At 52.9% G+C, this 57,671-nt stretch carries 55 protein-coding genes (1 of these 55 only partly in view); 23 read left to right on the plus strand and 32 right to left on the minus strand.

Annotated elements, in window-relative coordinates; translation table 11 throughout:
- Window positions 1-844 carry the 3' portion of an AEC family transporter gene (locus G9Q38_RS00260; RefSeq protein WP_205962318.1) on the plus strand. Its footprint begins 77 nt before the window's first position, so the window shows 844 of its 921 coding nt (coding positions 78-921); its start codon lies beyond the left edge, outside the window; the stop codon is at window positions 842-844.
- Here G9Q38_RS00260 and G9Q38_RS00265 read toward each other — a convergent pair.
- The 3 genes from G9Q38_RS00265 to G9Q38_RS00275 form a co-directional block, all read right to left on the minus strand.
- Complete coding sequence (locus tag G9Q38_RS00265; RefSeq protein ID WP_166126578.1) at window positions 825-3,002, minus strand: FUSC family protein; 2,178 nt, start codon at window positions 3,000-3,002, stop codon at window positions 825-827. The genes G9Q38_RS00260 and G9Q38_RS00265 overlap by 20 nt on opposite strands.
- Window positions 3,003-3,154: 152 nt before the next feature.
- Window positions 3,155-5,326, minus strand: coding sequence for a xanthine dehydrogenase family protein molybdopterin-binding subunit (locus G9Q38_RS00270; protein ID WP_166126581.1), 2,172 nt, complete (start codon window positions 5,324-5,326; stop codon window positions 3,155-3,157).
- A gap of 9 nt (window positions 5,327-5,335) precedes the next feature.
- A complete protein-coding gene (locus G9Q38_RS00275; RefSeq protein ID WP_166126584.1) occupies window positions 5,336-5,797 on the minus strand; it encodes a (2Fe-2S)-binding protein in 462 nt (153 codons plus the stop codon).
- A gap of 216 nt (window positions 5,798-6,013) precedes the next feature.
- Here G9Q38_RS00275 and poxB point away from each other — a divergent pair, with 216 nt between their 5' ends.
- Window positions 6,014-7,732 (plus strand): ubiquinone-dependent pyruvate dehydrogenase, encoded by a 1,719-nt coding sequence (gene poxB, locus G9Q38_RS00280; protein WP_205962346.1) that lies wholly within the window; start codon window positions 6,014-6,016, stop codon window positions 7,730-7,732.
- Window positions 7,733-7,767: 35 nt separating this feature from the next.
- Here the strand turns inward: poxB and G9Q38_RS00285 are convergent, their stop codons facing one another.
- Together G9Q38_RS00285 and G9Q38_RS00290 are read right to left on the minus strand one after the other, a co-directional pair.
- Window positions 7,768-8,523, minus strand: a complete 756-nt coding sequence (locus G9Q38_RS00285; protein ID WP_166126589.1) for a sulfite exporter TauE/SafE family protein — start codon at window positions 8,521-8,523, stop codon at window positions 7,768-7,770.
- 67 nt (window positions 8,524-8,590) lie between these two features.
- Entirely contained in the window at window positions 8,591-9,076 is a 486-nt protein-coding gene (locus G9Q38_RS00290; RefSeq protein WP_166126592.1) for a nucleoside 2-deoxyribosyltransferase, read from the minus strand.
- 63 nt (window positions 9,077-9,139) lie between these two features.
- Between G9Q38_RS00290 and G9Q38_RS00295 the strand changes: the two genes are divergently transcribed.
- Together G9Q38_RS00295 and G9Q38_RS00300 are read left to right on the plus strand one after the other, a co-directional pair.
- A complete protein-coding gene (locus G9Q38_RS00295; RefSeq protein ID WP_166126594.1) occupies window positions 9,140-9,664 on the plus strand; it encodes a peroxiredoxin in 525 nt (174 codons plus the stop codon).
- On the plus strand, window positions 9,661-10,581 hold the full coding sequence (locus tag G9Q38_RS00300) for a ketopantoate reductase family protein (RefSeq protein ID WP_166126597.1): 921 nt from the start codon (window positions 9,661-9,663) through the stop codon (window positions 10,579-10,581). The genes G9Q38_RS00295 and G9Q38_RS00300 overlap by 4 nt, the downstream gene beginning before the upstream one ends.
- Before the next feature lie 12 nt (window positions 10,582-10,593).
- On the opposite strand, the gene G9Q38_RS00305 is transcribed toward G9Q38_RS00300, so the two are convergent.
- Both G9Q38_RS00305 and G9Q38_RS00310 read right to left on the minus strand, forming a co-directional pair.
- Window positions 10,594-11,178 (minus strand): flavin reductase family protein, encoded by a 585-nt coding sequence (locus G9Q38_RS00305; RefSeq protein ID WP_166126600.1) that lies wholly within the window; start codon window positions 11,176-11,178, stop codon window positions 10,594-10,596.
- A 41-nt stretch (window positions 11,179-11,219) separates the two neighbouring features.
- Entirely contained in the window at window positions 11,220-12,599 is a 1,380-nt protein-coding gene (locus tag G9Q38_RS00310) for an SLC13 family permease (RefSeq protein WP_166126603.1), read from the minus strand.
- Window positions 12,600-12,738: 139 nt separating this feature from the next.
- Between G9Q38_RS00310 and pgaA the strand changes: the two genes are divergently transcribed.
- From pgaA to pgaD, 4 genes are read left to right on the plus strand one after another with little or no spacing between them, the layout of a single operon-like run.
- Complete coding sequence (gene pgaA / locus G9Q38_RS00315) at window positions 12,739-14,985, plus strand: poly-beta-1,6 N-acetyl-D-glucosamine export porin PgaA (RefSeq protein WP_166126606.1); 2,247 nt, start codon at window positions 12,739-12,741, stop codon at window positions 14,983-14,985.
- Between the two features lie 4 nt (window positions 14,986-14,989).
- A complete protein-coding gene (pgaB, locus tag G9Q38_RS00320) occupies window positions 14,990-17,029 on the plus strand; it encodes a poly-beta-1,6-N-acetyl-D-glucosamine N-deacetylase PgaB (protein ID WP_166126608.1) in 2,040 nt (679 codons plus the stop codon).
- On the plus strand, window positions 17,026-18,372 hold the full coding sequence (gene pgaC / locus G9Q38_RS00325) for a poly-beta-1,6-N-acetyl-D-glucosamine synthase (RefSeq protein ID WP_166126611.1): 1,347 nt from the start codon (window positions 17,026-17,028) through the stop codon (window positions 18,370-18,372). The genes pgaB and pgaC overlap by 4 nt, the downstream gene beginning before the upstream one ends.
- Window positions 18,369-18,788: a poly-beta-1,6-N-acetyl-D-glucosamine biosynthesis protein PgaD gene (pgaD, locus tag G9Q38_RS00330; protein WP_166126614.1), complete on the plus strand. Its 420-nt coding sequence runs from the start codon at window positions 18,369-18,371 to the stop codon at window positions 18,786-18,788. Before pgaC ends, pgaD begins: the two co-directional genes overlap by 4 nt.
- Here the strand turns inward: pgaD and fahA are convergent.
- The 11 genes from fahA to G9Q38_RS00385 all read right to left on the minus strand — a co-directional run bounded on the left by fahA (window position 18,780) and on the right by G9Q38_RS00385 (window position 28,841).
- Window positions 18,780-20,063, minus strand: coding sequence for a fumarylacetoacetase (gene fahA / locus G9Q38_RS00335; protein WP_166126617.1), 1,284 nt, complete (start codon window positions 20,061-20,063; stop codon window positions 18,780-18,782). The two genes, pgaD and fahA, sit on opposite strands and share 9 nt — an antisense overlap.
- On the minus strand, window positions 20,060-21,412 hold the full coding sequence (gene hmgA, locus G9Q38_RS00340; protein WP_166126619.1) for a homogentisate 1,2-dioxygenase: 1,353 nt from the start codon (window positions 21,410-21,412) through the stop codon (window positions 20,060-20,062). Before hmgA ends, fahA begins: the two co-directional genes overlap by 4 nt.
- An 87-nt stretch (window positions 21,413-21,499) precedes the next feature.
- A complete protein-coding gene (locus G9Q38_RS00345; protein WP_166126622.1) occupies window positions 21,500-22,384 on the minus strand; it encodes a creatininase family protein in 885 nt (294 codons plus the stop codon).
- 21 nt (window positions 22,385-22,405) lie between these two features.
- Window positions 22,406-23,113: an ABC transporter ATP-binding protein gene (locus G9Q38_RS00350; protein ID WP_166126625.1), complete on the minus strand. Its 708-nt coding sequence runs from the start codon at window positions 23,111-23,113 to the stop codon at window positions 22,406-22,408.
- On the minus strand, window positions 23,103-23,846 hold the full coding sequence (locus G9Q38_RS00355) for an ABC transporter ATP-binding protein (protein ID WP_228276160.1): 744 nt from the start codon (window positions 23,844-23,846) through the stop codon (window positions 23,103-23,105). Before G9Q38_RS00355 ends, G9Q38_RS00350 begins: the two co-directional genes overlap by 11 nt.
- Window positions 23,839-24,843 (minus strand): branched-chain amino acid ABC transporter permease, encoded by a 1,005-nt coding sequence (locus G9Q38_RS00360; RefSeq protein WP_166126629.1) that lies wholly within the window; start codon window positions 24,841-24,843, stop codon window positions 23,839-23,841. The genes G9Q38_RS00355 and G9Q38_RS00360 overlap by 8 nt, the downstream gene beginning before the upstream one ends.
- The gene (locus G9Q38_RS00365) at window positions 24,843-25,718 is read right to left on the minus strand and encodes a branched-chain amino acid ABC transporter permease (RefSeq protein WP_114419490.1); all 876 of its coding nucleotides are present in this window, start codon (window positions 25,716-25,718) and stop codon (window positions 24,843-24,845) included. Before G9Q38_RS00365 ends, G9Q38_RS00360 begins: the two co-directional genes overlap by 1 nt.
- A 73-nt stretch (window positions 25,719-25,791) precedes the next feature.
- On the minus strand, window positions 25,792-26,976 hold the full coding sequence (locus tag G9Q38_RS00370; protein WP_166126632.1) for an ABC transporter substrate-binding protein: 1,185 nt from the start codon (window positions 26,974-26,976) through the stop codon (window positions 25,792-25,794).
- 47 nt (window positions 26,977-27,023) lie between these two features.
- On the minus strand, window positions 27,024-27,671 hold the full coding sequence (locus G9Q38_RS00375; protein ID WP_166126635.1) for a cysteine hydrolase family protein: 648 nt from the start codon (window positions 27,669-27,671) through the stop codon (window positions 27,024-27,026).
- Between the two features lie 10 nt (window positions 27,672-27,681).
- Complete coding sequence (locus G9Q38_RS00380; protein WP_166126637.1) at window positions 27,682-28,530, minus strand: DODA-type extradiol aromatic ring-opening family dioxygenase; 849 nt, start codon at window positions 28,528-28,530, stop codon at window positions 27,682-27,684.
- Between the two features lie 2 nt (window positions 28,531-28,532).
- On the minus strand, window positions 28,533-28,841 hold the full coding sequence (locus tag G9Q38_RS00385) for a hypothetical protein (protein WP_119441461.1): 309 nt from the start codon (window positions 28,839-28,841) through the stop codon (window positions 28,533-28,535).
- A 95-nt stretch (window positions 28,842-28,936) separates the two neighbouring features.
- Between G9Q38_RS00385 and G9Q38_RS00390 the strand changes: the two genes are divergently transcribed.
- A complete protein-coding gene (locus tag G9Q38_RS00390; protein WP_166126640.1) occupies window positions 28,937-29,647 on the plus strand; it encodes a GntR family transcriptional regulator in 711 nt (236 codons plus the stop codon).
- 72 nt (window positions 29,648-29,719) lie between these two features.
- Here the strand turns inward: G9Q38_RS00390 and G9Q38_RS00395 are convergent, their stop codons facing one another.
- The 7 genes from G9Q38_RS00395 to G9Q38_RS00425 form a co-directional block, all read right to left on the minus strand.
- Window positions 29,720-30,124: a RidA family protein gene (locus G9Q38_RS00395; protein ID WP_166126642.1), complete on the minus strand. Its 405-nt coding sequence runs from the start codon at window positions 30,122-30,124 to the stop codon at window positions 29,720-29,722.
- 29 nt (window positions 30,125-30,153) lie between these two features.
- A complete protein-coding gene (locus G9Q38_RS00400) occupies window positions 30,154-30,600 on the minus strand; it encodes a carboxymuconolactone decarboxylase family protein (protein WP_114419484.1) in 447 nt (148 codons plus the stop codon).
- 89 nt (window positions 30,601-30,689) lie between these two features.
- On the minus strand, window positions 30,690-31,901 hold the full coding sequence (locus G9Q38_RS00405; protein WP_166126645.1) for a LysR family transcriptional regulator: 1,212 nt from the start codon (window positions 31,899-31,901) through the stop codon (window positions 30,690-30,692).
- Between the two features lie 20 nt (window positions 31,902-31,921).
- Window positions 31,922-32,179, minus strand: a complete 258-nt coding sequence (locus G9Q38_RS00410) for a 2-hydroxymuconate tautomerase family protein (protein ID WP_440971564.1) — start codon at window positions 32,177-32,179, stop codon at window positions 31,922-31,924.
- Window positions 32,130-33,458 carry a TRAP transporter large permease gene (locus G9Q38_RS00415; protein WP_166126650.1) on the minus strand — a complete coding sequence of 443 codons (1,329 nt, stop codon included), beginning with the start codon at window positions 33,456-33,458 and terminating at the stop codon, window positions 32,130-32,132. Before G9Q38_RS00415 ends, G9Q38_RS00410 begins: the two co-directional genes overlap by 50 nt.
- Window positions 33,455-33,955: a TRAP transporter small permease gene (locus tag G9Q38_RS00420; protein WP_166126653.1), complete on the minus strand. Its 501-nt coding sequence runs from the start codon at window positions 33,953-33,955 to the stop codon at window positions 33,455-33,457. Before G9Q38_RS00420 ends, G9Q38_RS00415 begins: the two co-directional genes overlap by 4 nt.
- Window positions 33,952-34,998, minus strand: coding sequence for a TRAP transporter substrate-binding protein (locus tag G9Q38_RS00425; protein ID WP_166126656.1), 1,047 nt, complete (start codon window positions 34,996-34,998; stop codon window positions 33,952-33,954). The genes G9Q38_RS00420 and G9Q38_RS00425 overlap by 4 nt, the downstream gene beginning before the upstream one ends.
- A gap of 303 nt (window positions 34,999-35,301) precedes the next feature.
- Here G9Q38_RS00425 and G9Q38_RS00430 point away from each other — a divergent pair, with 303 nt between their 5' ends.
- Window positions 35,302-36,228, plus strand: a complete 927-nt coding sequence (locus G9Q38_RS00430; RefSeq protein ID WP_166126659.1) for an MBL fold metallo-hydrolase — start codon at window positions 35,302-35,304, stop codon at window positions 36,226-36,228.
- Here the strand turns inward: G9Q38_RS00430 and G9Q38_RS00435 are convergent.
- Both G9Q38_RS00435 and G9Q38_RS00440 read right to left on the minus strand, forming a co-directional pair.
- Window positions 36,212-36,823, minus strand: coding sequence for a cysteine hydrolase family protein (locus tag G9Q38_RS00435; protein WP_166126662.1), 612 nt, complete (start codon window positions 36,821-36,823; stop codon window positions 36,212-36,214). The genes G9Q38_RS00430 and G9Q38_RS00435 overlap by 17 nt on opposite strands.
- Window positions 36,824-36,840: 17 nt before the next feature.
- Window positions 36,841-37,368, minus strand: coding sequence for a 3-hydroxyanthranilate 3,4-dioxygenase (locus tag G9Q38_RS00440; RefSeq protein ID WP_166126664.1), 528 nt, complete (start codon window positions 37,366-37,368; stop codon window positions 36,841-36,843).
- 235 nt (window positions 37,369-37,603) lie between these two features.
- Here G9Q38_RS00440 and G9Q38_RS00445 point away from each other — a divergent pair, with 235 nt between their 5' ends.
- From G9Q38_RS00445 to G9Q38_RS00475, 7 genes are all read left to right on the plus strand, one after another.
- Window positions 37,604-38,431, plus strand: a complete 828-nt coding sequence (locus G9Q38_RS00445; protein ID WP_166126667.1) for an ion transporter — start codon at window positions 37,604-37,606, stop codon at window positions 38,429-38,431.
- Window positions 38,432-38,495: 64 nt separating this feature from the next.
- Window positions 38,496-39,779 (plus strand): aminomethyltransferase family protein, encoded by a 1,284-nt coding sequence (locus tag G9Q38_RS00450; RefSeq protein WP_205962319.1) that lies wholly within the window; start codon window positions 38,496-38,498, stop codon window positions 39,777-39,779.
- Between the two features lie 166 nt (window positions 39,780-39,945).
- Window positions 39,946-40,911, plus strand: a complete 966-nt coding sequence (locus G9Q38_RS00455; RefSeq protein WP_166126669.1) for a MerR family transcriptional regulator — start codon at window positions 39,946-39,948, stop codon at window positions 40,909-40,911.
- A gap of 164 nt (window positions 40,912-41,075) precedes the next feature.
- Window positions 41,076-41,906, plus strand: a complete 831-nt coding sequence (locus G9Q38_RS00460) for a VOC family protein (protein ID WP_166126672.1) — start codon at window positions 41,076-41,078, stop codon at window positions 41,904-41,906.
- Window positions 41,907-41,958: 52 nt separating this feature from the next.
- On the plus strand, window positions 41,959-42,813 hold the full coding sequence (locus G9Q38_RS00465) for a fumarylacetoacetate hydrolase family protein (protein WP_166126674.1): 855 nt from the start codon (window positions 41,959-41,961) through the stop codon (window positions 42,811-42,813).
- 13 nt (window positions 42,814-42,826) lie between these two features.
- Window positions 42,827-43,612: an IclR family transcriptional regulator gene (locus G9Q38_RS00470; RefSeq protein WP_166126677.1), complete on the plus strand. Its 786-nt coding sequence runs from the start codon at window positions 42,827-42,829 to the stop codon at window positions 43,610-43,612.
- Window positions 43,609-45,210, plus strand: a complete 1,602-nt coding sequence (locus G9Q38_RS00475) for a bifunctional 3-(3-hydroxy-phenyl)propionate/3-hydroxycinnamic acid hydroxylase (protein ID WP_166126680.1) — start codon at window positions 43,609-43,611, stop codon at window positions 45,208-45,210. The genes G9Q38_RS00470 and G9Q38_RS00475 overlap by 4 nt, the downstream gene beginning before the upstream one ends.
- Here G9Q38_RS00475 and G9Q38_RS00480 read toward each other — a convergent pair.
- Window positions 45,198-46,718, minus strand: coding sequence for a malonate--CoA ligase (locus tag G9Q38_RS00480; protein WP_166126683.1), 1,521 nt, complete (start codon window positions 46,716-46,718; stop codon window positions 45,198-45,200). The genes G9Q38_RS00475 and G9Q38_RS00480 overlap by 13 nt on opposite strands.
- Window positions 46,719-46,849: 131 nt before the next feature.
- Here G9Q38_RS00480 and G9Q38_RS00485 point away from each other — a divergent pair, with 131 nt between their 5' ends.
- Both G9Q38_RS00485 and G9Q38_RS00490 read left to right on the plus strand, forming a co-directional pair.
- Entirely contained in the window at window positions 46,850-47,473 is a 624-nt protein-coding gene (locus tag G9Q38_RS00485; protein WP_166126686.1) for a biliverdin-producing heme oxygenase, read from the plus strand.
- Window positions 47,474-49,504: a sensor domain-containing diguanylate cyclase gene (locus tag G9Q38_RS00490; RefSeq protein WP_166126703.1), complete on the plus strand. Its 2,031-nt coding sequence runs from the start codon at window positions 47,474-47,476 to the stop codon at window positions 49,502-49,504.
- Here the strand turns inward: G9Q38_RS00490 and G9Q38_RS00495 are convergent.
- Both G9Q38_RS00495 and G9Q38_RS00500 read right to left on the minus strand, forming a co-directional pair.
- Window positions 49,501-49,860 (minus strand): DUF5368 family protein, encoded by a 360-nt coding sequence (locus G9Q38_RS00495; RefSeq protein WP_166126705.1) that lies wholly within the window; start codon window positions 49,858-49,860, stop codon window positions 49,501-49,503. The genes G9Q38_RS00490 and G9Q38_RS00495 overlap by 4 nt on opposite strands.
- Before the next feature lie 45 nt (window positions 49,861-49,905).
- Entirely contained in the window at window positions 49,906-50,766 is an 861-nt protein-coding gene (locus G9Q38_RS00500; protein ID WP_166126707.1) for an MBL fold metallo-hydrolase, read from the minus strand.
- 113 nt (window positions 50,767-50,879) lie between these two features.
- Here G9Q38_RS00500 and G9Q38_RS00505 point away from each other — a divergent pair, with 113 nt between their 5' ends.
- Genes G9Q38_RS00505 through G9Q38_RS00520 form a run of 4 tightly spaced genes read left to right on the plus strand, consistent with a single transcriptional unit; the run spans window position 50,880 to window position 53,847 of the window.
- Window positions 50,880-51,200 (plus strand): ArsR/SmtB family transcription factor, encoded by a 321-nt coding sequence (locus tag G9Q38_RS00505; RefSeq protein WP_114419462.1) that lies wholly within the window; start codon window positions 50,880-50,882, stop codon window positions 51,198-51,200.
- Window positions 51,201-51,203: 3 nt separating this feature from the next.
- Window positions 51,204-51,635 (plus strand): YeeE/YedE family protein, encoded by a 432-nt coding sequence (locus G9Q38_RS00510; protein ID WP_166126710.1) that lies wholly within the window; start codon window positions 51,204-51,206, stop codon window positions 51,633-51,635.
- 26 nt (window positions 51,636-51,661) lie between these two features.
- The gene (locus tag G9Q38_RS00515) at window positions 51,662-52,087 is read left to right on the plus strand and encodes a YeeE/YedE family protein (RefSeq protein WP_166126712.1); all 426 of its coding nucleotides are present in this window, start codon (window positions 51,662-51,664) and stop codon (window positions 52,085-52,087) included.
- A gap of 35 nt (window positions 52,088-52,122) precedes the next feature.
- Window positions 52,123-53,847 (plus strand): SulP family inorganic anion transporter, encoded by a 1,725-nt coding sequence (locus tag G9Q38_RS00520; RefSeq protein WP_166126715.1) that lies wholly within the window; start codon window positions 52,123-52,125, stop codon window positions 53,845-53,847.
- A gap of 15 nt (window positions 53,848-53,862) precedes the next feature.
- Here the strand turns inward: G9Q38_RS00520 and G9Q38_RS00525 are convergent, their stop codons facing one another.
- Both G9Q38_RS00525 and G9Q38_RS00530 read right to left on the minus strand, forming a co-directional pair.
- The gene (locus tag G9Q38_RS00525; protein ID WP_166126717.1) at window positions 53,863-55,629 is read right to left on the minus strand and encodes a ClcB-like voltage-gated chloride channel protein; all 1,767 of its coding nucleotides are present in this window, start codon (window positions 55,627-55,629) and stop codon (window positions 53,863-53,865) included.
- A 21-nt stretch (window positions 55,630-55,650) separates the two neighbouring features.
- Entirely contained in the window at window positions 55,651-57,498 is a 1,848-nt protein-coding gene (locus tag G9Q38_RS00530) for a phosphoenolpyruvate carboxykinase (GTP) (protein ID WP_166126720.1), read from the minus strand.
- Window positions 57,499-57,671 lie beyond the last annotated feature (173 nt).

Genomic DNA, 57,671 nt, shown 5'->3' on the forward strand with positions numbered 1-57,671 from the left:
TATTTTCAAACAAGACACCACACAAGTATTTGCAGATTTCGTTGTAAAAATTGCGTTGCCTATTGCGCTTTTCCTGGCCGCTATTAATACGTCTTCCAGTGTGATCCTGAACGTCGACTTTATGTTGGCGCTGGCCGTTGGTTTAATTGTCACTTTCGTCATCGGTTTGGTGGCCGGTAAATTCCTTTTCCGGCACAACCGCAAAGACACCACGCTCCAAGCCCTTACCGTGTCTTTCCCGGATATGGCTTACTGCGGCCCACCCGTCCTACTGGCTACGGTTGGCTCATCAGGCCTAATCGCCATGGTCATTGGCAACCTTATTTATGCCGTGATCATTTTGCCGATCGCCATCATTTTGCTCAGCGGCCATAACCAGAAAGGCGGTGCTGCACAGCAAATAAAAAATGCAGTCAAACAGCCTTTGGTCATCCTGCCGATTCTGGGCGCCGTTCTGGCTTTACTGGGCGTGAAACTACCTACGGTTGTTGCCGCCTCGATTAACGAAATCGGTGAAACCGCCGGCGGCGTGGCGCTGTTTTTCCTGGGTTTACTGTTGTCGCACACCCGTTTTTCCATTAATTTCGAAATTGCTTTCAACGTCATTATCAAGAACGTTTTGCAAGCTGCGCTCATTCTGACCACAGGGATCATCATCGGCCTGGAGGGTGATCTGCTGAAGGCCGCTTTCCTCATAGGGGTGCTTCCCACAGCAACAGCCGTTCCAGCGCTGGCCACAGGCCACCAGGCATACGAAAGCCAAGCTGCTGCAACTGTGTTCATTAGCACGATCGCCTCACTTATTTCCATTATTGCCGGCATTGCTATTGTTGAGTCGCTTTAACTACCCCCGGTAGCGCGTTTGCTTGTGGTGATTGCACACGCGCCATGTCCTGGCTAATCGCCTCAGCCGCATCGGCGAGTTGTTGCAAAGCCATAGAAGGCACAACGCGGCCTGACACTGAATGCGGCTCGTTCATCGAATACCGCTCGTTATTTGTGTCAACCACTACGTCTTGCACCTCAAGCAACTTTTTCGCATCTAACAAAGCACGCTTGATTTCCTTCGTAGCAGTTGGCTTTGACTCGGCCGTTGCGACAACATGCATTACCTGCATGGCCAGAACATGATTCTGAATCATGACATGATTAAAGATCACTGCCTGTTGTTGATGACGCATCGGCTCATTCATCATGCGATAAAACGAGGCCGAAAAACGGCTTAAGGCAGCGTACACAGCGCGCTCCGCCATACTCCAGCTTTTACGCGCCTGATCTGCAGTATCGTGTTGCGCCTCTATTACGACGATTGCTGCTTTTAGCAATCGAATATTTGCCGCTGTCAATTCATTTGCAAGCCCAGGTAAAAATCGCACCTCCCAGGTCGGCAAAATATAGCTGCATAAAAGTGCCACTGCACACCCGAGCACCGTATCAACAAACCGCGCGCCGACAACAACATCGCCACCCGGACTCAGAAGATGGAACGCCGCGAGCACCAACACCGTATTGCATAAAGCCGACACAAGATAGTTAACCTGGATGAAGGCATAACCTAAAACACCAAACAAGAACAACACGGCAAGATACAACGCGGTATCCTGAATTAAATGAAACAACACCAAGGCAACGCCACATCCAATCAGCGTCCCTGCCAGGCGCCAGCCATTACGCTGATGCGTAAGGGCAAAGCCGGGTTTCATCACCACAATAACCGTCAGTACGACCCAATACCCATGTGTGCCGATCGCCTTCAGGGCGTCATCTTGAAACGTCTGAGCCATGGCATACGACACGGACATTGCCAACAGAACAGCCACTGTCACGCGCAAAGCATGACGGAAACTGGGCGCACTTAAACGCAAACTGCCCAAATAAAGCCCTAAACGCCAACGCTCTTGCGCAATAGGCGGCCTCGAATAAGCCGATGTCGGACTGACGGGCACCACGGTATTCGAAGATGAGTCGCGATTGGCAGTGTGTTGGGCAAGTTCATTCAACATTACCTGTGCGCGGCAAAAGCGCTCATATACTTGCTGCAAGACTACGGAAGCATTGCTTTTTTCCGGGCTGTATTGTTCGTTTGAGCTTTCTTTAAGCGCACGCCGAATCATTTCCATTGAGGCGGGCGCCAGGGGCTCGGCATAGGTTGCACGATTTCGGGCAATGTTTAGGGCAAGTCGCGCCATTCGATCAGCCATCTTCATCAACGTATCGTGCATGGCATTCAACACAACAGGCTCATGCAGGTCGTTTCGTATAGAGGAGAAGTCAGTTCTGGTGTCAACGAAGTTGGTTAATAATCGTTGTAAGGTATTGACTAAAATCGCTGGACAACGATCATGATCAAGCGTTTGCACCGCATCCACGACAGCCGATTGCGCCCGGATCAAGCCACGGTAGGCCACATCGAGATCTTGTCGGTTATCATAGAGCGCAGCCCGCGACCGCAAATAATCAGCCATCGAAAAAAAGGCGGCCGCCAGGGTCTCTCTTACTTCACGCGCCCGAAAGAATCGCCTTACGACAAGGCTATAGAAAAAATAAAAACCACCCCCTCCCAGTAAATAGCCTGAATAGGCAAAAACTTCGGAAAGGGTCATCGGCGCTCGCATTGTAAGCGTCATAATCAACAAACTCACAAACCCCAATAAACCGCCGCGCACCCCATACACTGCCAACATGGAAAACAAAAATGTCAGTACGGGAACGACCATCCACATTAGCAGGGAATGCGCTGACACCAGGCCGGTGATAAATGCTGAAACCACGCTAAAGCTCATCGCAAGCAGCATGGCGTTTCGCGTTTGTGGCTGCCCACCAGCTGCTTGATCGACAATCGCAACACACAAGGCGCCAATCGACATCGTCAACCCAGCCGAATATGAGTGCCCTGACGCCACAATAACGACTGCAGGCGTCAGAGCCCCAACGGCTTGACGCACCCCTGTCAATAAATAATGGCTGTAGAGAAACCGCTGAATATCACGCCAGTGAATCAAACCTGCACCATCCTTTGTTAAGGCTCTGTGTTGCTCTGACGGCGATGATAACTGATCGTATTCAATATGTTTGATATCGCACACGCAAAAAAACCTGGCCCCGGCAATATGCGCCGAAACCAGGTTTTAACAGTGCGATCAAGCTGCGCTATTTAAATTTCTTTGGGAAACGGCAGCGTGCGCACTCGCTTGCCAGTTAATTTCGCCACTGCATTAGCGACGGCCGGAGCAACCGGCGGCAGGCCTGCCTCCCCAATTCCCCCCGGAGCGTTGTCAGTTGGAATGACCTTGACATCAACCAATGGCGTTTGGTTCGCACGCAGCAAATTATATTGATGGAAATTGGTTTGCTGTGCCTGCCCACCTTTGTACACCAATTTTTCATCTAGCAAGGCCGACAACCCAAACAACGCAGACCCTTCAATTTGGCTGGCAATATTACGCGGCGAAACAGCATGCCCGCAATCAACAGCCGCCCAAATATGATGTACCACCGGCTTGCCCTCGCTCATGGAGACCTCAACCACCATGGCGACGAAAGAAGTCCAGGTGTCGGAGAATGCCAGGCCCAATGCACGGCCTTCCGGGCGCGGCTTTTTCCACTCGGCCATGGCAGCCACTTCCTCTAGTACTTTTTGAGCACGGGGTTGCTCTTTTGTCAGGGCAAGACGCAATGCCAGCGGATCCTGATTCGTTTGCCCGGCAATTTCGTCAATAAAGGCCTCGATTGCAAATTTGGTGTAGCCGGCCCCGACTCCACGCCAAAATGATACATCCAACCCACGCTGTTCCAGACCATGCTCGAACAGTTGACCGGGAATGGCGTAAATGGTGTCAGCCCCTTCCATAACGGGCGCATCTTTATTACCTGACGCTTTATACGCCTTAGGATTGAAACGGGCGTAAATCCCTTCCGAAATCACACGTTGATGCCAGCCAACGATATTTCCTTTGTCATCAAGACCGGCCACAATATGCTGAGCAGTGAGTGGACGGGGGCGAGAACGCAGAAAATCGTCTTCGCGTGTCCATAACACATGCACTGGAATACCGGGCATGGCTTTTGCCAGAAACACTGCATCGGCGGCATAATCGGCTTCAACCCGGCGCCCGTAACCACCCCCCAGGTAAGTAATATTCACCTGAATGTTCTCCGGTTTAAAGCCCCCCACAGCGGCGGCCGTACCGGTAACAATACTGGCTGATTGGGAAGGCACCCAAAAGGTAATCTTGTCGCCGTTGACCATCGCTATGCAGTTCATCGGTTCCATGGTGCATTGGGCTACGTGCTGTGAGGTGAATGTGGCGGACACGGTACGAGCAGCGCCTTTCAGCTCAGCCGCAACGTCCCCCTCTTTGTGCCAAACATCGCCGGCTTCATCGACTTTCTCAGCACGGGCAACAAACTCTTGCAATGCAACATCACTGTCGTAAGAGCGGGTTTTTGATGTTTTCGTCCAAGTAACCTGCAGCAGGTCCCGCGCTTTCTTTGCCGTGGCAAACGTATCGGCCACAACCGCAACCCCATACGGCAACGTCACAACCTTTTGCACCCCTTTTACTGCTTTGGCTTTAGTGTCATCAACCTTTTCAGGTTTCTCGCCCTGCACAGGCGTGCGCATCACGGCGGCCCAGACCATACCCGGTACTTTGGCATCGATACCAAAATCGGCTTTCCCGCTGGATTTGGCGGGCACATCAACGCGAGGCTGGTTTTTACCAATAATGCGGAACTCCGACATGGGTTTGAGCATGTTTTTGTCGACTGCCGGCACTTGCACTGAATCGCCGGCTTGAGCGGCCGCCTCACCGTAAGTCATTTGACGTTTGCTCGCTCCATGCTTCAACACACTGTTTTCAGCCACAACTTCATTAGCGGGGACAGACCACGCCTTCGCCGCAACGTTAATTAAAGCCAATTTGGCCTGTAAACCCGCCAAACGCATCACGTCGTAATAACCAACCACCGTGCGCGAGGAGCCCGTAACCAGACCACCGCCAAAGCGCGGATTGCCAAAAAGCTTGGCATTACTGGGCGATTTTTCGACGCTGACGGTCGACCAATCCAGCTCCATATCTTCTGCCAAAATGGCGGGAAGCGATGTCATGGTGCCCTGCCCCATTTCAGAAGCGGGCGAGTAGATAAGTGTTTTGTTGTCTGGTGAGATAACAACCCATGCAATCGGGCTAAACGTGTCGCCGTTTTTAGAGTCTTGGGCAGCCTGAACGACATTGAGCAAACCGTGACTGCCTAGCATGACACCCACCATCGTGGCGCCACTGCCAACCAGGAAAGACCGACGAGAAACAGATTTCAATTCCATGGTGCCCCCTTATGACAACGCTTTTTGCGCGTTAACAACGGCCGACGCGATTTGGTTATAGGTGCCACAACGACAAAGGTTACCCGACATACCGTCGAGCACTTCCTCACGTGTTAATGGGCCTTTTGCATTTTTAATAACGCCGGCGGCCGACATAATTTGCCCTGACTGACAATAACCACATTGCGCCACCTGGGCCTCTACCCAAGCCTGCTCGATGGCTTTGCCCTGTTCAGTTTCCATAAAGCCCTCTATAGTCGTAACGGCCTTACCTTTAGCGGCTGAAACCGGCATGACACAAGACCGCATAGGCTGACCATCGATATGCACGGTACAGGCACCGCATTGCGCCATGCCGCAACCAAATTTCGTGCCGGTCAGGTCGAACTGCTCGCGCAGGACCCACAACAAAGGGGTATCTTCGGCAACGTCGGCTGAAACCGACTTGCCATTCAAATTGAAGTTCACCATGAATGTTTTCTCCGTTGCTTTATGTTTATTTTTATGCGTGTTGATATTGATGCGACCCGTATCACTGTAAAACCGATGATTGTAAAAATCATAAATATACGGAATCCTGACATTACCGATTTATTCAACTTTTCGCAAGCGGGAATCATCCGGATGAACCGATAATCCCGTAAACTGTTTCGCGTGTCGCAAACTACTGATACAAGGACATAGATGATGGCCATTACCATTGCAGACTATCTTGCCCAAACACTCACCAATGCAGGAGTTAGCCGGATATGGGGCGTGACAGGCGACAGCCTGAATGGCTTTTCCGACAGCATGCGCAAACTGGGCACGTTGCAATGGATGCACACCCGACACGAAGAGGTGGCCGCGTTCGCAGCCGGTGCTGAAGCTGCGGAAACAGGGCAACTGGCGGTATGCGCCGGCAGTTGCGGGCCGGGTAACTTGCACCTGATTAACGGTTTATACGATTGCCATCGCAATCGTGTGCCCGTTCTTGCCATTGCGGCTCATATCCCCTCAACGGAAATCGGCCTGGGATATTTCCAGGAAACCCACCCTCAAGAATTGTTCAAGGAATGCAGCCATTATGTCGAGCTGGTGAATGACCCGGCGCAATTCCCCCGCATACTGGAACGGGCCATGCAAGCGGCCATACGCCGACGCGGCGTTGCCGTGATCGTGCTACCGGGTGATGTTGCGCTAAAACCTGCACCCAGCCAAGCCAAACCGATTAATGCCGCCAGGCCGGCCACCGTAGTGCCCGCTGCAGGTGATATCAACCAGCTTGCCCAACTGCTTAACGACTCCGAGGCCGTCACACTGCTGTGCGGCAGTGGATGCGAAGGCGCGCACGATGAAGTTGTGGCACTGGCCGATGCCCTTGGCGCACCCGTCGTACATGCACTGCGAGGCAAACAATTCATTGAGTACGATAACCCCAACAGTGTCGGCATGACGGGGCTCATTGGCATTAGTTCTGGTTATCACGCCATGGAACAATGCGATACGCTCGTCATGCTGGGTACCGACTTTCCTTACCGGCACTTTTATCCTTCGCGGGCACGCGTTGCGCAAATTGACATCAACCCGGAGGCTCTGGGCAAGCGTGTTCCAGTAGAACTTGGTATCAACGCCGATGTTCGCGCCTCTTTAACAGCGCTGCTGCCAAACATTAAACGAAAAGAAAATCATACATTTCTAAACAAAGCACTCAAGCATTATCAAGCGGCGCAAAAAGAGCTGAACGAGTACGCCCGACCGGCCGCCGATAACGCCGCCATTCATCCTCAGTACCTCACTCACCTGATCAGCGAACGCGCGGCCGACGATGCCGTGTTCACGGTCGATGTCGGTACCCCTACCCTATGGGCCGCACGTTATCTGAAAATGAATGGCCGCCGACGGCTGCATGGCTCTTTCAACCACGGCTCAATGGCCAATGCCCTGCCCCAGGCACTGGGTGCGCAAGCCGCCAACCCGGGGAAACAGGTTATTTCCCTTTCCGGTGACGGCGGTTTGTCGATGCTGCTGGGCGACTTACTTTCTGCACGACAACTGAACTTGCCGGTGAAAATTGTGGTTTTCAACAACAGCTCGCTCGGTTTTGTTGCAATGGAAATGAAAGCGGCCGGCTATGTTGATACAGGCACCGACTTCATCGATACGAATTACGCGGATATTGCCAAAGCAGCCGGCCTTGACGCAATGCGTGTTACCGAATCGTCGGCCTTACCCGACACAATTGACCGTTTTCTGGCATTACCCGGGCCGGCGCTTCTGGATGTAGTCATCGATAAGCGCGAACTTGCGATGCCACCCAAAATTACGCTGGAACAGGCTAAAGGTTTCAGTTTGTATATGTTGCGTGCTGTGTTAAGCGGAAAAGGCAACGAAGTGGTGGAAATTGCCAAAACCAACCTGCGCTAGGCCGGCTTGAGCCGACCGTGGAAAAGCCAACTTGGTTAAACCGATTTTACAACCAGCATTAAAGACAAAATCACCAGAAACCCAATAAGAACGCGACGAAAAGCGATTTCGCTTAAAAACCGGCGAATCGCTTTTCCGAACCGCAACCCAACAAACATGGGCAGCAATGCCAACGCAGACAACGCCACCTCGTTGAATCCAAAACGCCCATACCACAGCATGGCAATATACGTGGGCAAGGAGCCGAGTAAGTAAATAATACTAATCGACGCGATAAACTCCTCGCGTTTAAGACGAAGGGCCATTAAGTAAGTAATAATAATCGGGCCGGTAAGCGTCGACACGCCCCCCATAATACCGGCAATCGCCCCAACCACCGGCCCCATCCAGCGCTCCTGTTCCGGCCCGATTTCGCGTGGACGCACAAACATCAAACCCACTGCGCTTAGTACCGCAACGGCAACAACCACATTGAAAAACGCAACGGAAAAGCCGGCGGTGAGTTTTACGGTGGCAACCGTGAACAACAACTGCACCCCGACGACACGACCGAAACGTCGCAGGCTATAACGCCAGTTACCGCCCTCTATGGCCTGCCAGAAATTCGACGATAGAACCGGCATGACCAACAAACCCATGGCCTGGGTACCCGGAACAACAAGAGACAGCATAGGCAGTACAACCGTGGGTAAGCCCACACCCATTGTTCCTTTTACAATGCCGCCAACAACGAAAATCGCCCCAACGCCTATCCATACAAGCCATGACCAGTCCAGCTCGGTTAGCAGCACTTTCTCTCCTGTTACAAAAACGATTGTTAAAAATCAGCGCTCATAAGTATAGAGGTAGTGACCCCACCTACTTCAAAATACGTGCTATTTCCTGAATCGCTTCGTTAACCGAATGACTAAACCCGGCCCATTGACACGCCATCATTAAATTACGCGGCAAACCAAAATCCTCCACGAGCAAACCATCAGGATCAAGGCCGTTCTGATTTGTCTCAACTTGATTTTTTAACGAACCCTGATCAGGAAAATAGGCCCACACCGGCTTGCCAAGCGCAATGGCAGCCCCGACTTCAAAAGCCGTACCGGAATCAGGCTCTTTGCCGCGAAACCACTGCAAGTTGGCCACTACACCATCGGCTTCGCGAATCATTTGCATATTAGCCAACGCGATTGCCCTGGCAGTGTCAAACGATGAACCGGCATTTGAAATTTCATTATCCAACGGATATAAACCTTCTAACCCTGCCTGACGACAACGTTCCTTTAAATACCGCCCCCATTCAACGCTGTCGACACGGAACACATCAGGCCCCGCCAGATAAACTTTTTTCATAAAACGAAACTCAACAACTTAATTTAATGCGGGCTATTATCTCAGTTAGACAAGGAGCCCACCATGACTAAATTCCTCAAGCCGCTTATATTTTTTACCTGCCTGTCGCTGTTTGCCTCGCCGGCCTGGGCGCTTAAGGTGGGTGACATGGCACCCAACTTTTCATTACCCGCCTCCGACGGCAACACCTATGCATTATCCGATTTTCGGGGCAAACAAGCGGTTGTGCTGGCCTGGTTTCCCAAAGCGTACACCTACGGCTGCACCATTGAGTGCAAATCTTTAGCCGAAAACGGTGACAGGATCCGCCAGTTTGATGTCACCTATTTCATGGCCAGTGTAGACCCGCTGCTCGACAACAAAGGGTTTGCCGAAGAAACCGGTGCCGATTTCCCTTTATTAAGCGATGAAGAGAAAACCGTTGCCAAAGCGTACGGCGTCCTAAGCGCATCGGGTGTAGCCAAGCGGCATACGTTTTATATCGGCAAAGACGGGCGTATTCTGAAAATTGATAAAAATGTACGGCCTGAAACATCGGCGGAGGATATGGTTGAGTCTTTAGAGAAACTTGGAGTAGCAAAGCAATGAAAATTCTAATGGTTGGGGCCGGCGCCGTCGGTGGCCAGTTTGGCGCGTATTTACACGAAAGCGGTGCAGACATTCAGTTTTTGTTGCGCCCGGCCCGCAAAAAGATTATCGATGCGGAAGGCCTCACGCTCGAATTGCCTGCGGGTAAATTACAAATTAAGCCACGCACGCTTGGCGCCGCTGAACTAACCCCGGATTTCGATCTGATCATTGTGAGCTGCAAGGCCTATTCACTTGAGAGTGTCATCACCGATATCACCCCGGCTATCGGCGAGCAGACCGTTCTCCTGCCCTTGTTGAACGGGCTTAGACACCTTGACATTCTAGGCCACAAATTTGGTGATGAGCGCGTCTTGGGTGGTATTGCGAAAACCGTCGCGACACTCTCTTCACCTTCATGCATTCAAATCAAACATGGGCCTGGCAATATCACAGTTGGCGCGCGCACGCCCGGCCAACAGCAAATAGCACACGCGGTGTGGTCGCAGTTGCATGCCGGCGGCATTCAAGCCTATTTCAGTGAACATGTTATGGACGACATGTGGGACAAATACTGTCTTATGGCATCGTTAGGTGCTGCGAACTGCCTGCTGGGTGGAACAGTTGGCGAGTACATGCGCAGCCAGGCGGGCGGAGAAATTGCGCTGCAATTATTTAAAGAATGCGTCGACACCGCCCAGGCATCAGGACACCCGCTGCATCCAGAGTCGATTGCTCGCATACGAAATGCGTTAACCAATCGCCACTCCAGCTTCGGCGCATCAATGTATCGCGATATGCAAGCAGGCCTGCCCGTTGAAGGCGACCATTTGGTGGGTGACATGATGCGCCGAGGCGAAGCATTGGGCGTTGCATGCCCCATGCTGAAAATTGCGCATGCCGTGCTGGAAACGTATATGGGGCGCCGCGAAAGCTAGCCAGCAACCGCATCACAGTAAATTTTTGCCTTGAACAATAGTTCCAGAACTGGAAAAAACGCCACCCCCCAGGTGATGAATGGTGTGCAGTGGCTTGTTTGCGTCATTGAATTGCCATCGCCCATTCGTAAACACCGTCGAATTAGCCGCTGCGTTCACCACCTCTGCAAAACACGTATCGTAGGCATCTTCGGTGTGCTTTTCAGGAAGATGCCGGCACTCCATCCACGCACTGCAACTTTGTTCCAAAAGCGGCACACCCGTGGTTTCACCAGCGACAATTGGCATTTGCAACGCACTGATCTTATCGTGTTCACGCCCGCTTATACGCCCCACCGAATAAGTTAAGTCGACTGCCGCAACCCCAGGAATACAAATTCCAAACACGCCACTGCTTTCGATCAGTTCGCGGGTATAGGTGGTTTTATCAATGACGATCGCAATGCGGGGTGGGTCGAACTCAACCGGCATTGACCACGCCGCCGCCATAACATTCTGTTTTCCATTATGCGCACTGGTTACCAGCACGGTGGGCCCATGATTAATTAAACGATTGGCATGCTTCAACAATACAGTTTCAAAAACAGAAGGTTCCATGGCTTAAGCCTGTTTGCTAGCAGAAATGAGAAATTAAACGATTACCACCAAAGATACACGATGCTTGCAAGCACCGCGATACACATTAAGTTCAAGGCGAATCCACAACGCATCATTGTGGGCTGTGGCACACGGTCTGTTGCGAAAACCAATGCATTGGGGGGCGTAGCAACCGGCAACATGAACGCGCAAGAGGCCGATAACGCGATTGCCGCGCCCAGATAAAGTGGCTGCAAATCCATCGCCACTGCTACGGGCGCAAGCAACGGCACCAACAAAGCTGCGCTGGCCGTATTGCTGACAAACTCTGTAAGAAACACGACACAGGCCACAATAACGGTAATAATCAGCCAAACCGGCAACCCCAGGATATTGCCCAGCACGATCTCGGCCAGATAAGCGCTGGCGCCACTGGCCGCCATGACTTGGCCTAAGGCAATACCCCCTCCAAAAAGTAACAACACGCCCCATTGCATGTGTTTCTGAAGATCAGACCAACTGACTACGCGGAACCCGGCCAAGGCAACAATAGCTGCGAGTGCCACCACGGTATCGAAGTCTGCACTGATACCGATTAATGGTGCCAGCCACCCGCCCATGATCCAGGCAAAAACCGTTAGCAGGAAAATAGCAACAGCTTTCGTTTTCGCCTGCGACCATTTAAAACCCTCATTGGAAAGTACAGAGACCTGCGAAAATTCAGGCCGAAGGATGAGCCACAACACCAGCAGCATAAGCGGCCAGAGTAACGCCACAACGGGCACCGCCAGCGCCATCCATTGTGCGAAAGTAATACCGCCGTATGCAGCCACAATCGCGTTAGGGGGGCTACCCACAATCGTTCCCATTCCCCCTATGCTGGCACTATAGGCCAAAGCCAGCAAAATAAAAGCCTGGGTTCTTGGGTGGCAGGTATTGGCACCGTCGTGTTGCGCCAGAAGCCCCAGAGCCAAAGGCAACATCATCGCGACCGTCGCCGTGTTACTCATCCACATGGAAAGCAAAGCAGTTAATCCGCAAAGTAATAACACCGCCCTAAGCTGCTGCCCTTTCGACAAACGCAACATAAACAAAGCCAATGCACGGTCAAGACCATGTGTTGCCAACGCGGCGGCCAACGCGAAGCCACCCATAAACAGAAAAATCGTAGGGTTGGCAAAAGACGACAACCCCTCTTTAACAGGCATGAGCCCCAAGATTGCCGCAAGTAGTGGCACCAGCAACGCGGTGACAACCAAATGCAATGCCTGTGTGATCCACAATAAGCCGATAAAAACGAACAGGCCTAAACCGAGGCGGGTTTCAACGCTCGCGGGCACCGTGTACCAAACTATTATGCCCACCGCGATGCAAAAAACAAACCGCCAAGGCGCCATTTTCTGCAGGCATTGACCCCCCTGTACCTTACGTATTAACGTCATTCCATGGCTCCATCGCCTGTGGTGCTATGTGTCAATGTTGCATTATTGATGCAACTCAAGATTTTTATTGCATAAATAATCGTAGCGCTACCCGAAACACCTAAAATCTGAAAAAAACCAATTATCTACTAACGACCTCATGCGACTATCGCCGTTATTTTTGCTTGCCGGAGCATTGTCTTTACCGCTGTACACTCAAGCCGGCCCGCACTCCTCCGTGGAGGCATTTAAACAAGAAGCGAGCCAACTACGCGACCAACAGAACTGGTCTGCTGCGATTGATTCGTTCAAGAAAGGCATTCAGCAGCATCCGAGTGCGTTATCACTGGCCGTTGGCTTAACCATGACCCTGGCCGACGCAGGCAATATTGCATTGGCACGCAAAGAGGCGCAACGACTCCAGAAAAAATGGCCTCATGAGCCTGACACCTACATAGCGGCGGGATATGTTGAACTCCGTGATCACAAGCCATACGCCCGGCTTGCCCTTGTAGATAAAGCCTACTCAATCGCACCCCAGATTGCTTATGTCCAGCAAGAATATATTACGGCGTTGCAAGGGGCCGGTATGCCCGTTCCCGCATCCGAAATTGCGGAAAAACACCCTGATCTGCTCACGTCCGCACAAAAACGTGAACTAAAAGGTGATGTGTTAGCAGAACGCACCCGACTGGCCAGCATAACGGCACGCCCCCACTCAACTCGTTTCGACATTGCCGACCGTGTTCTGGCTGAATACGCTCGTACCATTGCTGCCTGGCAGGACAACCCGGATGCCAGGCAAGATATCATCCGCCTGCGCCTCGACCGGCTCAGCGCGCTGCACGCTCGAAAACGCTATGCAGATGTCGTACAAGAGTATGAAGCACTGATAGCTCAAGGAGTGCGGATACCCGATTACAGCCTAAGCGTCGTCGCCTCTTCATACCTGACCTTACGGGAACCGGAAACCGCCATTCAACTCTACCAACGCGTGTTGCAAACACCAGAAGGGGAGTGGCGTGCCCAACGTCGGGCTGACGATGAAATCGGTTTGTATTACGCACTGCTGGAAAGTGGTCGCTACGAGGACGCCTTATCTGTCATCGCGCAAGCCAATGAGCGTCAACCGGTTTGGCTTTATATACCCGGCCAGCCGGAACGCGTGCCTAATCCCAGGAAGCTGGATACCGCGATCACGCAAACGATGGCGTATTACGCGCTGGATGATCTTCAGACAGCAGAATCGAGAATCGACGTAATGGTTGAAAAAGCGCCGAACAACACAGCATTACGCACTGCTCGCGCCACGGTGTATCGCGCACGCGGCTGGCCGAGAGCCGCCGAACGCGACCTTCAAATGGCACAGACAATGACACCCCGGGCGCTCGATGTCGAGGCCGGCCAGGCATATACCGCCTTGCAATTACAAGAATGGCAACAGGCGGACATGTTGATAAGCGACCTGGTGACACGCTACCCCGAAGAACCCGGCGTTCAAGCGCTCGAACGCGACTGGCAAATCCACCAGCGCCCGGAGCTGCGGATTGAGGCGTACCGTGGGCTGGCGTCAGACAACCCTGCCGTCGGCAACCGCGATTGGGGATTTGATTCGGCAATTTACACGTCCCCGTTCAAACACAATTGGCGGGCATTTGCGGGCATCGGCCAAGCGACTGCTTCGTTCGACGACGAAAACATTGACTATCGTTGGCAAAGGGCCGGGCTTCAATGGCGTGCCCGTGAAATTAGCGTTGAGGCGGAATTGTCGGCCAACCGATTCGGGCATGGCGTAAAAACGGGCGCCCGCCTGCAAGCCGATTTCAACCTGAATGACTATTGGCAACTGGGGCTAAGCGGCACATGGCTATCGCGTGAAACACCCCTGCGCGCACTTAAAGACAATATTCGCTCTAACAGCGCGGGCTTTGCCTTGCGATGGGCACCCCACGAAAGAACCTCCTTAAGCACGGGGCTAACGTATTCACGCTACACCGATGGCAACCGTCGGTTACTTGCCTTGGTAATGGGAAGGCAACGCGTGTTTACCCAACCGAATTATCATGTTGATGCAACGCTTGATATTTCGTTCCAGCGCAATACATTAAGCAATGCCAATTACTTTAATCCGCGCAACGACCTCACCGTTGTACCGGGGCTATCATTCAACCAGACACTGCACCGCCGCTACGACACCCACTGGCGCCATTTCATCACACTGGCTGCCGGCACCTACACACAAAAGGGTTATGGAACGGGAGCCTTATTCAGCGTGGGTTATGGGCAGCGACTGAGTCTGAACAAAGTACTCGATGCAGGCTTGACTGTAACGGGGGCATCACGACCCTACGACGGTGCGCGCGAGAAAGAGCTCCGCATTCAATTCGATCTGAATTACCGGTTCTGACCAAATGAATTTAATTAAACGTCTTCACGCATTCCGGTTTCTGCTTTGGGCAATGGCCTTTTTAGGGTTTGTTACGCTTTCTGCATGCCAATCGAGCGCGCGTACTCAATTTACGCCGCCTTCAGAACGACCAACAAGTGTGATGGAGACCGACTGGCCAAAACATGAGTTGCTTACTTTAGCCTACCACGATGTTGAAGACGGGCCGCCCGACCAAACCTTTTTGAGCGTCAGTACTGACCAACTGATCAATCAATTGGCCTGGTTGCGTGAAAATGGTTATGAAGCGGTTTCAATTGATCAGGTACTGGCCGCTCATGATGACCAAAAGCCTTTACCTGAAAAGCCGGTTTTATTGACATTCGATGACGGCTATCAAAGCTTCTACAGCCGTGTCTACCCGATTCTGAAAGCCTATCAGTGGCCGGCTGTCCTTGCCCCGGTTGGAAGTTGGGTCGATACGCCACCCGGAGGAAAGGTTGATTTCGGCGGCTTACCGGTTAATCGTGATCGCTTTCTGAACTGGCAAGAAATTACAGAAATGTCGGCCTCGGGGCTTATTGAAATTGCTGCCCATACAAACGATCTGCATTTTGGCACGCTGGCCAATCCGCAAGGCAACAAAGAGCCCGCAGCATCCAGCTATCGCTTCAACGCACAAACAAAAACATATGAAACACCAGGGCAATACCGGCAACGGCTCTCCAACGACGCCAAAACGATTGCAAATAAAATTGAAAAAGCAACTGGAAAGCCGCCCCGTGTTTGGGTTTGGCCATATGGTTCGGCAGGTGGAACTGCCCTGGAAATCCTGGCGGACCAAGGGTATAGCGTGGCAATGACGCTGGAAAACGGCGCCGGCGTGGTAAGCGATCTGATGAATATGCCCCGCATGTTATTGGCTAACGCACCCGGTCTGGGCGACTTCGCATCGCAGGCTTTGCGCGTCGACCAGCCCGACCTGATACGTGTTGCACACATCGATCTTGACTACCTGTACGACCCCGACCCGGCCCAGATGGATCGAAACCTGGGGCTCCTGGTGCAACGAATTGCAGACCTGGAAATCACCACGGTTTTCCTACAAGCCTATGCCGATCCAGTTGGCGACGGCCTGGTGAAGTCGTTGTATTTCCCTAACCGGTGGCTACCGGTGCGCGCAGATATTTTTAATCGGGTAGCCTGGCAGCTCAGGAACCGTGCGAAAGTGAAGGTTTATGCCTGGATGCCGGTTTTAAGCTTCGACCTGGCCCCGGAGTTGGACCGCGTGACACGATGGACCCCCGGCGCACCACAAACCAGCGCCCAACCCGACCCCAAACAATACCGACGGCTCTCACCATTCGACCCGCGCGCGCGACAACAGATTATTGAAATATATGAAGACCTGGCGCGTTACGCGCATTTCGACGGCATTTTATTTCATGATGATGCCTTGCTGAGTGACTTCGAAGACGCCAGCCCCTCTGCCCTGAAAGCTTATCGGCAGGCAGGCCTGCCCGACAACATTGCCGCACTGCGTGAAGACCCCGCGTTAATGCAGCGCTGGACCCGTTTCAAAACTGAAGCGCTAAACGACTTCACAATGACCCTGGCTGATCGGGTTCAAGCCGTGCGTGGCCCTCAAATAAAAACTGCACGCAATATTTTCGCCATGCCCATATTGGATCCTGAAAGCGAAGCATGGTTTGCTCAGAACCTTGACGATTTTCTGGATCTGTACGACTACACCGCCCCAATGGCTATGCCCTACATGGAAGGTGTTCCACCTGAACAGGCAACAGCATGGCTGACAGGGCTCGTTAATGAAGTGGCTAAACGGCCAGGCGCGCTTGAGCGGACTGTATTCGAGATTCAGGCACGCGATTGGTCAAAGCCTGACAGCCCCTTTATCGACGGGACGATTATGGCGGGCTGGCTGGAAACACTGCAATTGGCCGGCGCAAAGCATTTTGGCTATTACCCCGATGACTTCATCGCGAACCATCCGCCTCTGGCGGAAATTCGCCCCGCCATCTCAGCTTCCTGGTATCCCTTCCCATGAAAGAGCGCCTCCTGACCAAAGCCGCCCTGGCATTTATGCTGGCCGCCCCCATCGCGGCTTTGTTTGCCGTGGGGGAAGATGTTGTCCTGGGTTTCCTTTTCTTTTATCCCTTGTTTATGTCGGGCTTCTGGATGGCTGGGGGGCTTTACTTCTGGTGGCATTGGGAACGCCGCTGGGACTGGGGGCCAAATCGCAAACCGCCCGTCGTTCCAGGTGAACCTCTCATCTCCATTCTCGTTCCATGCTTTAACGAGCAGGATAACGTGCGTGACACACTGCATTACGCACTGAATCAACGCTACGAAAACATCGAGGTTATTGCAATTAACGATGGCTCCAGCGACAGCACTGCAAAAATCCTGAATGCAATGGCTGCCGAACACCCCAAGCTTCGCGTTGTCCATCTGGCAGAGAATCAAGGCAAAGCTGTAGGTCTGCGAATGGGCGCATTGGCTGCCCATAGCGAATACCTTGTGTGTATTGATGGCGATGCGTGCCTGGACCCCGATGCCGCTGCTTACCTTGTGCAACCGCTGGTTCAACACCCCCGCGTGGGCGCCGTAACGGGCAACCCGCGTATTCGCACGCGGTCAACCCTGGTCGGAAAAATTCAGGTTGGCGAGTTTTCTTCGATCATCGGTTTGATTAAACGAACACAACGTATTTATGGTCAGGTTTTTACCGTATCCGGCGTGGTCGCCGCCTTCCGACGGCGAGCACTTGATCGGGTCGGTTATTGGAGTCTGGACATGATTACCGAAGACATCGACATTAGCTGGAAACTACAAAGAGACCATTGGTCAATCTTTTACGAACCCAGGGCGCTGTGCTGGATTCTAATGCCGGAAACGCTGAAAGGCCTATGGAAACAGCGGCTGCGCTGGGCACAAGGCGGCGCCGAGGTTTTTGTAAAGAATGTTCACGATTTATGGACCTGGCAACACCGCCGCTTATGGCCTATGTTCGCAGAATACTGCCTTTCAACGCTCTGGGCATATTTGTTTGCTGCCTCAATTCTGCTTTGGATCGCAGGACAGTTCATGCCGTTGCCGGAAGCTATTCGGGTCCATAAACTGGTTCCACCGGGTTTTACGGGTTTAGTACTTTGTGCAGTGTGTTTAATGCAGTTTACGGTCAGTGCCTTCATCGATCGCCGCTACGAACGTAACAGCCTGGGTAACCTGTTCTGGATTGTGTGGTATCCCATGGTTTATTGGATGATCAACCTGGCAACCACCCTGGTCAGCTTTACCAAGGTGGCCCTCATGGGCCAGCGGCCTCGGGCGCGCTGGATCAGCCCCGACCGCGGTATCCACAACCAACAGACGGGAAGATCAGAATGATTATCAAAACACAACGCCCCTGGCGTCTGATCATACTGGACACAATCCTTACAATTATTGCCTGGGTGGCATTTCTGGCCCTGTTTACGCTGGGTATCAAATCGTTGTGGGCCATGGTGCAAAACCACAACCCCGAATATTTAGTGAACGACGTTATTCCGCTGATGAATACGTTTAGTTTTTACACGGCCCTGGGCATTATCAATGCCTTTATTCTGTTCTTCTGGGCTCGCTACAATATTTACCGCTTCCGAGGTAAAGAACGCCGTAAACCGCTCGACAACCTGAACCACACGGATTTGCTGAACAGCTTTCGTATCGACACCACCAGCCTGCAAGCGCTGCACGAAAACAAAGTAGTCGTCATTCACCATCAGCCCGACGGTTCAGTAAAAGCAGTCGACACCTTACAATGACTGCGCGGGTAATATCGTCCCCTCACAGTTGCCGAAACCCACGCGATAACCCTTGCCCTGACACCACCCCGTCAGGCGAATCGCATCGCCGTCTTCAATAAAACTGCGTTGCCCTCCCCCTGCCAGGGTATAAGGCTCTTTGCCATTCAAGGTGATTTCCAGCAACGACCCATAAGAACCCGGCTCCGGGCCGCTAATCGTGCCGGAACCCATTAAATCGCCCACCCGCACGTTGCACCCCGACACCGTATGATGCGCCAACTGTTGAGCAATCGACCAATACAGGTATCGAAAATTGGTCTGGCACAACAGTTCTTCTTCATTACCTTCATGTGGACTCAACCACGCTTGCAACTGGATGTCGAACGCGTGGTGGCCGGTTTGCTGCAAATACTTCAGCGGAGCAGGTGACTGCTCGGGCTGCGCAACCCTGAACGGTTCGAGTGCATTGAACGGCACGACCCAAGGCGAAATGGTGGTTGCAAACGTTTTGGCGTTGAATGGCCCCAGGGGCACATACTCCCAGGCTTGTATATCACGGGCGCTCCAGTCATTCAGCAACACCATACCGAAGACGAAGTCTTCAGCCTGATCGCACCGAACAGGCGTTCCCAGTGGCGTATCCTGACCCACAATAAAACCCATCTCCAGCTCCAGGTCGAGCTTGCGACATGGGCCAAATATGGGACGGGTCTGATCGGGCAGCTTTATTTGACCATTCGGCCTTTTAACCGGCGTGCCGCTGACCACCACCGACGACGCTCTGCCGTTGTAGGCGATCGGCATTTCACTCCAGTTCGGCAGCAAGGCGTTATCGGGGTCTCGAAACAGCTTACCCACATTGGTCGCATGTTCCTTGGATGAGTAAAAATCGGTGTACCCCGCGACCTGAACCGGCATATGCATTCGCACACCGCCCAGAGGAAACAGACAACGCGCGCGCAACGCCTGGTTATCACGCAACGCAGATTCGGAATCTCGCAGCAACGTCGCAATGCGCCCGCGCACATCGTGCCAGGCCGCACGGCCCAATCCAATAAACGCATTAAGCGTGGGCCGATCAAAGACTGTTTCGTCACATACCAGTAACCCCTCAGACTCAAGTACCGCCAAGTCGAGTACATGCTCGCCAATTGCAACACCGATACGTGGTCTCGCCCCAGGCTCAGGCGAAAACACACCATAAGGCAGGTTTTGAATGGGGAAATGCGTATCAGCTGAATTGGCAGACTCGACCCAGCTACGCCAATCCGGTTGCGGCCCAGTCGTGGTCATACAGACTCTCCAGAGTTAAAGTGGCGCGCAAGGCTTTGCCAGCACAAATAATAGTCATTCTGTCGCAGGGGGCTGACAATTGCCTCATTCGAGGGTAACAACGGAACACGCGTCTCGAACATAAAAGCCAGCGTATCCATTACTTTTCGTGGTTGGCTGGTATCTTCATTCGACGCTTTCTCAAACGTTTCGGCATCGGGCCCATGCGAGACCATACAATTATGCAAGCTGGCCCCACCCGGCACAAACCCGCCTGACTTGGCATCGTATTGCCCTTGAACCAGACCCATAAACTCGCTGGCAACGTTACGATGAAACCATGGTGGACGAAAGGTATTTTCCGCCACCAGCCAACGCGGCGGAAAAATGACAAAATCGATATCATCCACGCCGGGCGCATAACTGGGCGACTGCAACACCAGGAAAAGAGACGGATCGGGGTGGTCGAAGCTAACCGTGCCAATTGTGTTGAAACGACGCATGTCGTATTTATAGGGCGCATAATTGCCGTGCCAGGCCACCACGTCGCAGGGTGCATGATCTAACGACGCGTACCATAATGCGCCCTGAAACTTGGCTATTAACTCGTAGTCGCCTTCCTGATCCTCATACCAGGCGACAGGCGTTTCAAAGTCGCGCGACAAGGCCAAGCCATTCGAACCAATCGGCCCCAAATCGGGCAAGCGCAACAAGGCACCATAGTTCTCGCAAATATAGCCTCGCGCATGGCCGTCGAGTATGCTCACATTAAACCGGCACCCTCGCGGAATCACCACCATTTCCTGCGGTTCAACACGTAACAGGCCAAACTCGGTTTTAATGCCCAGTATTCCGTCCTGGGGCACAATCAACAACTCGCCGTCGCCGTTATAAAAATAGCGATGCCCCATCGACTCGGTTGCGCAATACATATAAATAGCGCAGCCCGACATCGACTGTGGCCCACCGTTCCCGGCGAACAACCGCCAGCCGTCAATAAAATCTTTTGGCTCCGCAGGTATCGGCAGCGGATTCCACCGCATGGGATTGGGTTCCGGGTAAGCACACAACTGCTCTTTCACCCAAGCATTTGAATACGGTTTGAAAGGCGAATGCACCGCACCCGGGCGAATACGATAAACCCAACTTCGGCGGTTTGCATCGCGCGGGGCGGTAAATGCCGTTCCCGAAATCTGCTCGGCATATAAACCGTGCGCGACCTGCTGCGGCGAATTTCGACCCACCGGCAACGTGCCGGCCAACGCCTCTGTTGCAAAATGATTGCCAAAGCCCGATTGATATCGCAATTCGGATTGATCGAACAAACTGGAGCCGGCTGATGGCGCAGCGGCCTTGTGCTTTAACGACATAATGTCATCCTTATCAGAACAACGCTGTTGTTCCAATCAGATAACAAAATGCGTTCAAGTGCAAGGGAAAGCTTGCCTGAAACGAAATTACGAGCGCTGCTTGACGCGTTCCTCAATTGCGTCCGCCGCCCGCTCAGCCGATAAGCGCAACGAACGTCGCCCCTCTTCCAGGCTGGCAGCCGCCGGATCGCCCAAATAGCCTTGAGGAGTTTTGGCACGGGCATGTTCAAAACCTTTGCGCCATTCGTCCAGATCTTCGGGGCCGAAGTCGGTTGACAACAAACCTCGACGCACCTCGTCGTGAACCAGATCGGGACACGAGCACAGCATCATTGATGTTTCCCACTGGCCGGCATGCACGTCAATGAATTTGGGTGGTGCGTCTTCATCTTCATCGAATGCCGACGGTGAAGACGTCAGCGCCCCGAACAACTTGCCGCTGCCGGCCTTATGCACGGTCACTTTCGGGTCGTTCAACGGAATACCCAGGCGCAATAACAAGGCAGTATCAGACACGAAACTGATATCCATACCCGTTCGGTCCACCCCCCTTTTGATGCCTTCGAAAATCGTCAGGTTGTGCAAACGATCGCCGTGCCCGGAAAAACAAAACACCCGACCAAAGCCATCGCCTTTGAAGCTGTCGAATAAGTCGGACATGAGTTCAACCATGATTTCCGGCCGCACCTTGTAGGAAGCCGGGAAGGCGCCGGAAACAACGTTAATACCCCAATAGTAGGGGGGCACAATTAAAGCCTGAATACCCCGTTCGGCCAGAATTTTCTTGGTTTCCCGTAAGCGTGCCTGAGGAATGTAAACATCGGTGCCACAGGGCAAATGCGGGCCATGCTGTTCAATGACCCCAAAAGACCACAACAAAATTGCCCCATCTTTGGCCGCCTGGTCAACTTCAAACCAGGTCATCTCGGCAATAGTGTCGGAAAAGACATTCACAACGCGTTCTTGCGACATACAACCACTCCCGGCATGAAATCAGCTTTCCTGACCCACGCCAATATAACGATCAATTGTGGCTTCATCCCGGCTAAGCTCTGCACTCAGCCCCGAATAAACCACGTGACCTTGATCCAGGATAATGGCGGAATGCGTCATGGCCAGGGCCACAATCGGATGCTGTTCCACCACCAAAGTCGTCAACCCCGTTTCACGGGTCATCTGCATAACGGCAGCCGACAATTCCTCAACAATAATCGGCGCCAGGCCCTCCATGGGCTCATCGAGCAAAAGTAAGCGTGGATTGGTCATAAGCGCACGCGCAATCGCCAGCATTTGCTGCTCTCCCCCGGATAATTGCGAGCCCAAATTCGCCTGGCGCTCTTCAAGCCTGGGGAAAAGCGTAAAGACCTTAGCCAGATTCCACGGTCCCTTGTCTCGGTGCACCACCATTAAATTCTCAGTCACGGTTAACGAAGGAAAGGCCTCCCGCTCCTGCGGCACCCAGCCCAGACCCGCGTGCGCGCGTTGAACCGGCGAACGCCGGTTCAAAATTTCACCCTGGAATCGGAGGTTACCTGAGTAATGCGTCGTTAAACCCATTATGGTTTCCAGCAAGGTGGTTTTACCCGCACCGTTTCGACCCAATACGGCAACGCTCCGCTCTTCCTCGACCTGCAAAGAAATATCATGCAAGGCAATCGCATCACCATGCCCGGCCGACAGCTTTTCGATTTCAAGCAGCATGTTTATGCCCCAAATAGACGTCGCGAACCCTTTGGTCGGCTCCAATTTCTTCCGGTGTACCTTCCACAAGCACCCCGCCTCCGACCAACACCGTAATGCGCTTGGCGAAACGAAATACCAATCTCATATCGTGCTCGATGAGCAAAATGGCCAGATCGGAAGGCAGAGAATCAATTAAACGGAAAAGCTGATCACCCGCCTGGGTGGAAACCCCGGCTGCAGGCTCATCCAGCAGCAATACCTTGGGCTTTCCAGCCAAAGCCAGGGCCACCTCAAGCAAGCGCTGTACGCCATAAGGCAGCTCTCGCGTAATGTGATTCATATATTGACCCAAGCCGACCGCCTGCAAGAGTTCACGGGCTTCCTCACCGGTGCGACGCCCAAGCGCGGCCGTACCGAACACACGTAAGGCATTGCCGTCGCGCTGGGCGATCGCCAGCGAAACCGCCTCAACGGGCGTCATCGACCGAAACAACGCGTTAATTTGGTATGTACGCCCCAACCCACGTCGGGCCCGTTGATGCGGCGGTAAACGGGTGATCTCTTTATCGTCGAGCAAAATCTTGCCCGAGTCGGGCTTTAGTTGCCCGGTGAGCAAATTGACAAGCGTTGTTTTTCCGGCTCCGTTGGGGCCGATCAGCGCATGTCTGGCGCCGCGGGGAAGCGTAAGATTAATGTCTCTCGTAACATGCAGCGCACCGAAATGCAGATCCAGGTTTCTGATTTCAAGCACGATCCTGCTCCTTGTTTAGCTTGGGCCGGCGGCGGCGAACGAGCTGTTGGAAAGAGCCGAATGCGCCTTCGGGCAAAAACAACACGATCACCACCAGCGCCCAACCCAGCCAGAATTGCCAGTAAATAGGATTCATACCTGAGAGCAAATCTTGCAGAATAATAAAAGCCGCGGCACCCAGAATACCGCCATACAGGTAACCGGCCCCACCAATAATCAGCATGGTTAACACATCGGCACTACGATGAAACGCCAGCACATCGATTGCCACGTACTGCGTGGTTTGCGTGAGCAGTGCGCCGGCCACACCCGCCAATGCAGTTGAGATCGTATAAGCAATGGTTAATGCACGACTGTTGTCTACACCCAATGCAGCAGTTCGCTTCTTGTTCAGCCCAATGCCACGCAAAGTAAGGCCCAACGGGCTGCCAATAATTTTTCGAACTACCAGCAAACCAAACATAAGCCAACAAAGTGAATACCAATATCCGGTTTTGCCGGCAAAATCGAACTCAAACAAGCCCAGCACCGGTGCAATAACCACACCATACAGACCGTCAATACCGCCGGTAATATCGTTGGCTTTATTTGCCGCCTCGAACAACAACAGCCCCAGGCCAAGCGTCACTAGCAAACAGCTTAGCTCCGTGCCCCGCGCAACCACACGAGCCGTTATCAAACCCAACAAACCGCTTGCCACCATGGCAACCAACACGCCGGTAATCGGCTCGGTCCAGCCATACTTGCCAAGCCAGGCGGCCACATAAGCACCCAAACCGAAATAAGCAGCGTGCCCCAAAGACACGATACCCGCGTAACCCATGGCCAAGTCCAGTGACAGCGCAAACAGCGCCACAATGACCACCAGCGTAGCCAGAGGTAAATAATTAGGGTAGACGAAAAACGCCGCGATGGCTGCCAACCAAAGCAAAAGCTCAGCGGCGTGCCACGATTTATAAAAAGGATCACCCCGATGGGAGGCCGGTGTCCAACGCATTACACACCCCCCGTTTTAAGACCGCGCAAACCTTGAGGGCGTGCCATAAGGATAAGAATCATGATGGCATACATGGCGAATGAGCCTAAATCTGGCAGGTAATACTTAGTGGCAATGTCGAAAAAACCTAAACCCATGGCAGCAATAAAGGTGCCGCTAACCGAACCGGCACCCCCCACAACCACAACCAGCAAAGCAAGAACAAGATACTTAATGGCAAACGCCGGATCCAGGCCAAGGGCCTCAACGCCCAGCGCGCCGCCCAGGCCGGCCAAAGCGGTGCCTACCGCAAAGCACACCATAAATACTTTCTGGATGGGAATACCCAAGGCCGCCGCAACACGCTGATTATCCACCGCCGCCCGCACCATAGACCCAAAGCGGGTTTTATCTAAAGCCAGCGTAAGCACAATCAACAGTACAACACTGATCACCAGCAAAAGTAGCCGATAACGTGAAAAGGAGATTTCCTCTCCAAGATAAATACGACCCGTTAGCACTTCGGGAATTTGAATGAGCTGAAGCGAAGGCCCCCATAAGTAGGTAACTGAGGCCCCCACAATCATCATGACACCAATAGTGAGCAACACTTGTGCCAAAGGACTGCGACGGTAGACCAACTGGAACAGTGAACGCTCAAGAATCATGCCCACCAACGTGGCCAGTACAACGGCGGCTAACACCGAAATACTGAACGGCCAGCCCAGGTAATTCGTAAAACTGACGACAAAATAACCGCCCACCATCGCCAGAGCAGTGTGGGCCAGGTTCACGAATCCCATCATTCCCAAAGTGATTGACAGCCCTATGGAGAGCAGAAAAAGCAGCGCTCCATAGGACACCCCGTCAATCACGACCCCTATAAAATTCACCATAGGTTTAGTCGCTTATTGTTAGTTTTAACGGTGTATGAACAGTTTTAATGACAAGAAAGTCGAGTGATCCGGATCACTCTTCCTTACCCGGATCTTTCACCATGGGGATGGTGTCGAACTCAACGTTGTACAGTTTGCCGTCTACTTTCTCTACGCGGCGAATGTAAACGTTCTGCACCACGTCGCGGTTCTCGTCGAACTCAATGGGACCACGCGGGCTGGTAATTTTCATGTTCTTGGCCAACTCTACGGCTTTATCACCGTCAATATTACCGTCCAACTCACGAATAATGTCATACATCATATTCATGCCATCCCAAGTCGCAGCCATGTAAAAGTTCACACGGGCGTCGGGGCCATGAACATCTTGATAAGCCTTGATCAGCTCCTTGTTCTCAGGAGAGTCGTGCGCCATGGAGTAGTGGTGGCTGGTAACCAGACCCAGCGCGACATCACCAATCCGATCAAGAAAGACATCATCGGTAATGTCACCCGTTGTAATCAACTGAATGCCCTGGTCCTTCAGACCGCGTTGTTCATAAGCCTTAAGCAATTGAACCCCGGTATCGCCGGATGGGACGAAAGCAAAAATGGCATCGGGCTTGGCATCGCTTGCGCGCTGCAGGTACGGGCCGAACTCGGGGTTGGCCATAGGCGCGCGGACACTGCCCAGTACTTTGCCACCCGCCGCCTCAAACGCCTTAATGAAAGCTTTTTCCGAATCCAGACCTGGGCCATAATCCGACACAAGCGTATAAACCGTTTTAATATCATTTTCAGCGGCCCAGGCAGCCAGCGGCGCAGATACCTGCGGCAGGGTGAACGAAGCACGCACAATATAAGGTGAACGCATCACAATGCTGGACGTGGCCGCAGCGTTCATGATGATCATTGGGGTTTTCGAAGCCGTTGCAATCGGTGCCGCACCCATGGCGTTGGGCGACAAGCCAAAACCGGCCAGGAAATCAACCTTTTCCACCGACACCAGTTCCTGAGCGGCGCGGCGCGACACTTCCGGATTCGGACCGGTGGTATCACGATAAATAATTTCTACTTTATGACCATCCACCGTATCGCCTTTGGCTTTCTGAAAAGCCTCGATAGTCGTTTGAACTTGTCGACCATAATCGGCAAACGGACCCGACATTTCGGTGATGACACCGATGCGGATTGGTTTTTTCTCTTGTGCAGCAACTACAGTGGAACTTAATGCAAGTACGGCGGCAGCAAGGCTGCCCAAAACGGTTCGGCGTTTCATTTAATTCTCCTTGATTAAAACCGATTCCAACAGGCTTCGACAATGCGCTACGACAATGACCGGGGAGCCCACTGCGCCACCACATCGGTGGTTTCACAAAGCTCCCCAAAAAGAAACTGCATATTCATCAGGCTGGCTTCATGCAACGGCGGAGTGTGCGACGCAACCGCATCCTTCACAACAGCGGCGATATATCCCAACGAATGCGCCTCGCGCACTGTGGACTCGACACACACTTGCGTTTGGACACCTGCGAACACCAGCGTTTCGATGTTTTTTTCCTGCAAAACGCCATGTAACGGGGTATTCGAAAACCCGCTATACGCATGTTTAATAACCACACTTTCGTCAGGCATGGGGGTGACCCCGAACCACTGTGCTCCCCAGGTACCCGGCTCGCAACACACTGCCGTAATTGCCCGTTGATCGAGTTTGCGTTGCATCGCAGCGGGAATACGCTGCGGCGAGTAATCAGAACCGATCCAGATAACCGGTACACTCGCCGTTCTGGCTGCGCTCACCAATGCGATCAGGTTGTCGCAAATCGTGGCGGCAGCCGCCACATCTTTACCCATTACCGCGTCGATATATCCGCCGGGTGCGCAAAAATCATTCTGCATATCAACAATAAGCAAAGCTGCTGACCCGGATGTGAGCAGTTCGCTTAATGGTGCAACTGTTTTTGTTGCCGTCACGCAAGGCCCCTTAAGTTAAATCCCAATAGGAACCGCCCATGCCACAACGCAGCGGAACGGACGGAACATAAAACACGCTTTCGGCGTTGGGGCGCCCCGCCTCCGCTGCGGCACCCATTGCGACCAGCCAGGCCAACAGTTCACCCCCGCCACCGTCACCGCCCTCAAGATATTTTTCGAAGGGCAATTCACGCTCAACTTGCGCAATATCTCCCTCTTCAAGAAGGCCCATAAACCAACGATCAAAATCCTCATGAACCGTGAAGTAGTCCACACCACCGGGATCGTGCGACAAGCCTCCGGTCGCCATCACAACCACACGCTCGTCGCTGGGATAAGCGCGCACGATTCGCGCAATTTGCTTGCCTACTTCCAGGCAGCGCCCGGAAGATGGGGTGGGCGGCACAATAGGATTCATGTGAATCGGAATAAACTTGGCATCGTATTTGGGAAATAGAAACTTCAACGGTACCGACCAGTTATCGTCGAACAGCAGATGCTCAGCGAAGGCATGGTTGATGCCCGCCTTGGCCGACTCACGCACCAGTGCACGCGCCATCTCACGATGGCCTGCGATAGCGTAGTCGGGCACATTCAACCAATCCTTGAACCACGGTGCGGGGCCGTCCCAGTGGTCACCAATACCAACACAAAAATCGGGGATATTGCTCATGGGAAAATTCAGCAAGTGGTCGTTCGCCACGCCAATAATGACATCGGGCTTTAATGCCTCCATGCGCCGCGCAAACTCGGCATAGCCGGCCAGCACCGCGTCTTGTTCTTCCTTGGGAGCGCGATCAAGCCAACCGGTAACGCCCGGTGCGTGCGCAATCCCCATGGTTGCAACTAATTGCGCCATTCTTAGCTCCCTTCCTTCAAAATACCCATTTTCTCGGCATACAGGCGTGCCGCATCGCTATCGTTGTGGTTGTATCCGCCCCCTTTGAACAAGCGACTCACCTGCGGCAAAAAGTACGGATGAACACCCAAAGCACCCAGGCCGGCAATATCCATGTTCCGCCAGGCTTCGCGCTCTGCAGGCGTCAAACCGAAATCTTCCATGGACGCTTCCATGTCGTTTTGGAATTTGCGAAACTTCTCGGCATCGCGACGCAGCTCAAAAACCATTTGATTCGACGGCAATGTCCGGTCGACATTCTGAATTCCCATCGATTTTTTCTCCTAATTCCGATTTATTAAGCTAATATCGATGAACTGTAGAGTCGTTTATAATTCCTGTCAAGAAACTGACCTAAGGGTTTTCCATGTCTACGATCGCAAAGCTTGATCCATCTCAAACCTTGTCAAACTCTATCGCTGAAAAACTGCGCGAGAACATCGTCAGCGGCAAGATGATTCCGGGGTCGAAATTGCGCCTGGATGAACTGCGCGGCGTGTTCGGGGTAAGTCTAAGCCCTTTAAGAGAAGCGCTGTCGAGATTATGTGCTGAGGGTTATGTGGCGGCGGAAGGCCAACGTGGATATAAAGTGGCTCCCACCTCACCCGCAAACCTAACCGAAATTACCCGCCTGCGTTGTGAGATGGAAAGTTTCGCCTTACGCGAGTCGATTCGCCTGGGCGACGACGAATGGGAAGGCGACGTAATCGCCGCCCTGCATCGACTAAACAAGATTGAACGCGTCCATATCGACGGCGATCAAATGAAACAATGGGAATCAGCGCATGCCGCGTTCCACCGGAAATTGGTGGCGGCGTGCAATTTGCCCTTGCTATTGCATTTCTGTAATACCCTGCACGACCTGAACGATCGCTATCGCCGTATTTTTTTGAAGAACACAACAATTGACCGCGATGTTCGCCAGGAGCATGAAGCGCTTTGCCACGCAACTATCACGCGCAACGCAGATGAAGCCTGCGCTTTATTGCGCAATCACATTGAGCGTACATCGGCTTACGCGCTGAATGCGCTGAACCAGCAGATTGCGCAAACGCATAAAGATAAAGCGGCTTGTTGAACCCCGGTTTTACCAGAGTCCAACACGCCGCTCGACACCTTGCTTTACGACAGGGTGGCTTATAACTACCGCTTAACCCAGATAAGCAACGCAGTCCACCTCAATATTCACACCCTTGCGATGCGGGGTCCCACCTGTACAAGTACGTGTGGTTTTTTCTCCCTGCATAAACTCGCGAAACGTTTCATTAAAAGCCGGGAAATCGGCCACATCACGCAAACACACGCGCATATTCACCACCTGAGCCATTGTCGCGCCACCCGCTTCCAAGACGGAACGCAGGTTGGTTAACACTTGAACGGTTTGTTCACGAATATCTTCCGACACCACTTCTTTGGTTTCAGGGTTCAACGGGCCCTGCCCGGACACATAAAGAAAATCACCGGCACGAATTGCCTGCGCCAAAGGAGAAGGCGTGTTCTGATTGGTAAAACCCGTCGTGGGTGCAGACTGGCTATGAATAATCTCTTTCGGCATCACAACACCTTTTAATAACGGTTGGCAAATTATTTTTCAGCAGCAGCGGCCTCGCGCTTGGCGATACTGGCCAGTTGTTCCGCGCCGCGATTCGCCGCAGACATCCCGCGGAAGAGGAAACACAGATTCACAACCGCTTGCATTTCCTCCCAGCTTGCCCCCGCCTTGCGCGCGGCAATACCGTGCAGTACCGAAGCATCGCTGCCGTCCATGAGCAACATGCCAAAAAGCATCAGCTGCGCCGTTTTAACATCGAAGCATTTTGGGTACATGGCATGTTCGCGAATGCGTTCCTGCATGTCCACAATTTCAGGATCAAGAGCGCCGGTAACATGCAGGCGCGCTTCAATGCGTGGCGGCACGAATCCCAGAAGTTCTTCATAAATCTTGCCGCGCTCCTCGACGCTTACTTTCTTATCGGCGTATTCACCAATAGAGTGACGCACAATTTCTTTGTCTATACGTGGGGGAAGCATAGGAATCCTTAAGTTCTATTAACACCAAAAAACAATCGATTTAATATAAAAAAATCGATATTAAACTGTACATGAAATTGATGGATTTGTCATGAAACCGATTGCGCGATAAGACGAATTTCATCCATCAATAGTTGCGCAAGCGGTGACGAATGCGCTTGCGTTCGAGTAAGAATGCCAATCGATCGCTGGGCAATAGGATAATCATCAGCCAAACGAACCAGCGCACCCGATTGCAAGTCGTGGTGAAATAAACGCCTGGCACCGGCGCTGATGAGATTGCTTTCCAACAACAACCCACGAATCGTGGAGGCATCGGACGACTCAACCGATACCTTGGGACAATTAACGCCCTTTTGCTGAAGGGCGGAAAACAATGCTTCGCGTGTCGGAGTCCCTCCGGCAGGCAATACCCAGCCCGCTTTAACGACATCTTCCAACGTCACATTGCGCTGTTGTGCCAAAGGGTGATCGGCACGCGCAACGACCACAATCGGATCGTCGAACAAACGTTCACTGACCAGGCCGGCATGCTGCTCCAGGGGTTGAAGCGCGCCCACAACCAAATCCAGGTCACCGCACCACAAACCCGCTACCAGCGTATCGAACGAGCCTTCATGCGTTGAAATTTTTAATTGCGGATAAGAAGCCAACAAACGCGAAATAGCCGGGGGTAGAATGCTGGCGCCGCCAAACGGCAAGGCACCCACCGCAATACTTCCCTCGAATTGCCCCTTTACGCGATTCATTTCAACCCGGGCAAGCCGTAACTGAACCAAAGCCCGTTTAAGGTGGTTCAACAAAATATCACCGGAACGAGTAAAGCGAAACGTTCCGGCAACCTGCTCATACAAAGGAACGCCAATGCTTTGCTCAAGGTCACGCAACGCCATGCTGACAGCGGGCTGCGAAACACCAAGCTCCCGGGCCGCTGCACTCATATGGCGTAGCTGCGCAAAAGCAAGAAAAATATTGATACGTTGTTGACTTACCGCCAGCGAGAAAATAGGCGCATTGGGTGACAACATCTGGTTTGCATGAAGTGTCTCAAGGCTGCGGCGTGCTACTGCCATTTCCTGAAAAGCAAAATCAACACGCCGATACAGGATATTGCCGAATTCCGTTAGCAACATGCCATGCGCATTGCGCTCGAAAAGACTGAAGCCAATTTCCGACTCCAATTCGTCGATGGCATGAGAAACGGAAGAGCGGGAACGACGCAGAACGTCTCCCGCTCTTTTCATGCTGCCCTCTTTGCAAATGGCGTGAAACGCCCGAAGATGTTTTGGGGCCGGAAGCATGATTGAAAAGCCGGGGAGCGCTAGCGCTCCCCGCGCTCTGCCGCAGAAACACCGGCAATCCCCCAATGGGTGCGCGGAACCTCATCAACCAAAACACGAATGTTCTGATGAGGCGCATCCAAAGACGCATGTATCGCTTCAGTAACCGCGGCAATCAGCTTGGCAACGTCTTCGTCGCTGCGGCCTTCCATAATGGAGAGTCTGGCAATAGGCATGTTCAAATCCTTATTAATTGGGGAACAGCCAAAGCAGGCCGAGCGTAATGGAAGGCAAGCCAACCATCAGGGCCAAACGAACCAGGTCGGACATAATAAATGGCACAACCCCCTTGAAAATTGTTGCCATGGGGACGTCTTTGGCAATGCCGTTAATAATGTAAACATTCATACCCACCGGTGGCGTTATCAGCCCCATTTCCATGGCAACCAGCGCAATCACCCCAAACCAGATGGCTTTTTCATCGGGCGCCAAACCGTAAAATTCGAGCCCCATCACGATAGGCAGGAAAATCGGAATAGTGATCAGAATCATGGACAGGCTGTCCATCACGCAACCCAACAGCACGTAGATAAGGATCAGCACCAGCATCACGCCGATAGGGTGAATGCCCAGTGTTTGAACCCAGTCGGAGGTGACGTTGGGAATCTGGCTGACCGCCATCAGGGAATTCAGCATGTCGGCACCGATCAAGATCAAAAAGATCATACCCGTGCCTTTGGCCGTTCCGGCAATGCTGTCTGTTAAGCCGCCGTTTTTCAGCCCACCGGACTTCCATGCCACAGCTCCTGTGGCCAACACGCCCACAGCGGCTGCTTCGGTAGGCGTAAAGATGCCCCCATAAATACCGCCAATCACCACGAGGAAAATAAGCACCACCGGCCACGTTTTAGCCAGCGTTTGCATACGCTCGCGCCACGTGTGCGGTTGAACGCCGGGCCCGCCCACGCCGGGATTGCGGCGCACCACGATGCCGATAACAATCATGTAACCGATCGCCGCAAGAATGCCTGGAATCAGCGCCGCCATAAACAGCTTGGCGATGTTTTGCTGCGCCATAATGGCATAAATAACCAACGGCACCGACGGGGGAATCAAAATTCCCAAGGTACCGCCTGCCGCAATAGAGCCCGCTGCCAAAGAAGGGGCATACTGGTGACGACGCAATTCCGGCAACACGACCTGAGTCATGGTTGCCGCCGTTGCCAGCGACGAACCGCAAATAGCGCCGAAACTTGCACACGCACCCACGCCGGCCATCGCCATACCGCCACGCCAATGCCCGATGAACGAGTTTGCCGCTTTAAACAACGCGCGAGACAAACCACCATGCGTGGCAAACTGCCCCATCAGCAGGAACAACGGCACAACCGACAGGTCGTACAGAGAAAACCGGGAGAATGGCGCATGCTTAAGGACCGACAACAGCGGATCAAGCCCGGTTATCCACACATAACCGATCGCACCGGCCAGAAACATGGAAATACCAATATGAACCCGCAGTGCGAGCAGCACCATCATAAAGGCCAGCATTGCCAGCCCAATTTGAACACTAGTCATGAGTTACGCTTTGTGCATTCGAGATGAAAATTGAATAACGCGGCAATGCCCAACAGAGAAAAGCAAATAGGTAAAGCAATGTATGCCCACCAAACCGGCACATTCAATACCATTGTGGTTTCAGCGTAATCGCGAATTTCAAACATGCCGACGTAAGTACGCCAGGCAATGAGAAAGGCGACAACGGCGAGGATAAGCGCCGCAAACGCGTCGAGAATGCGCTTAAGCTTGTCGGATGCCCATAAAGTAAAGAAATCAACGAACACATGCCCGCGCTTGAATTCACAATAGGGGAGGCACATGGCAATGGCGACTGCGGTAATCAACTGCACGAGTTCATAATCGCCGGGCACACCGTAGTCGATTACGTTACGGCCAATAATGCTTGTAACGGAAAGAAGGGCTTCCCCTATGAACAGGAAGAAGCCCACCCCCGCGAGTACAGCACAAAAGCCTTCTACGTACTTACGTACTTGCGAAATGATTGGAACACTCATTTTTTATTGTATTTTTCCACCAATGCGCGCGCATCGTCATACAGGGCCTGGCCGTTCATGCCTTTGCTGGTCATGTCGTCAATCCACTGCTGTGCGACTTGAGAAGAGGCGCCTTTAAGCTTGTTCACTTCCTCTGGAGACCAAGAGTAAACAACACCACCGGCTTTCTCGGCTGCTTCACGACCTTTTACATCGGCCGCTTCGAAACGACTGGCGATCCAGGCGGAAGTATCGGCACCGCTATTATTATCGATGACTTTTTTGAGGTCATCGGGCAGGCTGTCGTACTTGGCCTTGTTCATAACGTAAATCATGGTTGATGTCGCCATGCCGTTACCCTGCTCGTCTTTGATCTCGGCGTGATACTTGGTGAGTTCGTCGAGCTTCACAGCGGGCACAACTTCCCAAGGCACCATCAGGCCATCGAGTACGCCTTTGGAAATACCTTCAACAGCCTGTGGCAACGGCATGCCCATGGCATTGGCGCCGACAGCGGCGAGAAAGTTATTGCTCATACGCGAAGCTGCACGGATTTTCAGGCCTTGCAAACCTTCAACCGTTTTAACTTCCTTGTCGCGCAAGTGGAAATAGTTAGGACCATTAACCCAAATACCAATAGGCTTCAGGCCTGCAAACTCGCTTTTGAATGCATGCTTTTCAGAGAAGTCCCACAAAGCGCGCGTTGTCTGTTGGTGATCGGGCGCGAAGAACGGCAGCTCAAACACTTCAGAAACGGGGAAACGACCCGGCGTGTAGCCTGGCAGTGTCCAAACGATATCCGCCACACCGTCGCGCGCCTGGGTCAGCAATTGGGGAGGCGTACCACCCAACTGCATCGCGGGATAGATCTGGCATTCGAGACGACCTTCAGATTCTTTGTTGATCTTCTCGCACCAAGGCTCGATCATGTCCCAATGGGCGATCGATGCAGTCGGCAGGAAGTGCGCAACTTTAAGAGTTACTTTTTCTGCTGCATTGGCTTGGGCGGCAAAACCACCTGCAACCAACAAGCTCAATAATGTGCGACTAATGATGTTCTTCATGAAGCCTCCGTTGATAAATCGTTATTACACTGGGTCAATGCCACTGGTGCTTGAACTTTGGCATAGTAACGGCAAAACGCCTATTCTTGCGCCAAACGCTTTACCGAGTCGATACCAAAATACTTTTAACGCTGTCTATAAGCTTTATATGCACGGTAGTTTTTATTGAATTCACACACCCACGTGTAAAAATAAAACCCTACTAGTGACGCAGTAAGCAAAAATAACATATTTCAATGCCTGCGCCCGGCACTAAAATCGATATTTCTTGGATATTTCAAACATAACAGCAAAGGAGCGAACATGACATCAGGGTTTGACATTAATTGCTGTGGCCATGGGCTGCAATTAGGCAAAGTGGAAATCACCCGTGTTCAAGACTATTACGGCCCCGGTTTTATCAGCAATTTCATGTTCCCCGAAGTCCGCCCTGAAATGTTCGAAGCGCATAAAGATTGGCTGGTACCCACTTTCTACAACCCGGAATCCGACAAGATTACATCCACTATTCACAGTTGGCTGGTTCGCACTGAACATCACACTATCTTGATTGACGGCTGCGTGGGCAACCACAAAGAGCGCCCGCACAACGAGCGGTTCAACATGCGTAACGAACCCTGGCTGGAGCGCCTGGCACGCGCCGGGGCGCGGCCCGAAGAGGTGGATTTCGTGATGTGCACTCACCTTCACGCCGATCACGTCGGCTGGAACACTCGTCTGGTTGATGGCCGCTGGGTTCCCACCTTCCCCAACGCAAAGTACATTTTTTCACGCAAAGAATTCGAGCGCTGGGATACACGGCGCCCCGACTATGTGCATACCACGGCTGAAGAAAATGTTTTTGAGGACAGCATTCTGCCGATTGCTGAAGCCGGACAAATGCTGTTAGTGGAGGACGGCTACACCGTTGATGACTTGCTTACCGTGGAAAGCGCCATTGGCCACACCCCCGGCCACGCGAAAATCCGGTTGAAAGACCAGCACCACCATGCACTGTTTTGCGGCGACGTGATTCACCACCCCATTCAACTACCTTACCCGGAAGTTTGGTCACGCTTCGATGATGACCGCGTGAAAGCACTGGAAACCCGACTCGCCGTTCTAAATGAATGTGTTGATCACAATATCCTGATGCTGCCGATGCACTTTGCCGAACCATTTGTATGCAGAATCAAACACAACCCGGAACGCACCGGCCACCCCTCCTTCCTGCCTATTTGGGGGCCATAAGTAGTTGAACAATGTCGTCCGACGGGCAAACAATACCAATATTGTTACGTACCGTCGCCAGCGTACCCTCGTGGCCCGCTTTGCTGTTACTGTTCACGCAATCTTCCGGCACCACAATATAGTAACCACGAAAAAAACCTTCGCGTAACGTTGAGTCGACACAGACGTTGGTGGCAACGCCTGTGACGACCAATGTCTTCACCCCAAGCAACTGCAATTGAGCATGCAGGTCGGTTTCAAAAAAAGCGCTGTAATGGTGTTTGGTAACAATCGGCTCACCTGGCTCGGGCCGCAAACGGAAGAATTCGACACCCCAGGTGCCCTCAAGGCAACACCCCTCGTCTCGCCGCTTCACCCGATAGGGTTCATTCAGGTATTTGAAGTCGTAAACCGAACGAATCCAAACCACCGGCATGCCGACCGTGCGGGCGACCTCTATTAAACCTTGAATGCGATCGGCCAACGCAGGCGCAAAACCCACGTTGTAACCCCTGTCGCGGTGCAAATAACCACCTTCTGCGCAGAAATCATTCTGCATATCCACGACCAGCAACGCCGTCGACTCGGGATGAACCTGCGCTTCAAGCAATGACACCTTACCCTGCCCCTGAACTAGTCGCGCCCAGGTGCGACGGTGCCGCACTTCTTACACGTGCGAAACTCCAGCGAGGTGTAGTAGTTGTCGTAAGCACGACCAACCGGATCTTTACGGTAATCGTCGACTACATAGGTTTCTTCATGCAAAAAGTTATCACATTCCGGACAGAACCAATGGAAGCGATCTATTTCGCCCGGCTTTCGCGCACGCTCGATAATGAACTGGAAAGCATCCGGCGCAAAACGCGGCGAATGCGGCACAAAGGGCTCTTGATACAACACCGACCCCTGCGGCACATGCGCAATTTTCGTTTCACCCTCGGGCGTGCGGTAGTGCAGGTCAAGATCCCCAATTAAGGAAAACTGAATTTCATAGCTGGGATTAATGTGAAACTCGCTACGATATGTGCGCCCGCGAGCGATAAATGCCAACGATTCATCATTCAGCCACAGCTGATGAGTATATTTACCGGTTTCTTTAAGGTGCTTAACGATCCCGTCGAGATCGATATTCGGCATTTCAAATTTATCTAATACAACCATGGTGCCTCCATAATAGAAGAGAACAGGATCAACGCAGCAACCCCATTACGACGCTTTGATTGTCACACAAGCGAACGCAAAATAGTGTTCGAAAATATTTTTAGCGGGCAACAAAGTCTTTATAAGCCACAAACTTTACGAAAATCAACGTCTGTGCCGCGGGTAAATCGACGTGCTTGGCGAAGATCAACTTCCTCTAGAATATCGGCGGTCAACTCCTCTTGTTTCCCTCATCATGAATGCCACGTCACTTTCATTGCAACAACGCACCCGAAAGCTGGTAGAACACCCCCGCTTTACCGGCACCATTCTTACCTTGATTATTCTAACGGCGATCATTCTGGGCATGGAAACATCGCCCACCATTGTTGCCCAATGGGGGCCGACCCTTGGCTTGATTAACAATCTGTTTCTGGCGGTGTTTGTCGTTGAGCTTGTGCTGCGCATCTACGCCTGGCGCACGCGCTTTTTTGTCGACCCATGGAGTCTGTTCGACCTGATTGTGGTCGGCATCTCGCTGGTGCCGGCCTCGGGGCCGCTGGCCATTCTGCGTGCCCTTAGGGTGTTACGGGTATTGCGCCTGGTTTCAGCGGTGCCCGCCATGCGCAAAGTCGTAGCGGCCTTGCTGGGCGCGTTACCCGGCTTGGGGTCGATTGTGGTGTTGCTGTTGCTTATTTATTATGTTGCTGCGGTAATCGCCACCAATATTTTCGGTGACAACTTTCCCGATTGGTTCGGCACCCTGGGGCGTTCTTTCTATACCCTGTTCCAGATCATGACGCTGGAAAGCTGGTCAATGGGCATATCGCGCCCGGTGATGGATACGTTTCCCTGGGCCTGGGCCTTTTTCATCCCCTTTATCTTGATTGCAACGTTCACCATGTTGAACCTGTTCATCGCCATTATTGTGAATACCATGCAAACCTTTCACGAAGCCGAACAAGCAGAGCAGCAATGGGAGAAAGACCGTCTGGAACAAGCCGACAAGGATTATCTGCACGACCAGCTTGAACGCATTCAAAAACAACTTGATCAACTCAGCAGGAATCTGGAAAAATCATAATTATGTACACTTATCTATAAATCAATACAGACACCTTAAGTGACCTGAACAAGGAGACAAAATCATGATTCCATCCGTTGCCGATATGCGTAAAACACCGCCCGGCTATTTCTCTGTGCGGTTCGGGCTGCCCGAATACACCGACTGGCTTGACGAAAGCATGTCGTGGAAGAAAACGGCCTCAATCGGCGATTGGTCTTTCTTGTGGCAACGTCGTATCGTGGGTAAAGACGCGCTGCGCTTGCTGTCCGACGTATCTGTTAACAGCCTGGCCAAGTTTGCTGTCGGGCAGGCAAAACACCTTATTCATACCAATAAAGACGGCAAAGTCATTCACGAAGGCGTTCTAAGCCGGTTGGGTGAGGAAGAGTTCATGCTGCACGGGCGGGGTGGGTTCTGGGTTGACTACAACCTGCGGCACGGTAGCTACGACGCCGAAACCATCCCCGACGACTGGTTTATTTACCAGGTAGCCGGCCCCAATTCCCTTGCCATTTTGGAAAAAGTCGCCAAAGGCAATTTGCGCGACATTAAGTTTATGCATCAGGGCCAAATTGAAATATGCGGTCATAAAATCTGGGCGCTACGACAGGGGATGTCGGGCGAAATCGGTTTCGAATTGCAAGGGCCTAAAGAATGGGGCCCTGAAATTATGGAAACCATTCAAAAAGCCGGCGAAGAATTTGGCCTGCGCCGGATTGGCGGACGGGTGTCATCCATTAACCACCTGGAGGCCTGCTTCCCCACCATTGTGGTTGACTATCTGCCAGCGATTTTCAGCGAAGACATGATCGACTACGCCAACGAGTTCCGTGCCGCCATGCCGGCCTTTGCCACCACGTTCAACGTGGCCGGCAGCTTCGACGGCAAGCATGTAAGCGACTATTACCGCAGTCCTGTAGAACTGGGGTGGTCGCGTAACATTAAGTTCGATCACGATTTCATTGGCCGCGAGGCCCTGGAAAAAGAAGTAGCCAACCCGCGCCGTACCATGCGCACCCTGGTTTGGAATGCCGATGATGTGCTCGACGTACAAGCGTCATTGTTCCGCAAAGGTGACCATTACCCGTTCATGGACATGCCACGTGATCAGCGTGGCTTCATGTGGGCCGATAAAGTCATGAAAGGCAGCAAGGAGGTGGGTATCGCCACCGCTCGCGGCTTCAGTTACTACTTCCGTGAAATGCTTTCGCTGTGCACCATCGACGTCGATCAGGCTGACATTGGCAACCAGGTTGAGGTTTACTGGGGCTATCCCGACGGCCCACAGAAGGCAATTCGTGCCACGGTACAACCCGCTCCGTACAAAGAAGATCGTCGCCGTCTCGACTTGCATGGCGCGAAATAAAGTCAGATAACGGGTCAAAACGACCAACCCCTAAGCGGTGAACCGATATTGAGCGGTTCACCGCTTTTTATTTTCATATTTCCCGGTAAAATCAAATTTGAAACGCTTTAATCAGTTCAATACCAGTACAAATTAAGATTTTATTATTATCAACAAGGACAGGCTCATGACACAGAACGACTCTTCCGCAAAGTCCGAGGGCTACCGTAGCGGCACGGCAGCCCGCCTTACCGGCGTGCCTGTTGAAACGCTACGTGTATGGGAGCGGCGTTACAAGGTTGTCGGGCCCCGTGTCAGTCCACGCGGGCAGCGTCTCTATTCGAATGAGGATATTCAACGACTGACCCTCATCAAACAGTTGGTTGACGCAGGCTACCCTATTGGCTCCATCGCGCATTTACCAACAGCTAGCCTGCAAAGCATGCGCAGCGCCCCCGAAAAACCCACCAAAACATATCACGTGGGCATTGCGGGCGCCTTTGTCGCCAGCCCAAATGTTATCGAGGCTTTAAAACATTCTGCCTTGCGTGTCACCTGCCACACCATGATTCCGGCAGAAGCGGCAACCCTGTTCAAAGACGCCCATATTGAAGCGGTTATTGTGGAATTGCCAACGCTAACCGACGACACTCCGAATGTTGTCAGCCGCATTCAACAGGCGTGCGACGCAAGCCAGGCGATTGTGTTGTACCGCTTTGCTCCCGGAAAAGTGGTGCGCCGTTTGCGCCAAAACGGAATCAAGGTCGCTCGCGCAACGTCGGACCCACATGAAGTAGCAGCGCTATGCCAAACCCTATTGCATAGCAACAGCCAGCCTTCACCGGTTATTTCATCGAACCTGAATTCAAACGACACGCCGCCGGCACCCCGGTTTAACGCCGAAACCCTAAGCCAGTTTCTGGCGGCTTCCAACAACCCCTATTGCGAATGCCCTCGCCACTTGATTGAACTGATCCTGAGTTTAAATAGCTTCGAGCAGTACAGCGCCGAATGTGTGAACCGAAGCCCACAGGATGCAGCCCTGCACCGCGATCTGCAACGAACCGCCGGACAAGCGCGATCGTTGCTTGAAAACGCGCTGGACCGGCTTGCTGATGTTGAAGGATGGCGGCGCGAAAGCGCTGCGGCCTGACCTCTTCTGCCCCATCCCAAGCCGTGAAGTGTTTCACGGCTTTTTTTACAGCTCATTTTTCTATAATTATCAAATTATGGTAAAAAAGTTATTTATATAAAACGTTTTTACTATAATGCAAGATATCGTGCCACGCTGGAACGACCTCGCACCCGGAGAAAGCCATGAGTCTGCTCACCGCCCAACTCGATCATTTAGCCGTTAATAGTCCCGACCCGGAATCCATTGCTGCTTTCTACGGTAAAGCAATGCAAATGCGCATCGCGCAAGGAAAAGCCGGAGAATATATTTGTGAAGGGCGGGAGCGCCGTATGGTGTTCTACCCCGGCGAGGCAAAAACCTTGCAATATTTTGCCTGGAATGTCCCCTCGACCGAAGCATTGGAAGAACTGAGAAAACGCATTGAAGCCGCCGGCATCCAAACCCGGCCTTCTTTATCGCCGTTTTTCAATGACAACGCCTTTACCATTACCGATCCCGATGGCCATAACCTGGTTATAGGACACGACGGCTCGAACAGAACACAAGACGCTGGTATGCCGGCACGCCTGCAACACTTCGCGTTCGGCACCACCCACATTCAACCCATGCTCGACTTTTATGAAAAAACACTGGGTATGCGCATTAGCGACAACGTATATGCCGATGATGGCAGCCTGCGTTCCGCATTTCTACGCGCTGGCAACGAACATCATATTCTGGCCATTTTCGTGGCAGGGCAGAACGCATTCGACCACCATTGTTATGAAGCCGGTGAATGGAACCTGATTCGTGACTGGGCCGACTTTCTCTCTGAGCAAGACATTTTGCTTGATTGGGGCCCAGGGCGCCATGGACCCGGCAAAAACCTATTCTTCATGATCCGAGACCCCGACACCAACTGGTTGGAAATTTCAGCCGAACTTGAGCTAGTGACGGAGGACCGGCCCACCGGTTCCTGGCAACATCGCGAAAAAACCTTAAATAGCTGGGGTAAAGCCTATCTGCGCAGTTAAATCAGGAACTGCCGCAATACATGCAAATCATTCAATCACGGAGTACACATCCATGCGTTTAATTTCTTTTGTCGGACGCAACGGCCAATCTGGCTATGGCGCTCAAATTAACGACCAACAAGTCGCCCACCTTTCGGCCGTACTCGGCCATCGTTATAACGACCTGAAGTCTTTGCTGGCAAGCGGGCTGGAAGAAGCGCAAGCGGCGCTAAACCTGGCCCCGGTTTTATCTACCCATGAAATCCATTTGTTACCCGTTATTCCGAACCCGAACAAGATTATCTGTGTTGGGCTGAATTACGAGACACACCGCGTTGAAACCGGCCGGCCGAAAGAAGCCCACCCGTCGATTTTTACGCGCTTTGCATCCAGCCAGATCGCCGCGGGCGACCCTATTATTCGCCCCCGAGTCTCCACCGCACTAGATTACGAAGGTGAATTGGCCCTCATCATCGGGCGACCCGGCCGGTACATTAAAGCAGCCGACGCGTTTAATCATATTGCCGGCTACGCCTGCTACAACGACGCGTCGATTCGCGACTGGCAACGTCATTCACACCAGTTCACACCAGGCAAGAACTTTGTCGGAACAGGCCCATTCGGCCCCTGGATGGTAACCCGCGATGAAGTATCCGATATTGAATCACAAACACTCACAACACGACTGAACGGCGAAATCATGCAGCAAGCCAGGATTGCCGACATGATTTTTTCAATTGGCGAAATCATCGAATACGTATCATCATTCGCTCCGCTGGAAACCGGCGACGTCATTGCAACCGGCACGCCGGGCGGGGTGGGCTTCAAGCGTGAGCCGGCTGTTTACATGAAGCCGGGCGACACAGTTGAAGTTGAAATCACTCAAGTCGGCCTCTTGCGCAACCCTATCGCCGACGAACTGGTGTAAGGAAACCACGGGAATGCAAAAAGCCAACGCGGTTGAACGCATGCTGTCCATTCCCCGCTTGTTCACTGAACAGCGACCCATTTGGACAGTGGAAGAAGTCGCCGCCGAGCTCGGGCTTCCCGTAAGCAGTACCTATCGCTATTTCCAAAGCCTGCTGCGCTTTGAATACCTGGATGAAGCACCCGGTCAAGGTTATTGCCTGGGGCCGGCATTCATTGAATACGACCGCATCATTCGCATCACCGACCCGCTTGCGAAAGTGGCCGGGCCTGTCCTGGCCGGACTCACCGACACCCTGGAACCCGGCTCAACCCTGATTCTTTGCCAGGTATACCGACGCAAAGTAATGTGTATTCATGAGCAAACCACGGGCAATGGGCCGGCACATACCAGCTATGAACGCGGCCGTCCCATGCCGCTCTACCGTGGCGCAACGTCGAAAGTCATCCTGGCGCATCAGCCCTGGCGCGCACAAAAACGCGAATATGAACAAAACCAGCAAGAAATTCACGCCGCCGGCATGGGACATGACTGGAAATCGTTCAGCGCCGGACTACGCGAAATACGCAGGCGCGGTTACTGCGTTTCACGCGGTGAGGTGGACGCAGGCCGCATGGGAATCGCCGCCCCGATATTCAGCTCGACAGGACATGTTGCGCATAGCTTAAGCGTCGTGACACTCGACGATAAAACAAGCATGGCCGACGAAGACCGTTTGATTATGGGTATCGTTACCGCCGCCGCGCGTATTTCGGAAAAACTTTCTCGATCCGACACAGACAAAACAATAGCCTCATGAACAGCGAACCGCTTACCCCCGTCACGATCGTCGGCGCCGGCCCAGTCGGGCTGATGCTGGCCAACCTTCTGGCCGCGTATAACGTACCGGTAGTGGTCATCGAACGCCACCACACAACCGTTCAGGAACCACGGGCCATTTCAATTGACGATGAGTCGTTGCGTGCGCTGCAGATTCCAGGACTGGACGCGGCATTGAAAGCAACCTGTGCAATGGATTACGGCTCCGTTTATATGGGCCCCGATCGACAGCCCTTTGCTTCAGTATCCCCCACTTCCGCCGAGTACGGACACCCTCGACGCAATGCTTTTGCACAACCCATACTCGAGGCCATGCTCGCAGAAAATCTAGGCAAGTATCCACACGCACAAATCCGTTTCGGCGAGGAAGTTTGCACTCTGGAACAAAATGATGCGTGTGTCCAACTCACCATTCAACGCCATGACGGCGGCCACTACGTTCACAACAGTCAGTACGTTGCGGCTTGTGACGGCGGCCGCAGCCCGCTGCGCCACATGCTGGGCGTTGGCATGCACGGCAATACTTATGAAAAAAAATGGCTGATCATCGACCTTAAGGGAACGCATGACAACTTTCGTCAAACCCGCGTTTACTGCGACCCGCGCCGCCCCGGCATTAATCTGCCCGGCCCCAACCGCACCCGTCGTTTCGAGTTCATGTTGCTTGAAGGTGAAACCGACGAGCAGGTCACCGATATTGATTTCGTGCGTCAGTTATTGCGCGACCATGGCCCCGATGAGCATATTGAAATCGTACGCAAACAGGTTTACACCTTCCATGCCCGCATGGCAAATGAATGGCAAAAAGGCCGTGTCTTTTTACTGGGTGACGCCGCGCACCTAACACCGCCATTCGCCGGCCAGGGGTTAAACAGCGGGCTGCGCGACGCGGCAAACTTGTCGTGGAAATTAGCCGCCGTATTGCAAGGTCGCTTGCCGCCCAAAGCATTGGGCAGCTATCAGGAAGAGCGGCCAGAACACGCCTGGCAGCTCATTGAAATGGCCATGACGTTAGGCAAAATCATGATGCCGGGCACGCTCTTGAAAGCCAAGCTCATCCAGGCTGCGTTCCGTGCGTTACGGTGGATCCCGCCCGCCAACGATTACATCACGCAAATGCGCTATAAGCCCAAACCCCGTTTCACGAAAGGTTTTTTCGTGGCCGACGGCGCCGACCCGCGCAACACACTGGTGGGGCGGATGGTGTGCCAGCCCATGCTGGAAAGGCCTGATCGTAGCCTGATTCGACTCGACGACCTGCTGGGAAATGATTTTGCGTTGATTGCGTGTCACCCCAACCCGGCCCAGGCATTTGAAGGCTTGCCGTTACTGCCGTTTGAACAAAGCCTGAACCTGAAACGGTTATGTATCACGCCGCGCTTTTACAACCCCTTCCCCGCCGCACCCGACGCCGCACATACCGTGCGTGACGTTTCAGGCGAGTTCGAGCGTCACTGCCCCGGAGCGCAAGACATTTGGCTTCTGGTGCGCCCCGACCGTTACGTCATGGCATGCATTCCGCGCAAAAACGGTAACCAAACCGTAAAGCAACTAAACGATTTGCTTCAACTGGCTTGATAGCGCTCCCGCAATACGTTTTTTTGCACTTTACCCATCGTGTTGCGGGGGAGCTCGGAAATAATATGTACTTGCTTGGGTACCTTAAAATTAGCAATAGACGCTTTTAATTGGCGCTGAATCGCGATGGGGTCAAGCATTACACCCGATTGCGGCACCACTACCGCCACCACCGCCTCGCCGAAGTCGGGGTGTGGCACGCCCACAACAGCAGACTCTGAAACACCCGGCATCTCATCAATCATCAATTCAATTTCTTTCGGATAAACGTTATATCCGCCTGAAATAATTAAGTCTTTGCTGCGCCCCACAATAACCAAATAGCCCTGGTTATTCCAATGCCCCACATCCCCCGTTCGGAACCAGCCATCATCGGTGAACGATTCACGGGTTTTATCAGGCATCTGCCAATAACCCGAAAATACGTTTTCACCCCGAACCTGAACATGGCCGATTTCCTGGTCAGGCAAAGCTTGATCAACATCGTTTGTAATCCGCACCGATACCCCAGGCAACGGTCGCCCCACCGTTCCACCTAATCTGGGGCCGTCTTCAGGGCTATATGGATTGGATGTAAGCATCACGGTTTCACTCATGCCGTAGCGCTCAAGAATAAAGTGTCCGGTTCGCTGCTGAAAAGTATCAAACGTTTCCTGTAAAAGCGGAGCCGAGCCCGACACAAATAACCGCATGCTCTTGCAATGCTCCCGCCCGAACTCGGGCTGAGCCAACAAGCGAACATAGTAGGTGGGCACCCCCATCATGACTGTACAACGCGGCAAATAATACAGGGCTTGCTCAATATCCAGCCTGGGTAACCAAATCATTCGCGCACCGGCCAACAAAACACCATGCGCCGCCACAAACAAACCGTGCACATGGAAAATAGGCAACATATGCAACAAAACATCACTCGATTGCCAGCCCCAATATTGGTGCAATACCTGGGCATTCGACGCCATATTTCGATGCGACAACATGGCGCCTTTGCTGCGGCCCGTGGTACCCGATGTATACAGAATCACACCCAGGTCATCGTTTCGGGTGTCAACCGTGGTGAATGCCGGCTCGAAACCCTGGGCGGCATCGCATAGCGTGCCCGAGCCGTCCGCATTCAATGTCTCAACCCGAACACCGCCATTATCATGTGCCAATGCAGAAATCGAGGCGCAGTTTGATGCGTCGCATACGATGAGCGAAGGTCGGGCATCATTCAGAAAATAAGCCACTTCGGCTTCCCGATAGGCGGTGTTAAGCGGCATGTAAACAAAGCCGGCACGCAGAACACCCAAATAAAACATCAGCGCTTCAGGAGATTTTTCCACCTGAACCAACACACGTTCGCCGGGGGCCATCCCCAGACTGGCTAAATAGGCCGCCAAACGTGCCGACGTTTGTTCAATATCACCATAGCTATACTGCCGGCTGGGCGTCTCTATGGCAACGGTGTTCCGGTCGGCCGGAAAGCCTGAGGCCAAAATAGCGTAAAGGTTGGCATTGTGGGACATGAGTGTATTCTGCACTTGTAAAAAATGTCATTCTACGGGCAGAATAAGCGAACTGTTACCATAAGCTTAAATGTAGTATGACCGCTACGGGGCAATAAAAGCACCGGCATTAATAAGGCTCCGCATTAAATATGGAAAACTTCTTGAATCCTCCCGACACATTGCGGTCTATCTTGCGGGCTCATGTGTGGCCGTTGCACCAGCAGCTCGATCAAAGCCCCACCCTTCAAGCCTTAACGCAGCCCGATCTCGACGCGCCTACCTATGCGCGTGCGTTATCGAATTTTCATCTTGCGTATCAACATATTGAACCTGGTCTGGCTAAACTTGAACAAAGCCTTCAGCAACCTGTTCTGCCGGCTTATCAGCCGCGCCTGCCTCATATCAGGAAAGAATATGTCATGTTCAACAATTCTGATTCAGATTTGGCGGAACCCCGTGCTGCGCTGCCCCCCATGCCGACATTTCTATGCCCCATGTCGGCTTATCTGGGCGGCCGTTACGTTCTGGAAGGCGCGTCACAGGGCACACCCTATGTCATTCGGGCCCTCCGAAACCACCACCCAGCCTGGCCGCTGCATCCCGAAGGCTATTGGCACACCCTACTGGCCCAAGTACCCGCATGGCGTCAACTTTGTTTGCTACTCGATACACCTCAGAACAGCAGGCCTGTTACGTTGTCTGAATTGAAACACGGGGCGACCTGGGTTTTTGAATCTTTCATCGCGTCACTAACCCCTTCAACACGCCACTAAATGACGCCTGTCTATTTCAGCGACTGCCTGACTGCGCAACTCGAGTTCCTGGGCAAAACCCAGGATCACGGCACCTTGCTGGTTGCCGACGAGAACGATGTCATCGTGGCTGCGGCGGAGAACGCGGGCGATTGGCTGGGTCCAAATGCCAAGGAAATGTTGGGGCGCCCCTGGATGGCGCTGTTCCCCCAAATCCACCCTCCCTCGTCGTTGAGCTCATTTGAAGCAATAGGCCTGTCAGGCATTCATTTACATCCCGTGCGTATCAACAACAGGTCACTTATCATGGCCAGACATCGCACCGGAAATAATGTTGTCGTAGAGTTCGAAGCCGAATCCGAAACAAACGCATTCGGGCGTGATCGAGGCGCTATTTTGGCGGCGTGCCTTTCGCAAATGGGGCGCACCGACTCAGAACAGGCCGCTGCCGAATGCCTGATGCGCTTTATTGCCATGGTCACGGGTTTCGACCGCGTCATGCTCTTGCAGTTTTTACCGAACTGGCATGGCAAAGTCATTGCAGAAACTTTAAAGTCGGGTATCTCGGGTTATTTGAATCATCACTTCCCTGCCAACGACATACCCGAGAACGCCCGCAGGCTATACACACGCAAGCTGCAACGCCTTATTGCCGATGCGCACGCCGAAACAATCCACATTCTGTCAACTCGGCCGGAGCCGGTTGACCTGACCTATGCCGAATTGCGCGCCGTTCATCCTGTTCATATTCAATATATGAAGAATATGAATGTCACTACGTCGTTCAGCGTTTCAATTGTGATTGGTGATAGCTTATGGGGCCTGATTCCATGCCATAACCTGACGGGCAAACGGTTATCTTTCGCCGACCGGCAGTTGTGCGAACACCTTAGCCGTATTGCCGGCTTGCACATGTCGGGCCTGGCCCAACTGCGCCACGCTAAAGAACGGCACACACACTTGCTCATGCGGCGGCAACTGCGGCAAGACATTCAAACCAACGGCGCCAATGGGCCCACCTTTCAGCGCCAACTACAGCAAATACGTGAAACCTTTGTTGCCGACGGCGCCTGGATGCGTTATCAGGAACGTGACTTCTTCGACGGCGCAGTTCCCAACACGCCAACGCGCGCAACGCTACTTAACTGGCTGGCAGCCCAGACGCCCGGGCCGGTCATTGCACGTCATGAACTCGACGATAACCTGAAAGAAAACGAAGAACTTCGCAAAACGGCAAGCGGGCTACTTCGCATCGAACTGAACCGTAACGAATTTCTGATCCTTATGCGCAAGGAACAATCGTCACAAATGGAATGGGCCGGTGTTCCGCAAGAAACTGCTCACCCTAACGACCCGAAAGCCGGGCTGACGCCGCGTACGTCGTTTGAAACATGGCGTCAGCTTGTGCAGGGGATTTCCACACCATGGTCTGCCAGCGAACTGGAGAGTGCCCTTCGGCTGCGCACGAGCCTGAATGAAGTGTTCGAGTTTCTTGAGCTCGAGCAGCAGTCGCTAACCGATGCTCTAACCGGCCTTGGCAATCGCAATCAATTGAATCGTACGCTTAACGGTGTGATTACACAGTATGAACAAACAGGCGGTCGGATGGCTGCCGTGATGATCGATCTGGACGACTTCAAACCGGTAAATGACCAATACGGCCATTCCGTAGGTGACGAAGTGCTGATTAAGCTGGCGCAAAGGATGAAGGCTTTATTGCGTGACACCGACGTACTGGTACGTTTGGGTGGCGATGAGTTCGCTATTGTGCTTACCCGTGTGCGTGCAGTAGGTGACCCCGAACGCCTGGCCGATCGGCTTCTGAACTCCATCTCGGAACCGGTATTGCTGGATAACGGTGAGAAGGTGAGGCTTACCGCTAGTATCGGGGCGGCGTTATACCCGGATCACGCCCGAACGGCGACCGACCTTTTGCACCGCGCCGACTTAGCCATGTATGCAGTTAAGCGCCGAAATCGATGCGGTTTTGAGCTGTACGACCGAACGGTTAGCTATACTGCATCGCGCAACACGCCGGAACCCCCTCGTTAATTTATTCTCCTGATTCGCTTACGGGCAACGATAGAAAAAACCAGCGCAAACACGCCCAGGCCACATACCAACGCCAACAGAACAACGGCCAGGAAATCTATCAATGAACGGAAGATCGACAGATCGGCCTGGGTTGAATACGGCAAGAGCCAGGTTGCCACAACCGTTGCCAACAATCCGGCCACCAGCGCCCAGAACAAAGGCGGCCCCGCACGCAAACCCCTTCGCCGCAGCCCTTTGAAGCCGCTGAATACACCATAGATTAGCACCAGCGTAATGATGACCAGTGGCCAAAACCACCCCGACAACACCTGCCACATAATATGAAATAGCGAAACCGGATTGAAATCATTCATAGCGCCCCCTTCAGCATGCCCGCGTGAATTGTAATCTAGCAACACCTATAGTTGATTCAACGGTATTTTCAAATAACTTACACCATTGCCTTCCGGCGGCGGCGTTTGGCCCGCCCGAATATTGACTTGCACCGACGGCAAAATAAGATTGGGCATATCAAGTGTTGCGTCACGCTGGGTGCGCATTTCCACAAAAGCCGCTTCAGAAACCCCTTCGTGAATATGAATATTATGTACCCGCTGCTCCCCCACTGTGGACTCGAAATGAGCCTCGCGCCCTTCAGGCGGATAATCGTGGCACATGAACAAGCGTGTTTCCGATGGCAGGCGAAGCAACTTTTGCACTGAACGATACAAAGTATGAGCATCACCCCCAGGGAAATCACAACGGGCCGTTCCCAGATCGGGCATGAACAAGGTGTCGCCCACGAACACCGCGTCGCCCACCTTGTAAGCCATGCACGCCGGGGTGTGGCCAGGTACATGGATCGCCTCGGCTTGCAGGTTCCCAATGGTAAACGGCACCCCTTCTTCGATAAGGTGATCGAATTGGCTTCCATCCAGGCGAAACTCAGGTTCAAGGTTGAATATTTTCTTGAACACACCTTGCACTCGGGTAATGTTCGCGCCGATGGCTATTTTTCCACCCAAGCGCGAGCGCATATAAGGCGCAGCCGATAGGTGATCGGCATGGGCATGGGTTTCCAGAATCCACTCAACCGACAAATTCATTTCCTTCACGAAAGCAATGACCTTATCGGCGGAGGCCGTCGACGTTCGCCCCGCTTTTGGGTCGTAATCCAGCACCGGATCAACTATTGCGCAAACGGACCCAGGCTTTTCATACACAACATAAGTCACCGTGCCGGTGGTGTCATCGTAAAAGCCTTTAACAATAGGGTTCATAGTGCACCTTCAAAGTAATTTATCTTGCTTTCATTATATTGAAAAATATAATATATTCAAATATAATGATATCGTATTCTAACTTCCTGAGCATTGATTCTGATCAACACATCATGACTGAACTTACCCTTAACCTGGAATCGGTTCGTGAATCGGCGGAGCAGGCTTGCCGTTTAATGAAGGTTTTATCAAACCCCGATCGCCTGCTTTTGCTGTGCCAACTTACTGAAGGTGAAAAGTGCGTGAGCGAACTCGAAGCGTTGGTAGGAATCAGCCAACCTACCCTTTCCCAACAACTGGGGGTTTTGCGTACCGAAAACATCGTCAGCACCCGGCGCGAAGGTAAGAATGTGTATTACCAAATCGGCAGTCAGCAGGCACTTGCCGTCATGCAAGTACTGTATGAGCAATTCTGTGGCCCAAACAAGGAGTAACGCATGACAATCGACTGGACTCACTTCACTCCCTGGACGTCTCTGGCAGGCGGCCTGCTTATTGGCCTATCGGCTGCGGTATTTATCCTGTTTTTGGGTCGAATTCTGGGAATTAGCGGCATCGTGGGCGGTCTGCTCAAGCCGAAAACCGGCGATTGGGGCTGGCGTTTGGCATTTGTACTGGGTTTGCTTGCCGCACCCTGGATTTGGTCGGCAGTCATCGAGCCGGTAGAGGCCACTATTGAGGCCTCTACTCCCATTCTAATCCTGGCAGGCTTGCTGGTCGGGCTTGGCACCCGTTACGGTTCGGGCTGCACCAGCGGCCACGGGGTATGCGGCTTATCGCGCCTGTCGCCTCGATCAGTCGTTGCCACCCTTGCATTCATGGCAACCGGTTTTCTCACTGTTTATGTTGTTCGCCATTTATTAGCCTGATCGCAACCGACTTTCAAGGACTTATCATGCAACGCATTTTTGAATTCCTTATCGGCCTGGTCTTCGGCCTCGGCCTTATTCTGTCAGGGATGAGTGATCCCTCGAAAGTGCTGGGGTTTCTTGATCTTACCGGGTTATGGGACCCTTCCCTGGCATTCGTGATGGGCGGCGCCATTCTAGTGGGGCTGGTTGCGTTTACCCTTGCCCGCAAACGCACCACGACTTTTCTGGGAGGCGCACTAAAACTGCCCGCGTCAACCGATATCGATAAGCGCCTGGTCATTGGCAGCCTCACCTTCGGCGTAGGCTGGGGCCTGGCCGGTTATTGTCCCGGGCCCGCCCTGGTTTCCCTTGGTTCGGGCCAATCGAAGGCACTGATCTTCGTTATCGCCATGTTGGCAGGTATGGCGATATACGAAATTGTGCAAAGAAAAGCCAGCCGTTCCCGTTAAACCCGACAACAAGCTCATCGCTCACAGGAAGCCTCATGCGACTGCTGCCCGAATGGTTGGCACACTATCAAAAGACAAAACTGCCTGGCGACCTTACAGCGGGCCTGATTGTCACGGTCATGCTTATCCCCCAAAGCCTGGCCTACGCGATGCTGGCCGGTCTGCCGCCCGAGATCGGACTGTACGCCAGCGTGCTGCCGCTGGTCGCTTACGCTCTGCTGGGCTCAAGCATGACGCTCGCCGTCGGGCCGGTTGCCGTTGCGTCTTTAATGACGGCCAGTGCCTTGCAACCGCTGGCGCAACCCGGCACAGAACAGTATGTGGTTTTAGCCGCCACACTTGCCTTGCTTTCAGGCATCATGTTGCTGGCATTTGGCTTGCTGCGCCTGGGGTTTCTGGCCAACTTTCTTAGCCATCCGGTCATCAGCGGCTTCATTTCAGGCTCGGCTATTCTTATCACCGTGAGCCAATTGAAGCACTTGTTTGGCTTAACAACCACCGCAAACAACGTTTTTCAGGAACTCTTTCAACTGCTTGTGCAGCTTCCCCAGGCAAATCCGGCCACCACTGTTCTGGGGTTATCGACACTGGCATTCCTGTTTTTTGCACGCACTTATCTAAGCGGCGTGCTGCAAAAAGTAGGACTAAAACAAAAAACCGCGTCGCTCATTTCCAGGCTGGCACCTATGGTTGCGGTTATTGTCTCAATTATCACTGTCGCCCAGTGGAATCTTGCCGCTGAAGCCGAAGTTGCCATTGTGGGTGAAGTGCCGGCGGGGTTGCCTTCTCTTAATGTTCTTGTACCCAGCATGAACCACTTGGCTGCGCTCTGGCTTCCTGCGCTCTTGATTTCCCTTGTGGGTTTTGTAGAGAGCGTGTCCGTTGCGCAGTCATTAGCCCTTAAACGACAGGAACGTATCCAGCCGAACCGAGAGCTTCTGGGGTTGGGCGCCGCCAATATGGCGAGTGCATTATCAGGCGGCTACCCGGTTACCGGCGGCTTCGCCCGTTCCGTGGTTAATTTTGCCGCAGGCGCCAACACGCCTCTGGCCGGCGTGATTTCGGCCGTTCTTATGGCGATAGTAATCGCGAGCCTAACCGGGCTTTTCCACCATCTGCCTCAAGCCGTGTTGTCGGCCACCATTATCATCGCCGTTACTGCATTAGTGGATTTTTCAACTTTTAAATCCGCCTGGCAGTACGACCGTGCCGATGCATTGTCATTGGTGGTGACCTTAATAGGCGTACTGTTGTTGGGAGTCGAAGCGGGTGTATTGATAGGCGTGGCGCTATCACTTGCGGTTCTTGTATGGCGCAGCAGCCGTCCGCATATCGCCATTGTCGGCAGGGTACCTGGTACCGAACACTTCAGAAATGTCCGGCGGCATAAAGTCGATACGCTGCCCAACTTATTGGCACTGCGCGTTGACGAAAGCCTGTTCTTTGCCAATGCCTCGCTGGTGCAAAGCCATATTGAAAGATGTGTGGCCGCCAACCCGAAGGTGGAATACGTGCTCTTACTGTGCCCGGCAGTGAATCAAATCGATTCAACCGCCCTTGAGGCTTTAACACAGTTACAGGAAAGCCTTAGCGCAAAAGGTATTCAATTTATGTTGGCCGAAGTAAAAGGCCCGGTTATGGACCGACTACATGAAACTCACCTGGGGCGCGCCCTGGAAGGCCTTATTTTCCTGAGCGCACACGATGCCTTTAAGTTCGTGGAAGAGCGCAACCTAGACTCATTAGCCTTCTCACGATAGTGGGGCGCAACGACCTTAAATATGTACCGAGTCGCCACCGCTATCAAGCGACTTTTTCAAGGCAAAATACTTTTCCAGCAAATCCGACTTATACACGACACCCAATAACTTGGGGGCCTCACCGTGACTTACCACGGGTATCCGCTCGCCGGTAAAGTTCACAAAAATATCCTGAGCGGCATCCAAACTCATGTCCGGATGCAGGGGCTTCACGAAATCCAGACGCAAAATATCACCGGCGGTTTTGTCTTCAATATCGCCCTGCCCCAATAACAACCCGGTAACATCCTGCTGGGCAATCACCCCCTGGAAAATACTGTCTTCATCAACGACATACCAATAACGCACCGGATATTCGGAAAACCGCTGCAATACGACTTTGACCGGCGTTGCGGTAGCCACAACCGTGACCGCAGGCTTGATCAGGTCACCAATCAGCGTATCGCGCAAACGATTGCGCAAATTCGTGTCGCGTTCGCGCACCAGTGTCACTTCATACATCGCCACTTCCGCAACGGCACGCGCAACGAAATAAGCCAATACGCAAGCCAGCATTAAAGGCAGCACCAACGCATAGCTGTGTGTCATCTCGAAGACCATCAGAATGGCCATAAGCGGCGCGCCTGTACCGGCAGCCAAAAAAGCACCCATTCCCACCGCAGCGTAGACAAACATAGGAAGCGCAAAACCTGGGAACAGCCACTCAAGCGCCTGACCAAACAAGGTTCCCACCACCGCACCCATGAACAGCGTGGGAGTGAAAACACCCCCTACCGCGCCCGAACCCACCGTAAGCGCAGTTGCCAGCAACTTCATAAGCAGTACCAGCAACACGGCATGCCATGGCCACGACGTTCCCAGTAGCGAGGCAACAACGTTATAGCCATTGCCCGCAACCAACGGCATAAACACCAGAATGACCCCCAGCAACAAGCCGCCCAGCCCCAAACGCCAGGGCTCCGACCAGCCGGTTTTTTTAAAAGCGCTGCGAAACAGATCGAGAAACTTCAGGAAATAAGGTGCGCCGAAACCGGCAACAATACCCAAAATCAGCATCGGTGCCATGGCATCGATACCAAACGTCGGTACGGCCGGCAGGGTATAGCTCACCAAATGCCCGCCTAAGGCCTTTACGGTAAAACTGGACACGGCTGCGGCCAGCAACAACGGCCCCACCGTATGGATGGCCATGGTACCCAACACAATTTCGGCGACAAACAACGCACCTGCAATCGGTGCCCCGTACGCAGCCGCAACACCTGCCGCCGCACCACAGGCGACGATCAAACGCAAACGTGAACGATTGAACGGTGCAAAGCGGCCCAACACTGACGCCCCCAGCGCACCCAGGTGCACCATAGCGCCCTCACGACCGATCGAGCCTCCGGAGGCCACCGAAATAAGTGAAGACAGCGAGCGCAAGAGGCCCTGCCGAATAGACAGTTGGCCGTCACCAATCGCAACCGATTCCATATAATCAGACGGCTTATCAGCACTGAAACGGGATGATGCCCGTAAGACATAACCGGCGGCAACGCCCCCTAAAGCAGGCAAAATCAAACGTGCCCACCAGGGTAAGGTCGACACAACATCATCGATTTCTCCGGCCTGACCCAGAAAAATCAACTGAAAGAAGTGGATGCCCTGATAAAAAAGGAAAGTGGCCAGCGCTCCAAGAACGCCGGCCACCGTGGCCCAGACCAGCATGGCAGGTTGCTGGGACAGCCAGCTATAACCCTGCAAACGTTGCCGCGATGCCGAAACCAGCTCACGAAGCAGCATGAGCCATACCGATTTTGAGCATCATGATGTTTGCAATTGCGCCTGGAACCGGGAATGCAGACTGGGTAGCGCATCGGGCAAACGATGGCTTAACTTATCGAACAACTCGGCGTGCAAAGCCAACTCCTTCTTCCAGGCTTCTTCATCGATTGAAGTAATTTGCTGAAAATAGGCTTCGTTAAAGTCGAGCCCTTCCCAGGTGATGTCCTGATAACGTGGCGTAATGCCAAAAAGATGCTCGTGGCCATTGGCTTCGCCTTGAATTCGCTCGAGCATCCACTTCAACACTCGCATGTTCTCGCCAAATCCGGGCCAGATGAACCGACCGTTTTCGTCGGTTTGAAACCAGTTTACGCAGAAGATTCTGGGATGCGTTGCCTGCATTTCGTTCAATTTATCGCCCAGGCGCAACCAATGTGCAATATAGGCGCTCATGCTATAGCCACAGAAAGGCAGCATGGCGAACGGGTCACGACGAACCACGCCTTGCGCACCCACCGCAGCGGCCGTTGTTTCGGAACCTAAAGTGGCTGCCATATAAACACCCTCGACCCAGTTGCGCGCTTCGGTGACCAATGGCACGGTGTCGGAACGCCGGCCACCGAAAATAAAGGCGTCAATGGGGACACCAGCGGGGTTGTCCCAATCGGGGTCAATCACCGGATTCTGATCTGCAGCCACCGTGAAGCGCGCATTCGGATGCGCCGCTTTGCGGCCGCAGTCGGGGGTCCAGTCCTTTCCTTGCCAGTCGGTGCAGTGCTCGGGGGCCGGGCCCATGCCTTCCCACCAAACATCGCCATCGTCGGTTAAGGCAACATTGGTAAACAGTACATTCTCACGCAATGTGGCCATGCAGTTGAAATTGGTTTTTTCATTGGTGCCCGGCGCAACGCCAAAATAACCCGCCTCAGGGTTAATAGCGTAAAGGCGGCCGTCTTTACCCGGTTTAATCCAGGCAATATCATCGCCAATGGTCGTGACTTTCCAGCCGGATAAGGATTCAGGCGGAATCAGCATGGCAAAGTTCGTTTTACCGCAAGCCGACGGGAATGCCGCCGCCACGTGCATCTTCTTACCCTCGGGCGAGGTCACACCCAGAATAAGCATGTGTTCCGCCAACCAGCCTTCATCGTGCCCCATGGTAGATGCAATGCGCAATGCAAAGCATTTTTTACCCAGCAAAGCATTACCACCGTAGCCGGAGCCGAACGACCATATTTCGCGGGTTTCCGGATAATGCACAATGTATTTGGTTTCATTGCAAGGCCAAGCCACGTCTTTTTCGCCGGGCTCGAGTGGCTTGCCGACTGAGTGCACACAAGGCACAAACGCACCGTTGTCGCCCAGCACGTCGTAAACTTTGCGCCCCATGCGTGTCATGAGACGCATATTCACGACAACGTAGGGGGAGTCAGACAACTCAACCCCAATGTGTGCAATGGGCGAGCCCAAAGGCCCCATGGAAAACGGAATGACGTATAAAGTGCGGCCGCGCATGCAACCTTCAAACAACCCATTCAACGTGGTGCGCATCTTGGCCGGATCCATCCAGTTATTGGTAGGGCCGGCGTCTTCTTGCTTCTGTGAACATATGAAAGTACGGTCTTCCACCCGTGCCACGTCGGTGGGATCGGACCAGGCCAGGTAAGAATTCGGCCTTTTCTCCGGATTCAACCGCTTTAACGTGCCCGCTTCTACCATCATGCCGCAAAGACGATCATACTCTTCCTGAGAACCATCGCACCATTCGACGCGATCAGGCTGTGTTAGTGCTGCAATCTCGGCAACCCATTCTTTAAGCCGTTCATGCTTGACCCAATCCGGCGCGTTCAATTGAATGGAAGGTGTGCCGTCAGTTGCTACATTCATATGCGTAAGTCTCCGTTAAAACAGGGTATTTCGATGCAACACAAGCTGGCATTTTAGTCTCATTGACACGCATGGCAAGCCTTCCGACCGAATTTAAGTTACATTTAATAACACGTTTACCTTTCTAATTCGAGGTGGCGAGGCTAAACTTATCAGGAAGCTTGAGAAATTAT

Origin of the sequence: Pusillimonas sp. DMV24BSW_D, assembly GCF_011388195.1 — a bacterium.
In the GTDB taxonomy this organism is placed as follows: Bacteria; Pseudomonadota; Gammaproteobacteria; order Burkholderiales; family Burkholderiaceae_B; genus Neopusillimonas; species Neopusillimonas aestuarii.

What these genes read in the sequence shown, in the direction of transcription:
- G9Q38_RS00470 (WP_166126677.1), top strand. Translation starts at nt 42,827, where the DNA reads ATGCAAAAAGCCAACGCGGTTGAACGCATGCTGTCCATTCCCCGCTTG.
- G9Q38_RS00430 (WP_166126659.1), top strand. Translation starts at nt 35,302, where the DNA reads ATGACATCAGGGTTTGACATTAATTGCTGTGGCCATGGGCTGCAATTA.
- G9Q38_RS00520 (WP_166126715.1), top strand. Translation starts at nt 52,123, where the DNA reads ATGCGACTGCTGCCCGAATGGTTGGCACACTATCAAAAGACAAAACTG.
- G9Q38_RS00295 (WP_166126594.1), top strand. Translation starts at nt 9,140, where the DNA reads ATGACTAAATTCCTCAAGCCGCTTATATTTTTTACCTGCCTGTCGCTG.
- G9Q38_RS00270 (WP_166126581.1), bottom strand. Translation starts at nt 5,326, where the DNA reads ATGGAATTGAAATCTGTTTCTCGTCGGTCTTTCCTGGTTGGCAGTGGC.
- G9Q38_RS00455 (WP_166126669.1), top strand. Translation starts at nt 39,946, where the DNA reads ATGACACAGAACGACTCTTCCGCAAAGTCCGAGGGCTACCGTAGCGGC.
- G9Q38_RS00495 (WP_166126705.1), bottom strand. Translation starts at nt 49,860, where the DNA reads ATGAATGATTTCAATCCGGTTTCGCTATTTCATATTATGTGGCAGGTG.
- G9Q38_RS00345 (WP_166126622.1), bottom strand. Translation starts at nt 22,384, where the DNA reads ATGTCGCAAGAACGCGTTGTGAATGTCTTTTCCGACACTATTGCCGAG.
- G9Q38_RS00305 (WP_166126600.1), bottom strand. Translation starts at nt 11,178, where the DNA reads ATGGAACCTTCTGTTTTTGAAACTGTATTGTTGAAGCATGCCAATCGT.
- G9Q38_RS00465 (WP_166126674.1), top strand. Translation starts at nt 41,959, where the DNA reads ATGCGTTTAATTTCTTTTGTCGGACGCAACGGCCAATCTGGCTATGGC.
- G9Q38_RS00425 (WP_166126656.1), bottom strand. Translation starts at nt 34,998, where the DNA reads ATGAAGAACATCATTAGTCGCACATTATTGAGCTTGTTGGTTGCAGGT.
- G9Q38_RS00485 (WP_166126686.1), top strand. Translation starts at nt 46,850, where the DNA reads ATGGAAAACTTCTTGAATCCTCCCGACACATTGCGGTCTATCTTGCGG.
- G9Q38_RS00290 (WP_166126592.1), bottom strand. Translation starts at nt 9,076, where the DNA reads ATGAAAAAAGTTTATCTGGCGGGGCCTGATGTGTTCCGTGTCGACAGC.
- G9Q38_RS00385 (WP_119441461.1), bottom strand. Translation starts at nt 28,841, where the DNA reads ATGGGAATTCAGAATGTCGACCGGACATTGCCGTCGAATCAAATGGTT.
- G9Q38_RS00300 (WP_166126597.1), top strand. Translation starts at nt 9,661, where the DNA reads ATGAAAATTCTAATGGTTGGGGCCGGCGCCGTCGGTGGCCAGTTTGGC.
- G9Q38_RS00525 (WP_166126717.1), bottom strand. Translation starts at nt 55,629, where the DNA reads ATGCTGCTTCGTGAGCTGGTTTCGGCATCGCGGCAACGTTTGCAGGGT.
- G9Q38_RS00440 (WP_166126664.1), bottom strand. Translation starts at nt 37,368, where the DNA reads ATGGTTGTATTAGATAAATTTGAAATGCCGAATATCGATCTCGACGGG.
- G9Q38_RS00530 (WP_166126720.1), bottom strand. Translation starts at nt 57,498, where the DNA reads ATGAATGTAGCAACTGACGGCACACCTTCCATTCAATTGAACGCGCCG.
- G9Q38_RS00400 (WP_114419484.1), bottom strand. Translation starts at nt 30,600, where the DNA reads ATGCTTCCCCCACGTATAGACAAAGAAATTGTGCGTCACTCTATTGGT.
- G9Q38_RS00350 (WP_166126625.1), bottom strand. Translation starts at nt 23,113, where the DNA reads ATGCTGCTTGAAATCGAAAAGCTGTCGGCCGGGCATGGTGATGCGATT.
- G9Q38_RS00505 (WP_114419462.1), top strand. Translation starts at nt 50,880, where the DNA reads ATGACTGAACTTACCCTTAACCTGGAATCGGTTCGTGAATCGGCGGAG.
- pgaD (WP_166126614.1), top strand. Translation starts at nt 18,369, where the DNA reads ATGATTATCAAAACACAACGCCCCTGGCGTCTGATCATACTGGACACA.
- G9Q38_RS00395 (WP_166126642.1), bottom strand. Translation starts at nt 30,124, where the DNA reads ATGCCGAAAGAGATTATTCATAGCCAGTCTGCACCCACGACGGGTTTT.
- pgaA (WP_166126606.1), top strand. Translation starts at nt 12,739, where the DNA reads ATGCGACTATCGCCGTTATTTTTGCTTGCCGGAGCATTGTCTTTACCG.
- poxB (WP_205962346.1), top strand. Translation starts at nt 6,014, where the DNA reads ATGGCCATTACCATTGCAGACTATCTTGCCCAAACACTCACCAATGCA.
- G9Q38_RS00380 (WP_166126637.1), bottom strand. Translation starts at nt 28,530, where the DNA reads ATGGCGCAATTAGTTGCAACCATGGGGATTGCGCACGCACCGGGCGTT.
- G9Q38_RS00490 (WP_166126703.1), top strand. Translation starts at nt 47,474, where the DNA reads ATGACGCCTGTCTATTTCAGCGACTGCCTGACTGCGCAACTCGAGTTC.
- G9Q38_RS00405 (WP_166126645.1), bottom strand. Translation starts at nt 31,901, where the DNA reads ATGCTTCCGGCCCCAAAACATCTTCGGGCGTTTCACGCCATTTGCAAA.
- G9Q38_RS00460 (WP_166126672.1), top strand. Translation starts at nt 41,076, where the DNA reads ATGAGTCTGCTCACCGCCCAACTCGATCATTTAGCCGTTAATAGTCCC.
- G9Q38_RS00415 (WP_166126650.1), bottom strand. Translation starts at nt 33,458, where the DNA reads ATGACTAGTGTTCAAATTGGGCTGGCAATGCTGGCCTTTATGATGGTG.
- G9Q38_RS00275 (WP_166126584.1), bottom strand. Translation starts at nt 5,797, where the DNA reads ATGGTGAACTTCAATTTGAATGGCAAGTCGGTTTCAGCCGACGTTGCC.
- G9Q38_RS00310 (WP_166126603.1), bottom strand. Translation starts at nt 12,599, where the DNA reads ATGACGTTAATACGTAAGGTACAGGGGGGTCAATGCCTGCAGAAAATG.
- G9Q38_RS00390 (WP_166126640.1), top strand. Translation starts at nt 28,937, where the DNA reads ATGTCTACGATCGCAAAGCTTGATCCATCTCAAACCTTGTCAAACTCT.
- G9Q38_RS00450 (WP_205962319.1), top strand. Translation starts at nt 38,496, where the DNA reads ATGATTCCATCCGTTGCCGATATGCGTAAAACACCGCCCGGCTATTTC.
- pgaC (WP_166126611.1), top strand. Translation starts at nt 17,026, where the DNA reads ATGAAAGAGCGCCTCCTGACCAAAGCCGCCCTGGCATTTATGCTGGCC.
- G9Q38_RS00370 (WP_166126632.1), bottom strand. Translation starts at nt 26,976, where the DNA reads ATGAAACGCCGAACCGTTTTGGGCAGCCTTGCTGCCGCCGTACTTGCA.
- pgaB (WP_166126608.1), top strand. Translation starts at nt 14,990, where the DNA reads ATGAATTTAATTAAACGTCTTCACGCATTCCGGTTTCTGCTTTGGGCA.
- hmgA (WP_166126619.1), bottom strand. Translation starts at nt 21,412, where the DNA reads ATGTCGTTAAAGCACAAGGCCGCTGCGCCATCAGCCGGCTCCAGTTTG.
- G9Q38_RS00445 (WP_166126667.1), top strand. Translation starts at nt 37,604, where the DNA reads ATGAATGCCACGTCACTTTCATTGCAACAACGCACCCGAAAGCTGGTA.
- G9Q38_RS00500 (WP_166126707.1), bottom strand. Translation starts at nt 50,766, where the DNA reads ATGAACCCTATTGTTAAAGGCTTTTACGATGACACCACCGGCACGGTG.
- G9Q38_RS00510 (WP_166126710.1), top strand. Translation starts at nt 51,204, where the DNA reads ATGACAATCGACTGGACTCACTTCACTCCCTGGACGTCTCTGGCAGGC.
- G9Q38_RS00420 (WP_166126653.1), bottom strand. Translation starts at nt 33,955, where the DNA reads ATGAGTGTTCCAATCATTTCGCAAGTACGTAAGTACGTAGAAGGCTTT.
- G9Q38_RS00360 (WP_166126629.1), bottom strand. Translation starts at nt 24,843, where the DNA reads ATGCGTTGGACACCGGCCTCCCATCGGGGTGATCCTTTTTATAAATCG.
- G9Q38_RS00475 (WP_166126680.1), top strand. Translation starts at nt 43,609, where the DNA reads ATGAACAGCGAACCGCTTACCCCCGTCACGATCGTCGGCGCCGGCCCA.
- G9Q38_RS00515 (WP_166126712.1), top strand. Translation starts at nt 51,662, where the DNA reads ATGCAACGCATTTTTGAATTCCTTATCGGCCTGGTCTTCGGCCTCGGC.
- G9Q38_RS00365 (WP_114419490.1), bottom strand. Translation starts at nt 25,718, where the DNA reads ATGGTGAATTTTATAGGGGTCGTGATTGACGGGGTGTCCTATGGAGCG.
- G9Q38_RS00480 (WP_166126683.1), bottom strand. Translation starts at nt 46,718, where the DNA reads ATGTCCCACAATGCCAACCTTTACGCTATTTTGGCCTCAGGCTTTCCG.
- fahA (WP_166126617.1), bottom strand. Translation starts at nt 20,063, where the DNA reads ATGACCACGACTGGGCCGCAACCGGATTGGCGTAGCTGGGTCGAGTCT.